The 55,709-nt window shown below is 62.9% G+C and carries 54 protein-coding genes (2 of these 54 only partly in view); 15 read left to right on the top strand and 39 right to left on the bottom strand.

Annotated elements, in window-relative coordinates; translation table 11 throughout:
- Window positions 1-503, bottom strand: the 5' portion of a protein-coding gene (locus AC1DOG_RS09140; RefSeq protein WP_477927437.1) for an SDR family oxidoreductase. 247 nt of this gene lie to the left of the window's left edge; the window shows 503 of its 750 coding nt (coding positions 1-503); the start codon lies at window positions 501-503; its stop codon lies off the left edge, out of view.
- Window positions 504-632: 129 nt separating this feature from the next.
- Window positions 633-1,397 (bottom strand): SDR family oxidoreductase, encoded by a 765-nt coding sequence (locus AC1DOG_RS09135; RefSeq protein ID WP_477927436.1) that lies wholly within the window; start codon window positions 1,395-1,397, stop codon window positions 633-635.
- Between the two features lie 124 nt (window positions 1,398-1,521).
- On the opposite strand from AC1DOG_RS09135, the gene AC1DOG_RS09130 reads away from it, so the two are divergent.
- Window positions 1,522-2,427, top strand: a complete 906-nt coding sequence (locus AC1DOG_RS09130; protein WP_477927435.1) for a LysR family transcriptional regulator — start codon at window positions 1,522-1,524, stop codon at window positions 2,425-2,427.
- 14 nt (window positions 2,428-2,441) lie between these two features.
- Here the strand turns inward: AC1DOG_RS09130 and AC1DOG_RS09125 are convergent, their stop codons facing one another.
- On the bottom strand, window positions 2,442-3,314 hold the full coding sequence (locus tag AC1DOG_RS09125) for a LysR family transcriptional regulator (RefSeq protein ID WP_477927434.1): 873 nt from the start codon (window positions 3,312-3,314) through the stop codon (window positions 2,442-2,444).
- Between the two features lie 95 nt (window positions 3,315-3,409).
- Between AC1DOG_RS09125 and AC1DOG_RS09120 the strand changes: the two genes are divergently transcribed.
- The gene (locus AC1DOG_RS09120; protein WP_477927433.1) at window positions 3,410-4,708 is read left to right on the top strand and encodes an MFS transporter; all 1,299 of its coding nucleotides are present in this window, start codon (window positions 3,410-3,412) and stop codon (window positions 4,706-4,708) included.
- 63 nt (window positions 4,709-4,771) lie between these two features.
- Here the strand turns inward: AC1DOG_RS09120 and ubiB are convergent, their stop codons facing one another.
- Entirely contained in the window at window positions 4,772-6,346 is a 1,575-nt protein-coding gene (ubiB, locus tag AC1DOG_RS09115; protein ID WP_113010967.1) for a 2-polyprenylphenol 6-hydroxylase, read from the bottom strand.
- Between the two features lie 200 nt (window positions 6,347-6,546).
- Window positions 6,547-7,323, bottom strand: coding sequence for a bifunctional demethylmenaquinone methyltransferase/2-methoxy-6-polyprenyl-1,4-benzoquinol methylase UbiE (gene ubiE, locus AC1DOG_RS09110; RefSeq protein WP_047507000.1), 777 nt, complete (start codon window positions 7,321-7,323; stop codon window positions 6,547-6,549).
- A 149-nt stretch (window positions 7,324-7,472) separates the two neighbouring features.
- On the opposite strand from ubiE, the gene mutM reads away from it, so the two are divergent.
- The 5 genes from mutM (at window position 7,473) to AC1DOG_RS09085 (ending at window position 13,272) form a co-directional block, all read left to right on the top strand.
- Window positions 7,473-8,378 (top strand): bifunctional DNA-formamidopyrimidine glycosylase/DNA-(apurinic or apyrimidinic site) lyase, encoded by a 906-nt coding sequence (gene mutM / locus AC1DOG_RS09105; RefSeq protein WP_477927432.1) that lies wholly within the window; start codon window positions 7,473-7,475, stop codon window positions 8,376-8,378.
- A 30-nt stretch (window positions 8,379-8,408) separates the two neighbouring features.
- Window positions 8,409-9,182, top strand: a complete 774-nt coding sequence (locus AC1DOG_RS09100; RefSeq protein ID WP_477927431.1) for an enoyl-CoA hydratase — start codon at window positions 8,409-8,411, stop codon at window positions 9,180-9,182.
- 191 nt (window positions 9,183-9,373) lie between these two features.
- Window positions 9,374-9,652 (top strand): 30S ribosomal protein S20, encoded by a 279-nt coding sequence (rpsT, locus tag AC1DOG_RS09095; protein ID WP_018898162.1) that lies wholly within the window; start codon window positions 9,374-9,376, stop codon window positions 9,650-9,652.
- A gap of 853 nt (window positions 9,653-10,505) precedes the next feature.
- Entirely contained in the window at window positions 10,506-12,056 is a 1,551-nt protein-coding gene (gene dnaA, locus AC1DOG_RS09090; RefSeq protein ID WP_477927430.1) for a chromosomal replication initiator protein DnaA, read from the top strand.
- Between the two features lie 133 nt (window positions 12,057-12,189).
- On the top strand, window positions 12,190-13,272 hold the full coding sequence (locus AC1DOG_RS09085; RefSeq protein ID WP_477927429.1) for a saccharopine dehydrogenase family protein: 1,083 nt from the start codon (window positions 12,190-12,192) through the stop codon (window positions 13,270-13,272).
- A 54-nt stretch (window positions 13,273-13,326) separates the two neighbouring features.
- Here AC1DOG_RS09085 and fhuF read toward each other — a convergent pair whose 3' ends face one another.
- Complete coding sequence (fhuF, locus tag AC1DOG_RS09080) at window positions 13,327-14,091, bottom strand: siderophore-iron reductase FhuF (protein WP_477927428.1); 765 nt, start codon at window positions 14,089-14,091, stop codon at window positions 13,327-13,329.
- Between the two features lie 126 nt (window positions 14,092-14,217).
- On the bottom strand, window positions 14,218-15,102 hold the full coding sequence (gcvA, locus tag AC1DOG_RS09075; RefSeq protein WP_477927427.1) for a transcriptional regulator GcvA: 885 nt from the start codon (window positions 15,100-15,102) through the stop codon (window positions 14,218-14,220).
- Window positions 15,103-15,315: 213 nt separating this feature from the next.
- Between gcvA and AC1DOG_RS09070 the strand changes: the two genes are divergently transcribed.
- Window positions 15,316-16,233 (top strand): DMT family transporter, encoded by a 918-nt coding sequence (locus tag AC1DOG_RS09070; RefSeq protein WP_477927426.1) that lies wholly within the window; start codon window positions 15,316-15,318, stop codon window positions 16,231-16,233.
- Between the two features lie 212 nt (window positions 16,234-16,445).
- Here AC1DOG_RS09070 and hemW read toward each other — a convergent pair whose 3' ends face one another.
- The 4 genes from hemW to rph all read right to left on the bottom strand — a co-directional run bounded on the left by hemW (window position 16,446) and on the right by rph (window position 19,591).
- Complete coding sequence (gene hemW / locus AC1DOG_RS09065; RefSeq protein ID WP_477927425.1) at window positions 16,446-17,648, bottom strand: radical SAM family heme chaperone HemW; 1,203 nt, start codon at window positions 17,646-17,648, stop codon at window positions 16,446-16,448.
- 8 nt (window positions 17,649-17,656) lie between these two features.
- A complete protein-coding gene (rdgB, locus tag AC1DOG_RS09060; RefSeq protein ID WP_477927424.1) occupies window positions 17,657-18,301 on the bottom strand; it encodes an RdgB/HAM1 family non-canonical purine NTP pyrophosphatase in 645 nt (214 codons plus the stop codon).
- A 10-nt stretch (window positions 18,302-18,311) separates the two neighbouring features.
- Entirely contained in the window at window positions 18,312-18,716 is a 405-nt protein-coding gene (locus tag AC1DOG_RS09055; protein WP_477927423.1) for a VOC family protein, read from the bottom strand.
- A 158-nt stretch (window positions 18,717-18,874) separates the two neighbouring features.
- Window positions 18,875-19,591 (bottom strand): ribonuclease PH, encoded by a 717-nt coding sequence (gene rph / locus AC1DOG_RS09050; RefSeq protein WP_018898171.1) that lies wholly within the window; start codon window positions 19,589-19,591, stop codon window positions 18,875-18,877.
- A gap of 183 nt (window positions 19,592-19,774) precedes the next feature.
- On the opposite strand from rph, the gene hrcA reads away from it, so the two are divergent.
- Window positions 19,775-20,863 carry a heat-inducible transcriptional repressor HrcA gene (gene hrcA / locus AC1DOG_RS09045; protein ID WP_018898172.1) on the top strand — a complete coding sequence of 363 codons (1,089 nt, stop codon included), beginning with the start codon at window positions 19,775-19,777 and terminating at the stop codon, window positions 20,861-20,863.
- Between the two features lie 2 nt (window positions 20,864-20,865).
- On the opposite strand, the gene AC1DOG_RS09040 is transcribed toward hrcA, so the two are convergent.
- A complete protein-coding gene (locus AC1DOG_RS09040) occupies window positions 20,866-21,300 on the bottom strand; it encodes a GFA family protein (protein ID WP_047507031.1) in 435 nt (144 codons plus the stop codon).
- 219 nt (window positions 21,301-21,519) lie between these two features.
- Here AC1DOG_RS09040 and grpE point away from each other — a divergent pair, with 219 nt between their 5' ends.
- Window positions 21,520-22,140 (top strand): nucleotide exchange factor GrpE, encoded by a 621-nt coding sequence (gene grpE / locus AC1DOG_RS09035; protein ID WP_018898174.1) that lies wholly within the window; start codon window positions 21,520-21,522, stop codon window positions 22,138-22,140.
- Window positions 22,141-22,228: 88 nt separating this feature from the next.
- On the opposite strand, the gene AC1DOG_RS09030 is transcribed toward grpE, so the two are convergent.
- From AC1DOG_RS09030 to AC1DOG_RS09020, 3 genes are all read right to left on the bottom strand, one after another.
- Window positions 22,229-22,930 (bottom strand): PIN domain-containing protein, encoded by a 702-nt coding sequence (locus AC1DOG_RS09030; protein ID WP_477927422.1) that lies wholly within the window; start codon window positions 22,928-22,930, stop codon window positions 22,229-22,231.
- On the bottom strand, window positions 22,927-23,163 hold the full coding sequence (locus tag AC1DOG_RS09025; protein ID WP_477927421.1) for a hypothetical protein: 237 nt from the start codon (window positions 23,161-23,163) through the stop codon (window positions 22,927-22,929). Before AC1DOG_RS09025 ends, AC1DOG_RS09030 begins: the two co-directional genes overlap by 4 nt.
- A gap of 72 nt (window positions 23,164-23,235) precedes the next feature.
- Window positions 23,236-24,180: a nucleoside hydrolase gene (locus tag AC1DOG_RS09020; protein ID WP_477927420.1), complete on the bottom strand. Its 945-nt coding sequence runs from the start codon at window positions 24,178-24,180 to the stop codon at window positions 23,236-23,238.
- Window positions 24,181-24,468: 288 nt separating this feature from the next.
- On the opposite strand from AC1DOG_RS09020, the gene AC1DOG_RS09015 reads away from it, so the two are divergent.
- From AC1DOG_RS09015 to AC1DOG_RS09005, 3 genes are all read left to right on the top strand, one after another.
- Window positions 24,469-24,900: an Hsp20 family protein gene (locus AC1DOG_RS09015; protein WP_047507035.1), complete on the top strand. Its 432-nt coding sequence runs from the start codon at window positions 24,469-24,471 to the stop codon at window positions 24,898-24,900.
- Between the two features lie 50 nt (window positions 24,901-24,950).
- Window positions 24,951-25,208, top strand: a complete 258-nt coding sequence (locus AC1DOG_RS09010) for a BQ00720 family protein (RefSeq protein WP_018898177.1) — start codon at window positions 24,951-24,953, stop codon at window positions 25,206-25,208.
- 84 nt (window positions 25,209-25,292) lie between these two features.
- Window positions 25,293-26,036: a carbon-nitrogen hydrolase family protein gene (locus AC1DOG_RS09005; RefSeq protein WP_477927419.1), complete on the top strand. Its 744-nt coding sequence runs from the start codon at window positions 25,293-25,295 to the stop codon at window positions 26,034-26,036.
- Here AC1DOG_RS09005 and trmB read toward each other — a convergent pair.
- The 16 genes from trmB to trpS all read right to left on the bottom strand — a co-directional run bounded on the left by trmB (window position 26,023) and on the right by trpS (window position 39,998).
- A complete protein-coding gene (gene trmB, locus AC1DOG_RS09000) occupies window positions 26,023-26,724 on the bottom strand; it encodes a tRNA (guanine(46)-N(7))-methyltransferase TrmB (protein ID WP_047507043.1) in 702 nt (233 codons plus the stop codon). The two genes, AC1DOG_RS09005 and trmB, sit on opposite strands and share 14 nt — an antisense overlap.
- A 4-nt stretch (window positions 26,725-26,728) precedes the next feature.
- Complete coding sequence (gene metK / locus AC1DOG_RS08995) at window positions 26,729-27,970, bottom strand: methionine adenosyltransferase (RefSeq protein WP_112943823.1); 1,242 nt, start codon at window positions 27,968-27,970, stop codon at window positions 26,729-26,731.
- A gap of 180 nt (window positions 27,971-28,150) precedes the next feature.
- Complete coding sequence (locus AC1DOG_RS08990) at window positions 28,151-28,570, bottom strand: helix-turn-helix domain-containing protein (protein ID WP_018898182.1); 420 nt, start codon at window positions 28,568-28,570, stop codon at window positions 28,151-28,153.
- 151 nt (window positions 28,571-28,721) lie between these two features.
- Window positions 28,722-30,326 (bottom strand): apolipoprotein N-acyltransferase, encoded by a 1,605-nt coding sequence (lnt, locus tag AC1DOG_RS08985; RefSeq protein WP_477927418.1) that lies wholly within the window; start codon window positions 30,324-30,326, stop codon window positions 28,722-28,724.
- 77 nt (window positions 30,327-30,403) lie between these two features.
- On the bottom strand, window positions 30,404-31,555 hold the full coding sequence (locus AC1DOG_RS08980) for a hemolysin family protein (RefSeq protein ID WP_413392429.1): 1,152 nt from the start codon (window positions 31,553-31,555) through the stop codon (window positions 30,404-30,406).
- Window positions 31,552-32,067 carry an rRNA maturation RNase YbeY gene (ybeY, locus tag AC1DOG_RS08975; RefSeq protein WP_018898185.1) on the bottom strand — a complete coding sequence of 172 codons (516 nt, stop codon included), beginning with the start codon at window positions 32,065-32,067 and terminating at the stop codon, window positions 31,552-31,554. The genes AC1DOG_RS08980 and ybeY overlap by 4 nt, the downstream gene beginning before the upstream one ends.
- Entirely contained in the window at window positions 32,067-33,119 is a 1,053-nt protein-coding gene (locus AC1DOG_RS08970; protein WP_477927417.1) for a PhoH family protein, read from the bottom strand. Before AC1DOG_RS08970 ends, ybeY begins: the two co-directional genes overlap by 1 nt.
- 18 nt (window positions 33,120-33,137) lie before the next feature.
- Window positions 33,138-34,547, bottom strand: coding sequence for a tRNA (N6-isopentenyl adenosine(37)-C2)-methylthiotransferase MiaB (miaB, locus tag AC1DOG_RS08965; protein ID WP_477927416.1), 1,410 nt, complete (start codon window positions 34,545-34,547; stop codon window positions 33,138-33,140).
- Between the two features lie 47 nt (window positions 34,548-34,594).
- Complete coding sequence (gene olsA, locus AC1DOG_RS08960; protein WP_477927464.1) at window positions 34,595-35,392, bottom strand: lyso-ornithine lipid O-acyltransferase; 798 nt, start codon at window positions 35,390-35,392, stop codon at window positions 34,595-34,597.
- A gap of 30 nt (window positions 35,393-35,422) precedes the next feature.
- Window positions 35,423-35,851 (bottom strand): Fur family transcriptional regulator, encoded by a 429-nt coding sequence (locus tag AC1DOG_RS08955; RefSeq protein ID WP_018898190.1) that lies wholly within the window; start codon window positions 35,849-35,851, stop codon window positions 35,423-35,425.
- A 36-nt stretch (window positions 35,852-35,887) separates the two neighbouring features.
- Window positions 35,888-36,388 carry a GNAT family N-acetyltransferase gene (locus tag AC1DOG_RS08950; protein ID WP_197067305.1) on the bottom strand — a complete coding sequence of 167 codons (501 nt, stop codon included), beginning with the start codon at window positions 36,386-36,388 and terminating at the stop codon, window positions 35,888-35,890.
- Window positions 36,385-37,044, bottom strand: a complete 660-nt coding sequence (gene tsaB, locus AC1DOG_RS08945; RefSeq protein ID WP_477927415.1) for a tRNA (adenosine(37)-N6)-threonylcarbamoyltransferase complex dimerization subunit type 1 TsaB — start codon at window positions 37,042-37,044, stop codon at window positions 36,385-36,387. The genes AC1DOG_RS08950 and tsaB overlap by 4 nt, the downstream gene beginning before the upstream one ends.
- Window positions 37,045-37,141: 97 nt before the next feature.
- Window positions 37,142-37,708, bottom strand: a complete 567-nt coding sequence (locus tag AC1DOG_RS08940) for a NifU family protein (protein WP_018898193.1) — start codon at window positions 37,706-37,708, stop codon at window positions 37,142-37,144.
- 110 nt (window positions 37,709-37,818) lie between these two features.
- Window positions 37,819-38,310 (bottom strand): universal stress protein, encoded by a 492-nt coding sequence (locus AC1DOG_RS08935; RefSeq protein WP_026282946.1) that lies wholly within the window; start codon window positions 38,308-38,310, stop codon window positions 37,819-37,821.
- An 88-nt stretch (window positions 38,311-38,398) separates the two neighbouring features.
- On the bottom strand, window positions 38,399-38,830 hold the full coding sequence (locus AC1DOG_RS08930) for a cupin domain-containing protein (RefSeq protein WP_113198698.1): 432 nt from the start codon (window positions 38,828-38,830) through the stop codon (window positions 38,399-38,401).
- 103 nt (window positions 38,831-38,933) lie between these two features.
- Window positions 38,934-39,998 (bottom strand): tryptophan--tRNA ligase, encoded by a 1,065-nt coding sequence (gene trpS, locus AC1DOG_RS08925; RefSeq protein ID WP_477927414.1) that lies wholly within the window; start codon window positions 39,996-39,998, stop codon window positions 38,934-38,936.
- A gap of 975 nt (window positions 39,999-40,973) precedes the next feature.
- Between trpS and AC1DOG_RS08920 the strand changes: the two genes are divergently transcribed.
- A complete protein-coding gene (locus AC1DOG_RS08920) occupies window positions 40,974-41,402 on the top strand; it encodes a YcbK family protein (protein WP_477927462.1) in 429 nt (142 codons plus the stop codon).
- A gap of 21 nt (window positions 41,403-41,423) precedes the next feature.
- Here the strand turns inward: AC1DOG_RS08920 and murJ are convergent, their stop codons facing one another.
- The 4 genes from murJ to mutS all read right to left on the bottom strand — a co-directional run bounded on the left by murJ (window position 41,424) and on the right by mutS (window position 49,062).
- Window positions 41,424-43,007 (bottom strand): murein biosynthesis integral membrane protein MurJ, encoded by a 1,584-nt coding sequence (murJ, locus tag AC1DOG_RS08915; protein WP_112943831.1) that lies wholly within the window; start codon window positions 43,005-43,007, stop codon window positions 41,424-41,426.
- A 47-nt stretch (window positions 43,008-43,054) separates the two neighbouring features.
- Window positions 43,055-45,952 (bottom strand): [protein-PII] uridylyltransferase, encoded by a 2,898-nt coding sequence (locus tag AC1DOG_RS08910; protein WP_477927413.1) that lies wholly within the window; start codon window positions 45,950-45,952, stop codon window positions 43,055-43,057.
- A gap of 109 nt (window positions 45,953-46,061) precedes the next feature.
- Window positions 46,062-46,337, bottom strand: a complete 276-nt coding sequence (locus AC1DOG_RS08905; RefSeq protein ID WP_112943833.1) for a hypothetical protein — start codon at window positions 46,335-46,337, stop codon at window positions 46,062-46,064.
- Between the two features lie 4 nt (window positions 46,338-46,341).
- Window positions 46,342-49,062, bottom strand: coding sequence for a DNA mismatch repair protein MutS (gene mutS / locus AC1DOG_RS08900; protein ID WP_477927412.1), 2,721 nt, complete (start codon window positions 49,060-49,062; stop codon window positions 46,342-46,344).
- Between the two features lie 124 nt (window positions 49,063-49,186).
- On the opposite strand from mutS, the gene AC1DOG_RS08895 reads away from it, so the two are divergent.
- A complete protein-coding gene (locus tag AC1DOG_RS08895) occupies window positions 49,187-51,469 on the top strand; it encodes an NADP-dependent malic enzyme (protein WP_477927411.1) in 2,283 nt (760 codons plus the stop codon).
- Between the two features lie 233 nt (window positions 51,470-51,702).
- On the opposite strand, the gene olsB is transcribed toward AC1DOG_RS08895, so the two are convergent.
- From olsB to AC1DOG_RS08875, 4 genes are all read right to left on the bottom strand, one after another.
- Window positions 51,703-52,578, bottom strand: coding sequence for a l-ornithine N(alpha)-acyltransferase (olsB, locus tag AC1DOG_RS08890; RefSeq protein WP_111561582.1), 876 nt, complete (start codon window positions 52,576-52,578; stop codon window positions 51,703-51,705).
- 109 nt (window positions 52,579-52,687) lie between these two features.
- Entirely contained in the window at window positions 52,688-54,955 is a 2,268-nt protein-coding gene (locus AC1DOG_RS08885) for a hybrid sensor histidine kinase/response regulator (protein WP_477927410.1), read from the bottom strand.
- A 55-nt stretch (window positions 54,956-55,010) separates the two neighbouring features.
- Window positions 55,011-55,514, bottom strand: a complete 504-nt coding sequence (gene lspA / locus AC1DOG_RS08880) for a signal peptidase II (protein WP_047507075.1) — start codon at window positions 55,512-55,514, stop codon at window positions 55,011-55,013.
- On the bottom strand, window positions 55,511-55,709 hold the 3' portion of the coding sequence (locus AC1DOG_RS08875; RefSeq protein WP_477927409.1) for a TrmH family RNA methyltransferase. 662 nt of this gene lie beyond the right edge of the window; the window shows 199 of its 861 coding nt (coding positions 663-861); its start codon lies beyond the right edge, outside the window — the gene reads right to left on this strand; its stop codon occupies window positions 55,511-55,513. Before AC1DOG_RS08875 ends, lspA begins: the two co-directional genes overlap by 4 nt.

Here is a 55,709-nt window from a genome sequence, read left to right as displayed (position 1 = left end):
AACTCGCCAGACAGCGTCTTGGCGAGCGTCAGCAGCGCGCCCTTGGTCAGCGAATAGACGCTGGAGTTCGGCATGCCGATATGCGCGTTGATCGAGGTGTTGAGCACGATCGCGGCCTGCTTGGAGAAGATCGGCAGCAGCGCCTGGATCAGGAAGAACGGACCCTTGACGTTGATCGCGATCGACTTGTCGAAGGCGGCCTCGCTCCACTGCTCCACCGGGCCGAACTCGGCCACGCCGGCATTGACGAAGAGGATGTCGAGATGGCCGAAGGCGTTCTTGATGGCTTCGGCAACGACCTGCTGCCCGGCGACATTGCCGGCATCGGCCTGGATGACGATCGCCTTGTCGCCGAGTTCGGCGCGGGCGGCTGCGACGCTGTTGGCGCTGCTGCCGGTGACGGCGACGCGGGCGCCTTCGGCGATGAACTGGCGGGCGGTTTCAAGGCCGATGCCGCTGGTGCCGCCGGTGATGAGGGCAGTCTTGTTCTGAAGGCGTGACATGGATTGATATCCTTGTGGGATGGGCTGCTTGCCCATGATGTGTTGTTGGGGGGCGGTCGGCAGAATGCCTTGCTGTCCGGTTACGATCACCCCCTCCGAAAGGCGAAGGTGATCGGGCGAGTATGCGTATCAGGTGCGGGTGATCGAGGCGCCGCCATCGACCAGCGAGGCCGTGCCGGTCACGAAGCTCGAGTCGTCCGAGGCGAGGTAGAGCACCGAGCGGGCCAGTTCGTCAGGCGTTGCCACGCGCTTCAGCGCGTGCAGGTTGGTGACGAAGCCCTGCTTGTCCGGCGTGTCGTTCATCTCGCGATACATGTCGGTATCGACGGCACCTGGAAGCACCGAGTTAACGCGCACGTTCTTCGGGCCGTATTCGGCGGCCAGCGCCTGCGTCAGGCCGATCAGGCCGGCCTTGCTGGCGGCATAGGCTGCCACACCGGGGAAGGCGAAGCTGTAGCCGACGAAGGTCGAGGTGAAGATCACCGAGCCGCCGCCGTTCTTCTCCATCTGGCCGATCTGGTGCTTGGCTGCGAGGAAGGAGGCCGTCAGGTTGATCGTCACCGCCTCGGTGAACCCGGCTTCCGAAACGCCCGTGCTCGGGCCGGCTTCGCCGAGGATACCGGCATTGTTGAAGGCGATGTCGAGCTTGCCGTAGCGTTCGACGGCGGCGGCGACCAGCGCCTTGTGATAATCTTCCGAGCGCACGTCACCGGCAACGGCGACAGCGTCTCCGCCGGCGGCCTTGATCTCCTCGACCAGGCTGTCCAGCTCGGCCTGGCGGCGGGCACCGACCACGACCTTGGCGCCTTCGGCGGCAAAGAGCTTGGCCGTTGCGCGGCCGATGCCGGCGCTGGCACCGGTGACGATGGCGACTTTTCCATTCAAGCGGTTCATTCTTCCATCTCCTTTTTGGGTTGGGGTGGCGTTTGCCGCCCCGTTCGATGAGTGGAAGATGGCATTTTCCTTTTGTTCGGATTAGTCTCCAAATAGCGGAACTCGAATTCGGAAATGCCGAACGATGATCAGGATTGAGGGAATAACGGCATTCGTGTCGGTGGTGGAATCCGGCTCGGTCAGCGAGGCGGCGCGGCGCCTTCGCCTGTCGAAATCGGTGGTCAGCGAAAGGCTGGCCGAACTGGAGCGCTCGCTGGGCGGCATGCTGCTCCACCGCACCACCCGCAAGCTGACGCTCACCGAGGACGGCACCGCCTTTCTCGAGCGCGCTGCCCGCATTGTCCGCGAGATCGAGGATGCCACGGCCGAGATGGCCGAGCGGCGCGGCACGCTCTCCGGGCCGCTCAGGATCGCCGCCCCCGTCACCTTCGGCCGCATGCATCTCGGCCCGGCGCTCTATCCGTTTCTGGCCAAGCACCCGGAGATCCAGCTGGTGCTCGATATCGACGACCGCCGCGTCGACGTTTCATCGGAGGGCTATGACGCCATCGTCCGCAACGGGCCGATCGTCGATTCCCGCCTCGTCGTCTGGAAGCTCAGCCGCAGCCGTCGTCTGCTGGTCGCGTCTCCCGATTATCTTGAACGATACGGCACGCCGAAGACGCTCAATGATCTCGATGGCCACAAGGGCATTTTCTACACCAACCGCGGCGTCTCTGACTGGCGCTTCCAGACGCCCGATGGCGCCATCGTCGTGCGCGCCAGCCAGGTGCTCGGCATGAACAATGGCGACATGATCCGCGATGCGGCGGTGGCCGGCCTCGGCATCGCACTGCTCCCCGCCTTCATCGCCGGCCCGGCGGTGAGCGAGGGGCTGCTGAGCGAGATCGACGTCGGCTACAAGCCGGAAGCCGAGTTCATCTACATGGCTCATCCCGAAGGTCGCAATCCCTCGGCCAAGCTGCGCGCCGTCGCCGATCATCTGCGCAAGACCTTCGGCGATCCGCCCTATTGGGACCCCGCTGGTTGATCAGGCAAGGCGGATCAGATCAGGCTCATTAGATTGCCGACGACACGCGACCGCCGCGCCTTCAACATCGCCAGCCCAAGCCGCGCCACCAAAGGCGGTCCCTCGATCGGCCGGTAGGCGACGCCGTCGAGTTTCAGATGCGCGAGCGAGCCCGGTACGATCGACACGCCGAGATCGGCGGCGACCAGATTGATGACGGACGGGATCTGCGGCGCCTCCTGCGTCACGACAAGCTCGAAACCGGCATCCCGGCAGCCGCGCACGATATCGTCGTAGAGGCTGAGCCCAACGGTGCGGGGGAAGAGAATGAACGGCTCGCCAGAGAGTGCGGAGAGCGGCACGGTCTTCAGCTTCGCCAGCGGATGGTGCGCCGGGAGCGCGATCAACATCGGTTCGTCCGCCAGCCGCTTCAGGTGCACATCTCTCGGGTCTTCCAGCCCGGGCCGGATGAAGGCGGCGTCGATCTCCTGCCGCATCAGCTTTTCCATCAGCCAGTTGCTGTTCATCTCGGTGAGCGACAGGCTAACATCCGGCCATTGCCCGCGAAACCGGCGGATCGTGCCGCTGACGGCGGTGTTGAAGGCCGAAGACGCGGTGAAACCAAGCGCCAGCCGCCCGGTCTCACCGCGCGTCGCCCGCTGGGCGGCCAGCTTCGCTTTTTCGGCGGAAGCAATCGCAGCGCGTGCCTCCGGCAGAAACGCCGATCCCGCCTCGGTCAGTTCCGCGCCATGCGGCACGCGGTGAAACAGCGCCGCCCCGATCTCGTTTTCGAGATCGCGGATCTGCTGGCTGAGCGGCGGCTGGCCGATACCGAGCTTGGCGGCGGCGCGGGTGAAATTCCGCTCCTCGGCCACCGCAAGGAAATAGCGGATATGGCGCAGCTCCATCAGTATCTCCAAAACCTATCAAGAAAGCCAGTTTCATATATTGGAAAAATGATGGTCGGTTGGCTAGATCAAAGGGCGTGAAAGGTTGGTCCTCAATGCCGCGCGCCGCAGACAAGCAGTCCGTCCCCTCGGAAATTCCCTCCCGTCCTCATCTCACCGTCATCGAGAATGCCGCCTCCCAACAGCAGGGAAGCGAAGCGCAGGAAAAGCAGTTCCTGCTGCGCGGCACCCCGGCCTACAAGCGCGCAAGCATCGCGCTGTTCCTCTCGGGCTTCGCCACCTTCTCGCTGCTCTATTGCGTCCAGCCGCTGATGCCGATCTTCGCCAGCGACTTCGGCATCAGCCCGGCCGCAAGCTCGCTCTCTCTGTCGCTGTCGACGGGCCTGCTCGCCTTCGCCATCTTCTGCGCCGCCGCCGTCTCCGAAAGCTTCCGCCGCCGCAGCCTGATGTTCGCCTCGCTGCTCGGTGCTGCCCTCTGCACGATCGCCTGCGCGCTGGTCCCGAGCTGGCATGCGCTGCTGGTCATTCGCGCGCTTGAAGGCCTGCTGCTTGGCGGCGTCCCCGCCGTCGCCATGGCCTATCTCTCGGAGGAGATCGATCCCCGCGGCCTTGGCGCCTCCATGGGCCTCTACATCGCCGGCAACGCCTTCGGCGGCATGGCCGGCCGTGTGGTTACCGGCACGCTGGCCGAGTTCTTCTCCTGGCGCATCGCGCTCGGCACGCTGGGCGCCATCGGCCTTGCGGCGGCCATCGGTTTCTTCCTGCTCCTGCCCGCCTCGCGCAATTTCACGCCGCGCAAGGGCTTCAACGCCCGCTTCCACCTCGGTGCCTGGGCCGGCCATATCAGGAGCCCAGCGCTGCCCTTCCTGTTCGCCATCGGCTTCCTCGCCATGGGCACCTTCGTCACGGTCTATAATTATATCGGCTTCCGCCTCGTCGAAGCGCCCTACAATCTGAACCAGACCGAGCTCGGCCTGATCTTCACGGTCTATATCTTCGGCATCGCCGCCTCCTGGATCGCCGGCCTGCTTGGAGACCGCTTCGGCCACTTCGTCGTGCTGCCTTCTGGCATCGCCCTGTCGGCGATCGGCGTGGCGCTGACGCTCTCGGCCTCGCTGCCGCTGATCATCCTGGGCATCGTGCTCCTGACCTCCGGCTTCTTCGTCGCCCACTCTGTCGCAAGCGCGCTGGTCGGACGATTGGCCAAAGGCACCAAGGGCCACGCCTCGTCGCTTTATCTCTTGTCCTACTACATCGGCTCCAGCGTCGCCGGCTCCGTCGGCGGCTATTTCTGGGGTGCCGATGGCTGGAATGCGGTTGTCATGTTCACGCTGACACTGCTGGCGATCGGCATGGTCGCGGCACTCGCCGCCGCAAGGCTGTCGCGTCGATAGCAAACATAGAAAAAGCCCGCGGCAAGGCGGGCTTTCTAGCTAGATGCGGGCGCACGGGAGCGCTCAGCTAACCACCCAGGCGATATAAACAAGCGTCAGCGCGATCAGCCAGAGTGCCCAGCGACCGGAGCGGCTGTGGCGGGCTTCCGACTTGCCGATCGCCTCGGCCGTCTCGGCGTCGAAGCGCAGGCCATTCTCGCTCATCCTCAGCAGTTCGTGGTGGAACTTCTCGGTCTTGGCGGCGATCTCGGGTGCCGCTTCGGCAAGCTTCACAGCAGCCTTCAGCCCGTCCTTGATATCGGTCGCGATCCGCTTCGGTCCGAGATTGTTGCGGATCCATTCGCCGACGACGGGTTCGGATGCCTTCCACATGTTGAAGCGCGGGTTGAGGATGCGCGCCACGCCCTCGACCACGACCATGGTCTTCTGCAGCATCACCAGCTCGGGCCGCGCCGCCATGTCGAACAGCTCGGTCACCTCGAACAGCAGCGTCAGCAGCTTGCCCATCGAGATCGTCTCGGCCGGCTGCCCGTGGATCGGTTCGCCGATCGCCCGGATCGCCTGCGCGAAGCTCTCGACATTGTGGTGGCCGGGCACGTAGCCCGCCTCGAAATGCACCTCGGCGACGCGGATATAATCGCGGGTGATGAAGCCATAGAGGATTTCGGCGAGGAAGCGGCGCTCCTTCTTTCCGAGACGCCCGACGATGCCCATGTCGACGGCGACGATCATGCCCTTGGGATCAACGAAGAGATTGCCCGGATGCATGTCGGCATGGAAGAAGCCGTCGCGCAGCGTATGGCGCAGGAAGGACTGGATCAGCGTGTCGGCCAGCGCATTGAGATCGTGGCCGGCGGCCTTCAGGCCCTCGACATCGGACATCTTGACGCCGTCGATCCACTCCATGGTGATGACGTCGCGTCCGGTGCGTTCCCAGTCGACGGTCGGAACGCGGAAGCCCGGATCGTTCTGGGTGTTCTCGGCGATCTCCGAAAGCGCTGCCGCCTCGAGCCGGAGATCCATCTCGACCTTGGTCGTCTGCTCCAGCGTCTTCGTCACCTCAACCGGCTTCAGGCGCCGGCTGGAGGGCATGAAGCGCTCCTGCAGATGGGCGACGAGATACATCGCCTCGAGATCGTGGGTGAAGCGCTGGCGCACGCCGGGGCGCACCACCTTGACGGCAACCTTCTTGCGTCCCTGCGGCGTCATCACCTCGGCCGGATGCACCTGCGCGATCGAGGCTGCGGCGATCGGCTCGCCGAAGCTGACGTAAAGCTCATCTACCGGCCGGCCGAGCGAGCCCTCGATATTGGCCTTGGCGGCTGCATCGGGGAAGAAGGCCATCCGGTCCTGCAGCTGCGACAGGTCGTCGGCGAACTCGACGCCGACGACGTCGGGACGCGTCGCCAGGAACTGGCCGATCTTCACATAGGAAGGCCCCAGCCGCTCGACGGCCTTGGAGAGCCGATCGCTGCGCTTCTGGGTCTTGGCGCGCTTGCGCGCAAACATGCCGACGAAGGACTTGGCAGCCGCGACCGATGGCGGAAGCTCGTCGGAAGGCAGCGCCGAGACGACGCCCTCGCGCACGAGAATCCAACCAACCCGCCAGAGCTGGAAATATGCCGAAACAGTGCTCATACGCTCAAGCCTATAGCCGGCGTTGAAGCAATCTCTGCCCTCATTCCTGTGCTTGTCACAGGAATCCAGCCACGGCGCGTCTGCGCCGTGAGGGAAACATGTCGCGTAAAAGTGTCTCTCGCACTCCCGGACGGGAGTGCGCTGGATTCCTGTGACGAGCACAGGAATGAGGGAGGAACGATTTGCGTGCTCATTCCGGCTTAAAGCTTCCAGCCGGAGTGAAGGGCCGCGATCCCGCCGGTATAATTAGTGTAGCTGACGCGCGAGAAGCCGGCATTGCGGATCATCGCCGCGAAGTTCTCCTGGTTGGGGAACTTGCGGATGGATTCGACCAGATACTGGTAGGGCTCGGCATCGCCGGTGATCGCCTTGCCGAACTTCGGAATGGCGTTGAACGACCAGCTTTCATAGACGCGGTCGAGCAAAGGCATGTCGACTTCGGAGAACTCGAGCACTAGGAGCCGGCCGCCGCGCTTCAACACCCGGTAGGCTTCGCTGAGCGCCACGTCGATGCGCGGCACGTTGCGGATGCCGAAGGCGATCGTATAGGCGTCGAAGCTGTTGGCCTCGAAGGGCAGTTCCTCGGCATTCGCCTCGACGAAGGTCAGGTTGTCGGAGAGCTTCTTCTTGGCCGCGCGCTCGGCGCCGACTGCAAGCATCGATCCGTTGATGTCGAGCACGGTCGAGTGCGCCATCCGGTTCGAGGCTTCGATGATGCGGAATGCGATATCGCCCGTGCCGCCGGCCACGTCGAGTGTCTTGTAGCCGGGCTCCTTGCGCGGGTTCAGCGCCGCGATCATCGCATCCTTCCAGACGCGGTGCATGCCGACCGACATGACGTCGTTCATGATGTCGTAGCGCTTGGCGACCTTATGGAAGACTTCGTTGACGAGGCCCTGCTTTTCGCCGCCTGAAACTTCGCGGAAGCCGTATGATGTTTCCATGCCGCCGTCGGCGGAGGTGCGGCTGTCTGACATCGAATACTCCAATCTCTTAAATCAACGCGGCGACCATAGCGAAATCAGGCAGGCAACGCTATCTGTGGGCAACGGTCCGGTCCGCGACACCATGGCGCTATAGCGCACATCGCGGGCGGTTGAAACATGTTCGATATAGATGGGTTAAGATGCCGGAATTGCCAGAAGTCGAAACCGTCAAACGCGGCCTCGCGCCCACCATGGAGGGCGCGCGCATCGTCAAATTGGAGCTCAGGCGAGGGGATCTTCGCTTCCCGTTTCCTGAGGCCTTCGGCGAAAAGGCATCCGGCCGCACCATCGTCTCTCTCGGCCGCCGCGCCAAATATCTGCTGATCGATCTCGATAGCGGTGCCACCATCATCGCCCATCTCGGCATGTCCGGCTCCTTCCGCATCGAGGCCGGCCCGATCGCCGAAACCCCCATCTCCGAAACGCCGGGCGATTTCCATCTTCCGCGCTCCAAGGATGAAAAGCACGATCACGTGATCTTCCATCTGGAGGGGCCGTCGGGCGTTAGCCGCGTCATCTATAATGACCCGCGCCGCTTCGGCTTCATGGATATGGCCGATCGCACCGCGCTCGACATCAATCCCTTTCTCTATGGGCTCGGCCCGGAGCCGACAGGCAATGCGCTGAGCGCCGCCTATCTGGCCGAGCGCTTCAAGGGCAAGGCGCAGCCGCTGAAGAGCGCGCTGCTCGACCAGAAGAACATTGCCGGCCTCGGCAATATATATGTGTGCGAGGCGCTGTGGCGCTCGCACCTGAAGCCGACGCGCGCTTCGTCCACGCTGGTGACGCCGACCGGCAAGCCTACAAAGCAGCTCGACCTGCTGGTCTCCTCGATCCGCGACGTCATCGCCGACGCCATCAAGGCGGGCGGCTCGTCGCTGCGTGATCATATCCAGACGGATGGCTCGCTCGGCTATTTCCAGCACTCCTTCTCCGTCTATGATCGCGAAAGGCAGCCTTGCCGGACGCCCGATTGCGGCGGTACCATCGCCCGCATCGTTCAGGCCGGGCGCTCCACCTTCTATTGCCCCACCTGTCAAAAATAGCCTGGGCATTGGCCCGACCGGGAGGAACGCATGTCTTATGAAACGCTGATCGTCGAAACCCGTGGCGCCGTGGGCCTGATCACGTTGAACCGCCCGCAGGCGCTCAACGCCTTGAACTCGACGGTGCTGAAGGAACTGTTGCAGGCTTACGCCGCATTCGAGGTCGACGACGCCATCGGCGCCATCGTCCTGACCGGCTCCGAGCGTGCCTTCGCCGCCGGTGCCGATATCAAGGAAATGCAGCCGCTCGACTTCGCCGATGTCTATCGTCGTAATTTCCTCGGCGGCTGGGACGATGTCGCCAAGGTGCGCAAACCCGTCATCGCCGCCGTCAGCGGCTTCGCGCTCGGCGGAGGCTGCGAGCTCGCCATGATCTGCGACTTCATCATCGCGTCGGAGACCGCCAAGTTCGGCCAGCCGGAAATCACGCTCGGCGTCATCCCCGGCATGGGCGGCTCCCAGCGCCTGACGCGCGCCGTCGGCAAGGCCAAGGCGATGGACATGGTGCTCACAGGCCGCATGATGGATGCGGCGGAAGCGGAACGGGCAGGGTTGGTATCGCGTGTGGTGCCCGCCGATCGTCTGCTCGATGAAGCGCTGGAGGCCGCGGCCAAGATCGCCTCGCTCTCGCGCCCCTCGGTGCTGATGGCCAAGGAGGCCGTCAACCGCGCTCTGGAGACGACGCTGGAGGAAGGCCTGCGCTTCGAGCGCCGCCTGTTCCACAGTCTCTTCGCGACGGAAGATCAGAAGGAAGGGATGACAGCCTTCATCGAAAAGCGTAAACCCGCCTTCAAGAACCGCTGAGCCCTGAAGAGAAAAGGCGACGGTTCCTTGAAAATGCGCGTTGACGCCGGTCGGCTTTAGGGTTATATGCCCGCCCAAGGTTCGGGAAGCCAGTCCGGTTTCCCGATAATACTCCCGCATTGCTGTGTAGGAAGTGGCTGCAAGGCCCGCGGCGGTAGCGGAATTTGTTCGAATTCTTGAGAGAGGCATCCATGGCCAATACAACTTCGGCGAAAAAAGCGACCCGCAAGATCGCCAGCCGTACCGACGTCAACAAGGCTCGTCGCTCGCGCGTTCGCACGTTCGTTCGTCAGGTCGAAGAAGCACTCGCAGCTGGCGATGCTGCCAAGGCCAAGGAAGCTTTCCAGGCCGCGCAGCCGGAACTGGCCCGCGCAGCAAGCAAGGGCGTCCTGCACGCCAACACGGCATCCCGCAAGGTCTCGCGCCTCGCAGCTCGTGTGAAGGCTCTGTCGGTCGGCGCGACCGCTTAAGCTTCCGTTAATAAAGACAGCTATATGATTAGCCCGGCAACTTTGTCGGGCTTTTTCGATTCCGCGAATTGCCCGAACTGTGGTTAATTTGGCGACGATTTCGTGTCTGGCAAATGACACAAAAAAATGAGTGATTACAAGGGCTTGTGCCAGGTTGTTCCTGAGCGAAGAGACTCAGACCTTCCCTTGCGGCGTCTAAAACGAGTCAAGAAGCTTTTTTCTTTTTTTCTTTTTATGCGTGTCAAAATAGCCGGTTTCCTGAATCTCCTTGATTCAAAAGCGATTCTTTTTTTGCTCCAGTGCAGCGCCCTAAATCTGCCGCAGGAGTCAACCGGCTACGCTTAATTTTGGCGAAATATGCCCGTTGATCTCGACCCCCGATCCTGCCTAAATGCCTCCCAACAAGGGGCTCGGACATCACCTGTTTTAAGGCTTGGTCTGAAACTGCCACGTCGGCAGGACGATGCTTTAGTGTCTTTTGTTGCGGAAGTTTCGACCTCCGGATTTTCACGCACTGATGCAGATTGGACTGCGGCTGTGGCTGCCGCGGAACGGGATCATCTGTGCGCGATTTTTGAGGGCTGCACGCAGCGCGTGCGATCCTAATGAAGAGAAAAAGCATACGCAGGCAGGCTGGTGTTCGTTGGACGAGGAGCGGACACCTAGGAGACAAGAAGCAATAAGACCGCATGAAGCGGTTGGCTTCGCCTCCAACAGTCGCCTCTCGTTAAGAGGCACGCGTTTGAGTGAACCGGCCGACGGCAGAGCATGAGGGTGATGCTGTCAGGTCATAAGCGGGGAAATGATCGGGCGACCAGGATTAGGTCGGCCGATGGAACTATAAGGCGGCAAGATGCACATGAATTCGATGGCGGCGAGTGCTTTGGACAACTCGGACAAGGTATCTCAGACGTTAGGCTCTATTTGCCCAGACGCGGCGGGGGAAAAGGGAGACATGAAGAATGATGGCATACTTTTTGAACGAGCAAGTGCACGCCTGAAGGCGCAGGTCGGTCCGGATGTCTATGCAAGCTGGTTTGCACGACTGAAGCTCCATTCCGTCTCCAAGAGTGTCGTACGGCTGACGGTCCCAACAACTTTTCTGAAGTCCTGGATCAACAATCGCTATCTCGACCTGATCACCGGCATCTTCCAGGCGGAAGACGCTGAAATCCTGAAGGTCGAAATCCTGGTTCGCACGGCAGCGCGCGCAATCAGCAAGCCGGAAGAAACGGCGACCCAGGAGCCGGTATCGTCCGTCGCGCCGATCCGTCGCCCGGTCGCTCAGCAGGCCGGCCAGATCGTCCAGCAGGCTGTTTCGGCAGCGTCTGCGGCGCGTCCGGCGACCTCTGGCCAGCCGCTCTTCGGCTCGCCGCTCGATAACCGCTTCACCTTCGACACCTTCGTCGAAGGCAGCTCCAATCGCGTCGCTCTCGCGGCCGCAAAGACCATTGCCGAAGCCGGTCAGGGCGCAGTGCGCTTCAACCCGCTCTTCGTTCATTCCACGGTCGGTCTCGGCAAGACCCATCTGCTGCAGGCGATCGCCAATGCAGCCGTACAGAACCCGCGCCAGCTGCGCGTCGTCTACCTGACGGCGGAATACTTCATGTGGCGTTTCGCAACCGCGATCCGCGACAATGATGCGCTGACGCTGAAGGACTCGCTTCGCAACATCGACCTTCTGATCATCGACGACATGCAGTTCCTGCAGGGCAAGATGATCCAGCACGAGTTCTGCCATCTGCTGAACATGCTGCTCGACAGCGCCAAGCAGGTCGTCGTCGCAGCCGACCGTGCACCCTGGGAGCTGGAATCGCTCGACCCGCGCGTTCGTTCGCGTCTGCAGGGTGGCGTGGCGATCGAGCTTGACGGCCCGGATTACGAGATGCGTCTCGAAATCCTCCAGCGTCGCCTTGAGGTCGCCCGTGGCGAAGATCCGTCGCTGGAAATGTCGACCGAGCTGCTCAACCACGTTGCCCGCAGCATCACCGCCAGCGGCCGCGAACTGGAAGGCGCCTTCAACCAGCTGCTCTTCCGTCGCTCCTTCGAGCCGAACCTGACGGTCGAGCGCGTGGACGAGCTTCTCGCCCACCTGGTCGGCTCCGGCGAGCCGCGCCGCGTGCGTATCGAGGACATCCAGCGCATCGTCGCCCGTCACTACAACGTGTCGCGCCAGGAGCTGGTCTCGAACCGTCGCACGCGCGTCATCGTCAAGCCGCGCCAGATCGCCATGTATCTGGCCAAGACCCTGACGCCGCGCTCCTTCCCGGAGATCGGTCGTCGCTTCGGCGGACGTGACCACACGACCGTGCTGCACGCCGTGCGCAAGATCGAGGAGCTGATCTCAGGTGACAGCAAGCTGTCGCACGAGATCGAGCTGCTGAAGCGCCTGATCAACGAGTAGTCGCGATCATAGCATCGAAATTAAGCGGCCGGGAGCGATCCCGGCCGTTTTCTTTTATGCGCTGTTTATTTTATACAGCCCTTTCAAGCATACGCGCGGCTGGAGGAAAACGCCGCGCCTTGGGAGGATATACATGAGCTTTACGAAAATCGCCGTACTCGGTCTGGGCAAGGTCGGGCGGCTGGCCGCCACGCTTTTGCATGAAGGCGGCTTCGAGGTTACGGGTGTGGACGCGCAGCTGCCTGTTGGCGAGGTGCCGTTCAAATGCCATAGCGTCGATATCTCCGACCCCGCCGTCATCGGTGAATTGCTGTCGGGTGTCGATGCGGTGCTGTCGTGCCTGCCCTATCACCTGAACATCGAGCTGGCGCGCGCCGCTCATGCCGCCGGCATCCATTATTTCGATCTGACGGAAGATGTGCCCACCACCAACTTCATCATCGAGCTGTCGAAGACCGCGCGTGGCCTGATGGCGCCGCAGTGCGGGCTGGCCCCAGGCTTCGTCGGCATCGTCGGCTCAAGCCTTGCCGATGGCTTCGACCGCTGCCGCTCGATCCGCATGCGCGTCGGCGCCCTGCCGCAAAATCCGACGGGCCTCTTGGGCTATGCCTTCAACTGGTCGCCGGAGGGTGTGGTCAACGAGTATCTGAACGATTGCGAAGTGATCGAAGGCGGCGTGCGCAAGCTGGTGTCGCCGATGGAGTGGCTGGAGACCATCTACGTCGAGGGCGTGAAGCTTGAGGCGTTCACGACCTCGGGCGGTCTGGGCACCATGTGCGACACGCTGCTCGGCAAGGTCGAGAACCTCGACTACAAGACCATGCGCTATCCCGGCCACATGGATCTGATGAACTTCTTCTTCCACGAGCTTCTGATGCGCGACAAGCGCAAACTAGCCGGCGAGATCCTGACGGAAGCCAAGCCGCCCGTCGATGACGATGTCGTCTATGTGCATGTGGCCGCCGAAGGCACCGAGCGCGGCAGCCTGCGCCGCAAGGAGTTCGTGCGCGCCTATTACCCGATCGAGATCGCTGGTGCCCGCCGCACGGCGATCGCCTGGACAACCTCGGCATCGGTGGTCGCCGTCATCGAGATGGTTCGTGACGGCCTGCTGCCCGCAACCGGCTTCCTGCACCAGGAGCACATCCCGCTCGACATGTTCCTGAAGACCCCGACCGGCAGCCTCTTCAAGACGGGTGCGTCCCGCAGAGCCTGATCGCTGCTCGCATCTCAACACATCGCCGCTCTCAGAGCGGCGGTGTGGACACCGCTATTGCGGATTGCGCTGGCTGGGCAGTGCGCAGCGATTGCCGCAGCTGGCGACCCCGGGAAGCATGTAGCGCAGGCAGCAGAGCTTGCGCCGCTGGATCATCTGCCCGTCTTCCTCGACCTGTCTAACGCTGCCGCAGAGCGGGTTCGGCCCGCCATCCGGCAGGCACCCACGCACGAAGAGCGGCAGGTCGGGAGCGGAGCGCCCGCCGCCCTCGCTATCGGTCAGCCGCAGTGTATAGTCGATGTAGACGGCGGCGTTGTTCCACAGGAGCTTGGCCGAGAGCCCGCAGCGCTTCAAGCGCTCGACGGCCATGTTGAGATGGCCGGACATCAGCGGCCCGACCACGGAAAATTCGTCTCCGCTCGTCTCTTCGCCGATCATGCCGCGATGGGAAACGCCGAAGGCGCGTGGTAGCCCGTCCTCGGTGAGCGCGATCGTCATCTCATCAAACGCCACCGGCAGCACCTGGCCAGCCAGGCGGCGGGCGAGCAGGTAGGGAATGCTGATCCCGGCGAAGTAATAGAGCGACCACATGGAGACGACGGCGCGGCGATCGGTACCTTTGGTGACCTCGGCGTACCGGTCGATCGCCCGCTCGAAACCGCCATCCTCGAAGAATGTTGCGAGGGCGACGCCACCGGCCAGCTCATACGCCAGCATCATCTTCTCGCGGCACCAGGCGTGATCGCCGGAAAAAGCGTGGGACAAGCCGATCGGCTGCGGGAGCCCGGGCGCCGTCCGCGCGATCTGTTGAACTGCCATGACTGAGGTTCGGCCTTGCCTGTATGCGTCTTAATCCTGACTATGATAATCAGCAAATACGCGGCAGGAAAGTGTTTTATGAGTGCCGGTGTCCACTTTTTCGGCCGGTTGCGAAGTAAGCCCGGATTACCGCTGCGCTTCGGAAAGCAGCCAGCGGCGGAAGGCGGCCGCTGCCGGCCGCTCCAGCGCCTGGCCGGGATAGACGAGATGGAAGGCGAGCCGGCTGGCGACGCCCACGGGGAAGGGGGCGACGAGCTGGCCTTCTTGCAGTTCAGTCGTTACGAAGGAGCGCCGCATCAGCGCGAAACCGAGCCCCGCCTTCATCGCCTCGTAGGCGCCGTTGCCGTGCATGAAGACGGGGCCACGGGCGGCATCGACATTGCTCGCGCCCGCCGCTTCCAGCCATAGCTGCCAGTCGTGACGGTAGACGTCGTGGATGAGCTGGAACGGCGCCAGCGCATCGGGCGATGGATCCGGGCCGAGCTCATCGGCAAGCTTCGGCGTGCAGACCGGCACCAGTTCGTCATCCACCAGCCGCTCGCTGACGAGCCCGTCATAGCCCCCGAGCCCGTGACGGATGGCGAGGTCTATGCCGTCGCGCTGAAAATCCATCACCCTGTGCGAGGCGCTGATGCGCACGTCGATCTCCGGGTTCAGCGCTTCGAAGCGCGAGAGCCGCGGCACCAGCCAGTAGGTCGCAAAACCCGCGGTGCATGTGACGTTCAGCACCGTGCCGCGGTTTCGCGCCGTGATCGCCGCCGTCGCCTCGCGCACCAGCCGAAAGGCCGCCCGCAACGTCGTGAAATAGTCGGCACCCTCTGATGTCAGCGCCAGCGCGCGCGTCTTGCGCTCGAACAGCCGCACGCCGAGCGACGTCTCGAGATCGCGGATCTGCAGGCTGACGGCGCCCGGCGTCACATTGAGTTCTCGCGCGGCAAGCGTCATGCTCAAATGCCGGGCGGCGGCCTCGAAGGCGCGGAGCGCCGAAAGCGATGGAAGAAAATCACTCATGCTTTAGCTCAGCTCAATCATGAAACGAAAAAGACTCGTTTGTCGCATGGCTCTGACCGCCATAGTATATGCATCAAGGCGATCATTCCAAGTCAGAGCTTGATCGCAACGGATAAGAATAACTCGACAGACGATAACAAGCCGCGCAGGAATCGGGTGGCGCAGGTCGACGCCGAGCGCTAAGCCGGTCATGCCGCAAAAGGGAGAGAAGCGATGCAGCAGAGACAGATGGGCCTTGCCGAATGGGGAATGTTGCTGGTGCTGTCGCTGCTCTGGGGCGGCTCCTTCCTCTTCAACGGCATCCTGGTGAAAACCCTGCCGCCGTTCACCATCGTCACTGGCCGCGTGCTGATTGCCGCCGTCGCGCTGAACCTGATCGTACGCGCAACCGGCCACGCCATGCCGCGCGACGGAAAATCGTGGGCGGCCTTCTTCGTGATGGGCCTGATCAACAACATGATCCCCTTCTGCCTCATCGTCTGGGGGCAGACCCATATCGCCAGCGGCCTCGCCTCGATCCTCAACGCCACCACGCCGCTCTTCGGCGTCGTCGTCGCGCATCTGTTGACGGCGGATGAGAAGATGACCGGAAACCGCCTGCTCGGCGTCATCGTCGGCTTTGCCGGCGTCGCCTACATGATCGGCTTCGATGCGCTGCGCGATCTGGGAACCAACGTGCTGGCGCAACTCGCCGTTCTCGGCGCCGCACTCTCCTACTCTTTCGCTGGTATCTATGGCCGCCGCTTCCGCCAGATGGGCATGGCGCCGCTTCTCCCCGCCGCCGGCCAGGTCACCGCCTCCAGCGTGCTGATGCTCCCCATCGCCCTCGCCGTCGATCACCCCTGGACGCTCGCCGCCCCCTCTATGGAGACCTGGATGGCGCTTTTCGGCCTGGCGCTGCTCTCGACAGCGGTCGCCTACGTCCTCTTCTTCCGCATCCTCGCCACCGCCGGCGCCACCAACCTCATGCTCGTCACCTTCCTCATCCCCGTCAGCGCCATCCTCTTGGGCGCCGCCATCTTGGGCGAGCAGTTGCAGGCCAAGCATCTGATTGGCATGGCGATGATCGCGATCGGTTTGGCTGCGATCGATGGGCGGTTGTTTGCGCGGGTGCGGAGGAGGGTGGTGTGAGCGCGGGAGTTATTTACAAAACAATAGGATAGGGCAGAGCCCGGAGCCCCCTCATCCGACCCTTCGGGCCACCTTCTCCCCGCAGGGGAGAAGGGGAGGTTGGCGCGAGTGGCTGGCCACGAGTCTCTTCTCCCCAACGGGGAGAAGGTGCCGGCAGGCGGATGAGGGGGCCACTTGCGTAAACCTCTCCAGAGGCCCCACCACCCCCGAAATCAACAAGCCAGATCAGCCACCACCGAATCCAGAATCAGCATCCCCGACGGCGTGCAGCGGATGCGCGAGTTGCCGATCCGTTCGATAAACCCGTGTTCCAGTAAAAATTCTTCGCGCTTCGGATCCGGATCGCGGCCGGAGAGCTGCTGCCAGCGGGCGAGATCGACGCCTTCGGTGAGACGCAGCCCCATCAGGAGCAGTTCGTCGGCCTGCTCGTCATAGCCGAGCTGTTCCTGGTCGAGCACACCGTGGCCGTCGCGCTCCACGAGCTCGAGCCAGGCTTCCGGCTTGCGCTCGGTGGCGGTGGCGAGCTTGATGGGGCCGCGTGTCAGCCGGCCATGCGCGCCGGGGCCGATGCCGGCATAGTCGCCGTAGCGCCAGTAGGTGAGATTGTGGCGGCTCTCGGCGCCCGGGCGGGCGTGGTTGGAGACTTCGTAGGCGGGCATGCCCTCGGCGGCGGTGATTTCCTGTGTTGCCTCGTAGAGCAGCGCCGACTGGTCGTCGTCTGGCACCACGAGCTTGCCCATCTTGTGCAGTCCGAAGAACGGCGTGCCTTCTTCGATCGTCAGCTGGTAGAGCGACAGGTGGTCGACGGCGTAGGAGATCGCTTGCTTGAGCTCGCGCTCCCATTCCTCCACCGTCTGCTTCGGACGGGCGTAGATCAGGTCGAAGGACATGCGCGGGAAGATCTCGCGCGCCAGCTTGATTGCCTTCAGCGCATCCTCGACATCGTGCAGACGTCCGAGGAACTTGAGGTCGCGATCGTTCAGCGCCTGCACGCCAAGCGACACGCGGTTGACGCCGGCGGCGCGGTAGCCGCGAAAACGCTCGGCCTCGACGCTGGAGGGGTTGGCCTCCATGGTGATCTCGATACCATCGGGCATGTGCCATTCCCTCGCGATGCCGTCGAGAATGGCCGAGACCGTCGATGGGTTCATCAGCGAGGGCGTGCCGCCGCCCAAGAACACGCTGGTCACCGTCTTCGGGCCGCTCAGCTGCCGCATCGCCGCCATCTCTTTCAGGAAGGCGGCAGTGAAGCGCTCCTGGTCCACAGGCTGGTGGCGCACATGGCTGTTGAAGTCGCAATAGGGGCACTTGGCGGCACAGAACGGCCAATGCACGTAGACGCCGAAGCCGGGCTCGCCGGTATCGGGCAAAAGAGATGCATAGCGCGTCAGGTTAGGCTGTTCCAAAGTGTCCACGATCGCTCTTAGGCGTTAAGGCAGGTTTCGACGAAGATCTTGAAGGCGCGGGCGCGGTGCGAAAGAGCCTCAGCGTCGCCCGGCTTCCAGCCGTGCTTCTCTTCCGCGCTCATCTCGCCAAATGTGGTGTCGTAGCCCTCGGGTTGAAAGACCGGGTCGTAGCCGAAGCCTTCCGTGCCGCGCGGCGGCCAGGCGACGAAGCCTTCGACTTCACCGCGGAACATCTCCGTATGCCCATCCGGCCATGCCAGGCAGAGCACGCTGACGAAGCGCGCGGTGCGCTGCTGCGGTGTGGTGGCACCCTTTTCCTCGAGAGCCGTTTCGACCTTCTGCATCGCCATGGCGAAATCGCGCGTGCCGTCGGCCGTCTCCGCCCAGTTGGCGGTGTAGACGCCAGGCGCGCCACCGAGCGCGTCGATCACGAGGCCGCTGTCGTCGGAGAGCGACGGCAGGCCGGAAGCCTTGGCGGAAGCCAGCGCCTTGATCGCCGCGTTTTCCTCGAAGGTCGTGCCGGTCTCATCCGGCTCCTCGAATTTCAGTTCGGCTGCCGATTTCGCCGAGAAGCCGAAAGGACCGATCAGGTCGGCGATCTCGCGTATCTTGCCGGCATTGTGGCTGGCAACGACGATGGTGCGGGTATCGAGCTTGCGCATGAGCGGTCCTTCAAAGATTCCAAAGTTTGGGTTCGGCGCATTCCAGGCTGTTGCCGTCAGGATCGCGGAAATAGATCGATCGCGCCCCGTTCGGCCGGCAGAAATCGCTTTCGATGGAAACGCCCGCTTTGTTGAGCTTTTCCGCGATCAAGTCAATCGCTTCCGCACTCATCCGGAAACACGCATGCCCCGCGCCTGTCGTGCCATGCGGCGGAACCGGCAGCGCGTCGGAAGAGGGCGGCTTGATCGTTTCGTGGCGGTTGAAGATCAGGAGAATGCCCGGGCCGCAGCGGAAGAAGACGTGCCGGTTGTCATGGCGCAGAACCTTCTCGAGGCCGAGAACATCCCGATAGAAGCCTTCGGCGGCATCGAGGTCGTCGACATAAAGCGCGGTTTCAAGAATGCCGTCGATCATGCTGTCATTCTCCGGGCGCCAAAGACCCTCTCTGGCCTGCCGGCCATCTCCCCCACAAGGGGGGAGAACCGCTGGGCGCGCCCGCCTGCGTCAATCGAGGCTCGGCGGTGCCGCTAGGTTAAGCCCTCCCCCTTGGGGTCTTTACTAGGTCAAACCCCTCAGGCAATCGCCGCCTTCTGCATCTCCACCAGTTCGGCAATGCCGTTCTTGGCAAGCGCCATCAGCGCGCCGAATTCTTCCTCGCTGAACGGGGTGCCCTCGGCCGTGCCCTGGATCTCGACGATCCCGCCCGAACCCGTCATCACGAAGTTCGCGTCCGTCTCGGCTGACGAGTCCTCGAGGTAATCGAGATCGATGACAGGCTGGCTGGCGAAGACGCCGCAGGAGATCGCGGCGACGTGGTCCTTCAGGACCCGCTCGACCTTGATCATGTTGCGGCTTTCCATCCACTTCAGGCAGTCGTAGAGCGCGATCCACGCACCGGTGATGGATGCCGTACGCGTGCCACCGTCTGCCTGGATGACGTCGCAGTCGAGCGTGATCTGGCGTTCGCCAAGTTCCTTGAGATCGACCACGGCGCGCAGCGAGCGGCCGATCAGGCGCTGGATTTCCTGGGTGCGGCCACCCTGCTTGCCGGCGGCGGCCTCGCGCTTCATGCGGTCGCCGGTGGCGCGCGGCAGCATGCCGTATTCTGCGGTGACCCAGCCCTTGCCGGTGTTGCGTAGCCACGGTGGCGTCTTTTCTTCAAGGCTCGCCGTGCACAGCACATGCGTGTCGCCGAATTTCACCAGACAGGAGCCTTCGGCGTGCTTGGAAAAGTTGCGCTCGAAGGTGACCTTGCGCATCTGGTCGGTTTTTCTGCCTGATGGCCGCATCCTAATTCTCCTCGGTGCACGGGGCCGGGAACGCGGGCGCGATCCCAGGCTTCATCCTATGTGCGGGTCTGTTGTTGACCGCTTCTACGATTGGCGGCGCCCATTTGCAAATTCCCTTTTGCGCGCACGGGGAGATTGGCTATATTTTGCGGCATCATTATCAGCATGGGTGCGCAAGGCTTAATGGAATTCAGGTCGTCGACGATTTCGGACGCCGTTGCCGCGCTGGACGAACGCTCCAAGGAAATCTTCCGTCGCATCGTCGAGGGCTATCTGGAGACGGGCGAGCCGCTGGGCTCGCGCAATCTTTCGCGCATCCTGCCCATGTCGCTGTCGCCGGCCTCGGTGCGCAACGTCATGAGCGATCTGGAAGAGCTCGGCCTCGTCTATTCCCCGCATGTCAGCGCCGGCCGCCTGCCCACGCAGGTAGGCCTGCGCTTCTTCGTCGATGCCTTCATGCAGGTCGGCGATCTCTCCGCCGAGGACCGCGCCAATATCGACCGGCAGGTGCGGGCGGAAAGCCGTGACGGCCCGATGGAAGCGATGATGAACGAGGCAAGCCGCATGCTGTCGGGCATGTCGCGCGGTGCGGGCCTCGTCATCACCTCCAAGAGCGATCCCGTGCTCAAGCACGTCGAGTTCATCCGCCTGGAGCCCACCAAGGCGCTGGCCGTTCTCGTCGGCGATCACGACCAGGTCGAAAACCGCATCATCGAACTCCCCGCCGGCGTTACCTCCTCGCAGCTCACCGAAGCCGCGAACTTCCTCAACGCCCACATGACCGGCCAGACGCTGCCCGAGCTGCGCAGCCAGCTTGGGCGCCTCAAGGCCGATGTGCGCCACGAGCTCGACGCGCTGTCGCAAGATCTGGTGGAGCGCGGCATCGCGGTCTGGTCCGGCAGTGCGGATGAAGGCAAGCCGGCGCAGCTCATCATCCGCGGCCGCGCCAATCTCTTGGAGGGGCTCGGAAATCCCGATGATCTTGATCGCCTGCGCATGCTGTTTGACGATCTGGAAAAGAAGGACAGTCTGCTGGAGTTGCTGAATCTTGCCGAAAGCGGCCCTGGCGTGCGCATCTTCATCGGCTCGGAAAACAAGCTCTTCTCGCTCTCCGGCTCCTCGCTGATCGTCGCGCCCTATCGCGACGAGGACGACCGCATCGTCGGCGCCGTCGGCGTCATCGGCCCGACGCGGCTCAACTATTCGCGCATCGTACCGATGGTCGATTACACCGCCCAGCTCATGGCAAGGCTCTCGCGCCCGTCCAAATAGCGCTATTCCGGCAGCTGCACGCCGGAGCCGCCCATCTCCGCAGGCATGTCCTTGAACTTCGGCAACCCGTCCTTCACGTGCAGGATGGTGTCCTCGTAGTTCACATGCATGGTCGGCTTGTAGTCGAGATCGGGGATCACAGGCGCATAGACATCGGTTACGCCCCAGAGCGGATGCTCGCTATAGAGATGCCCGCCGCAGGTGTCGCAGAACTTGCGCACGCTGTAATCGGTTTTCTGGAAGCTCTCGACATGCTCGCCACCCTTGGTGACGCGAACCGCCTGTGGCTGCCAGAGCGTGAAGGTGTTGATCGGCCCGGCCGACCAGTGCTGGCAGGAGCGACAATGGCAATAGCCCATCGCGACTGGCGTGCCGGTTACGGTCAGTTCCACGGCACCGCAAAAGCATTTCCCGACATAGACGTTTTCGTCGGCCATCTCAGCACCTCCCAGGTTGAGAGATGAGTGTGGCACCGTATTAGGTTTTGCGAAAGTAAGAATGACATGTGGCTGCCGTCTCGCTGTCGCTTTCATATGCGGTCGTCACGGGCCGAACATGCCTGTGTTTCCGACCTTCTTCGTCACGCAGACTTGATTTTTGATGTTCAAAGTTCGATATCGGGCACATCCAAAAGCCACCAATGACCGGAGAACGTCATGACTGACGAGACGACGAAGAACGGACCTGACGCAGCCGCGGAAGAAGCCGCAGCCGACGCCGCCGCAAACGTCGAGAACGAGACCGCAGCCGAGCCCGATCCGATCGAGCTCCTGAAGGCTGAGAATGCCGAGCTGCGCGACCGCTATCTGCGCCTCGCCGCCGACATGGACAATCTGCGTCGCCGCACCGAGCGCGAAGTCAAGGACGCCAAGTCCTATTCCGCAGCCGGCTTCGCCCGCGATATGCTGGCTGTCTCCGACAACCTGCGCCGCGCGCTCGACGCCATCCCGGAAGAGGCCCGCGCTGGCGCCGATGCCGGCCTGACGACGCTGATCGAAGGTGTCGAGATGACCGAGCGCTCGATGCTGTCGACGCTGGAGCGCCACGGCGTGCGCAAGCTGGAGCCGGTCGGCCAGAAGTTCGACCCGAACTTCCACCAGGCGATGTTCGAAGTGCCGAACCCCGACGTGCCCAACAACACGGTCGTCCAGGTCGTCCAGGCCGGCTATTCCATCGGCGAACGCGTCCTGCGCCCCGCCATGGTCGGCGTCGCCAAGGGCGGCCCGAAGATCGTCGAAGCCGAAACCAACTCGGTCTTCGACCAGAAGGACGCCTGATCCAATCGGGCCCGCTTTCTAAAACTGTTCGACAATCAGCAACCGGGTGCCAAAAGCCCCGGTTGTTTTCAGTTTGCGGGGGGGGCAGTCACGATTTCGGATCGGCTTTGTCGTCAGGACCAGGATCGCTGGAGTCTCGCTTCTGATCGCGGTCGCGAACATCCTGCATTTGCCGCTGGTAGTCAGACTGTTCCCCCGCCTCTCGAAAGGGCCGGTCGATCAGGCTTTTCGCCAGTTGTGGGCGTCCGCTCTGCCGAATGCTCTCACGAAGATCTTCCGCACTCGCAATCAGCCCAAGTCCCTCAAGTACGACGAAGAAGGCGCGGGTGCTGAGGACATGCGTGTTCGGCGGAATCCTGTCATGCGGCGGACGTCCGTTCAGGTAGTCCTTGTCGTCCGAGATGATCAGCCCGATATGCCGCCCCGGCTCCAGGCGCATGTCCCGCAAAAGCGCCTCGACATTATCCATCGTCCAGCTTGTCGCCCATTCTCCGAAGTTTTTGGTAGCGCCTTCTACTCCGCTGGCCTCGAGCGCGAGTGCTTCGAGATAAGCGGCGCCGAACGGGGTCTTGACGATCCTGTGCTGATTGCCTCCCGCGACATCGAACCACTCGCGAAGGCGATCGGCGCCGGGCCGGGAGCTCAGGCGCGTGCATTCATACATCACGGCGTCGGTTACGAAGACAGGCGTGCCGAAACTTTGCAGGAGGTCCAGCCTGTCGACAACAGCAAGGCTGATGAGCGGACCCGTATCGGCGATGACCAGCGTGACCGGAGAAAGCTTCGTCATGCGGCGTCGGTGATGGCGGCGATGAAAGCTTCCGCCATCTCGATGTCGCGCTGCGAAGGCGTTCCGGGATAGGGGATGTCGTTATCGTTGGCGACTTCGTACAGCTCCATCTCGTCATGGAGATGCAGCGACGCGATGGCACGCTTCGTGGACATGAGGCCGCGGCTCCATGCCCACAGAATGTCGTGAACGGTCACAGGGTTTTCGTGGTCGAAGAGTACGTCTTGGCTCATCTGCGTCCTCGTCAGTCCCTGATATCCTACAGCACGGAAGACCTTGCCGCCAGTTGCGGCAAATAACCCTGCTTAGATGCGGGCGAAGCGTTCGATCAGGAGATCGAAGAAGCCGTCCGCGTCGACATCGCGCATCACGGTCGCGTTGCGCTTGCGGTCGGTCACGTGCCACCAGTCGACCACGGTCATGCCGACGGTCAGCTCCGACTTCACCTCGATCTCGACATTGCAGACCCGTCCCTTGAAGAGTTCGGGCTTCAGAAGATAGGCAACGACCGTCGGGTCGTGCAGCGGGCCGCCGTCCGAGCCGTATTTCTCGATATCGAAGCGCTCGAAGAACTCCAGCATCTCCACCATCGCGATCGCCGGCCGCGTGCCGATCTCGGCCATGCGCTTGACGCGCGATTTGAGCGTCAAGAGCTTGTGCGTCACGTCGAGCGGCATCATCACGATCGGCACGCCGGAGCGGAACACGATGTCGGCTGCCTCGGGATCGACATAGATGTTGAATTCGGCCGCCGGCGTGATGTTGCCGCCCTCGGAATAGCCGCCGCCCATCATGACGAGCTCGCGCACGCGGCCGATGATGTCAGGTGCCTTCTGGAAGGCGAGGCCGATATTCGTCAGCGGCCCGAGCGTGCAGAGCGTCACCGTGCCTTCAGGCTCGTTGCGCAGCGTCTCGATGATGAAGTCGACGGCGTGGCCAGCCTGCAAGGGCATGGTCGGCTCGTCGAGTTCGGGACCGTCGAGGCCGGTCTTGCCGTGCACATGCTCGGCGGTGACCAGCGGCCGGGCGATCGGCTTGTCGGCGCCGGCGAAAACCTTGGTGTCGGTCTTGCCACAGAGCTCGCAGACGATGCGCGCATTGCGGCTGGTATAGGAGAGCGGCACGTTGCCGGCGACGGTGGTGATGCCGAGCAGTTCCAGTTCCTCAGGGCTGCCGAAGGCCAGCATGATCGCGGCCGCATCGTCCTGACCTGGGTCGGTGTCGATAATGATCTTTCTCGGGTTTGCCATTCCGTTCGTCCCATCCTCCCGGTGCTTTTATCGACGCACATATCGATGCATGCACCATCTGTTTATCTTCCCGCCGCAGATCGGCACAGCCGGCACGGGGCAGGATTTGATGCGAGGCCCGGCAAGCTTTGTCAAGGCGGCGCGATCGCGTGCGGGGAGGCCGCACGTCTTGGGCCAGCTGTCTTGCGCCCTGTCTTGCGAATGACAGCATTCGTTCCCATATTAGCAACATCCGGATGCTGTCTTCAGGTCCGGAAGGGTCGCTTGCATCAAGGACTTGGAACGCTGATGAGCCGTATGACGCCTTTCGCCAGCCCGCTGTTGCTGGGTTTCGACGCCATGGAAAAGACGCTGGAGCGGATTTCCAAGGCGAGTGACGGATATCCCCCCTATAATATCGAGCGCCTCGCCGCCGACCGCATCACCGATGATCCCGAGCGCCTGCGCATCACGCTGGCTGTCGCCGGCTTCAGCGAGGAGGAACTCGACATCTCCGTCGAAGAAAACCAGCTGGTTATCCGTGGCCGCCAGGTCGAGCAGGGTGAGCGCGAATATCTCTATCGCGGCATTGCCGCCAGACAATTCCAACGCACCTTCGTGCTGGCGGATGGCATGCAGGTTCTCGGCGCGGGCCTCAAGAACGGCCTTCTGTCGGTGGATCTCATTCGCCCGGAGCCGTCGCGTATGGTGAAGAAAATTAACATTTCGGTCCCACAGTAGGACAACGGCGCAAATCGCACCGTTGGTCCCTTCTCTCTGGAGGTACAGGAATGTTGATGAAAGAAGCCAATTCGCATCTGACCAAGACCGAGCTTGCCGGCATCGGCAACGGCGAGGTCGCCTATATCAGGAAAATCCGCTCCGAGGATGTTCCCCGGTGTTTTCCGGAAGCTCCCGATATCGATCCGAACGTCGATCTCTGGGCGCTCTTCGGCGCGGACGGAACCCCGATCCTCCTCACGGACAACCGCTCCAGCACCTTCTTCAAGGCCGCTGAAGACGAGTTGAAGACGGTCAGCCTGCACTAAAGGCGGGTCAGCATAAAACAGACGGCGTTCCCCGGAACGCCGTTGTTTTGTTTCTGCGGGGCGACTCATGCTACGCCCCATCTCATGCGAATAGCGTCCTTCCAGCATTTCCCCATTTTCGATGACGCTGAGAAGGCGGCAGGCGTGATCCTGCGCGACCTGACATGGGCCGACAGCCACGGCGCCGATCTCGCCATCTTTCCCGAATGCTACCTCCAGGGCCATAGCTACGACCGCTCGATCAACGAGCGGCGCGCGCTTAGCGTCGATGATCCGGCGCTGCAAAAGCTGCTCGAGCCGCTCCGTCCCATCAGGACAGCGGCGATCGTCGGTTTCATCGAGCGTCGTGGCGATCTGGTCTACAACAGCGCCATGCTGATCGAAAACGGGGCCGTGGCGGGCGTATACGCCAAGGCGAACCCGCTCGAAGATGGCTGCACCCCGGGCGATGCATTTCCCGTCTGGCAAAGAGCCGGTCGCGGCTTCGGCATCAATATCTGCAGCGACTTTCGTGATCCGGCATTCTCCGATGCCATCGTGGCAAACGGCGCCTCCGTCGTCTGCGCCCCGCTCAACATGATGATCCGGGAGCACAAGGTGGATCAATGGCGCGAGCCCGCGATCGAGAGCCTTCGGGCCTGCGCGGTCCGCACGGGCAGCTGGGTCATCTCCTCCGATGTTGTCGGCGACAGGGGAGATGGCTGGAAGAGCTGCGGCTGCACGCTCGCCGTCGGGCCCGATGGCGTGATCGCGAGCAAGGTGCCGGAATGGGAAGAGGGCGCTATCTTGCTGGATATTCCGCCGACGTTCGACGCTAGACGCGCTTGAACGTCAGATAGGCCGACGAGCGTCCTTCGCGCCGGGCCTTGGCCTCGTAGCGCGTGCTCGGCCAGCCCTCGTAGGGTGTCAGCCAGTCGGCCGCGTTGCTGGCCTGCCAGTCGAAGCCGCCGTGGTCGCGGCACTTCAAGAGCGTCCAGTTCACGTAGGTGTCGATGTCGGAGGCGAAGCAGAACAGGCCGCCGGGCTTCAGCACGCGGTGAAAGCGGTCGAGATTGGTCTTGGAGACAAAGCGGCGCTTCCAGTGCTTCCGCTTCGGCCAGGGATCGGGATAGAGCAGGTCGATCTGGTCAATCGATCCATCCGGAAGCCAGTCGAGCAGCTGCGTCGCATCGTCGTTGTAGACACGCACATTGCGGGCGCCGGCATTGTCGACGCTGGCAAGCAGCTTCTGCATCGAATTGATGAAGGGCTCGACGCCGATGAAGCCGGTCGAAGGGGTCTCGATCGCGCGGTGGATCAGATGCTCGCCGCCGCCGAAGCCGATCTCAAGACGCAGCCGGTTGGTCTCGACGGGAAAGAGCGTGCTCAGCGGCTCCGGGGGAGCCGCCGAGAGGTCGATGATGAACGCCGGCAAGAGGGTGCTGAGCTTCTCCGCCTGTTGTCCGCGAAGTGCCTTACCCTTGCGGCGACCGAAGAAAGCCTCGGTCGCGCGTCCGCGACGTTCCATGTCAGTCATCGTATTAAGCCTTGATCGCTTCCTTGAGCGGCTTCACCAGGTCGGTCTTCTCCCAGGAGAACGAGCCGTCACGGCCAGCCTTGCGGCCGAAGTGGCCGTATGCGGAGGTCTTGGCGTAGATCGGCTTGTTGAGGTCGAGGTGACGACGAATGCCCGTCGGAGACAGGTCCATGGTCTTGCGGATCGCCGCTTCGACCTGGTCTTCCGTCACCTTGTTGCCGGTGCCGTGCAGGTCGACATAGATCGACAGCGGCTGTGCAACGCCGATGGCGTAGGAGATCTGGATCGTGCATTTCTCGGAAAGGCCGGCTGCCACGACGTTCTTGGCGAGGTAGCGAGCGGCGTAGGCGGCCGAACGGTCGACCTTGGTCGTGTCCTTGCCGGAGAATGCGCCGCCGCCGTGCGGAGCCGCACCGCCGTAGGTGTCGACGATGATCTTGCGGCCGGTCAGGCCAGCGTCGCCGTCAGGGCCGCCGATGACGAACTTGCCGGTCGGGTTGATGTACCACTTGCAATCGTCGGCGATCGGCAGCTCGCCGAGAGCTTCGCGGATATAGGGTTCCACGACGGCGCGAACCTTCTTCGAGTCCCAGCTGTCGTCGAGATGCTGCGTGGACAGAACGATCGAGGTGACCTCGGCCGGGTGGCCGTTGACGTAGCGAACGGTGACCTGGCTCTTGGCGTCCGGGCCGAGCTTTGCGGCGTCGCCGTTGCCGGCCTTGCGGGCGGCGGCGAGCAGCTGCAGGATCTTGTGCGAGTAGTAGATCGGCGCCGGCATGAGATCCGGCGTTTCCTTGCAGGCGTAACCGAACATGATGCCCTGGTCGCCGGCACCTTCGTCGCCCTGCTGGTCGGCGGCGTTGTCGACGCCCTGCGCGATGTCGGCCGACTGCGAGTGCAGGAGAACGTCGATCTTTGCGGTCTTCCAGTGGAAGCCGTCCTGCTCGTAGCCGATGTCCTTGATGGCGCGGCGTGCGGCGGTCTTGAACTTCGACGGGTTGATGACGTCGGCGCCGTTCTTGTCCTTCTTCATCAGGCTCGGCGGCAGGCGAACTTCACCGGCGATGACCACGCGGTTGGTGGTTGCCAGCGTTTCGCATGCGATGCGCACGCCCCATGGGTTGATGCCGGTCTTGGCGGCTTCGCGGTACACCAGATCCACGATCTCGTCGGAGATACGGTCGCAGACCTTGTCCGGGTGACCTTCGGCTACGGATTCGCTGGTGAAGAGGTAATTGGCACGCATTCCGGGATTCCCCTCAAAGAATAAAAAGCTGCGTAGTGGTACTCAGTTCAGGGCCGAAAAACAAGCGCAGAAGGACATAAATATATCTTTATATCTGCGACGAAGTGACAAATTTTGCCCAAAAAACGCAAAAAAGCGGCCTTTACGACCGCTTTCTCTATTGTGACTTATGAGGGATGCTTATTCGGAGTCGGCTTCGGCGGCCAGCGCCTTGACCAGTTCGACGACCTTCCGGCGCACCTTGGGATCGGTGATCTTCACGAAGGCGCGGTTCAGCTGCAGGCCTTCCGAGGAGGACAGGAAGTCGACCACGTAGTTGGAGCTGGAGGCTTCCGCCATGCCACCCGCCATGCCGGCGTTCTCGCCGGGCGCATCCTCGAAGAAGAAGGAGACCGGAACGTTCAAAATGCTGGAGATGTTTTGCAGCCGGCTCGCGCCGACGCGGTTGGTGCCTTTTTCGTATTTCTGGATCTGCTGGAATGTAATGCCGAGGCTTTCCCCAAGCTTTTCCTGGCTCATTCCAAGCATAGTCCGGCGAAGGCGAATACGGCTGCCGACGTGAATGTCGATCGGGTTCGGCTTCTTCTTGTTCTCAATCATGGTGCTGCCCTAACAATAATTCTGCCCTTGTTTAAACCGGCACGCCCAAACCCATCCCCAAAACGCCACGTTGCAAAGTGCGATCTATTCACCTTGAACCATACGTTAAGAATGCCGATCCTAACCACTATGCAATTTTAGGGGTTTTCGGTCAATTACGCTTGAAAACAAAACCAAAACGCGAAGCCATTGCAATTGCAAGCAGAAGTGTTTCGATCAACCAGAAGTACGTTTCGCGTGACAGCGGCAGATGGGTCGGAGAGGCGAAACTATCAAGGGTTGCGTCAATAAAGCCGGTCTCATTGAGCGAAAGACCTGCAATAATTTCACCACGGGGGCTGACAAGGGCGGAAATCCCGCTATTGCCGTCGCGAATCAGCGGCAGACCCGTTTCCACGGCCCGAACGCGGGCCTGCTGGAAGTGCTGGTAGGGGCCGGGCGTGGCGCCGAACCAGGCATCGTTGGTAATGTTCAAAATGGCCGATGCCGAGCCGATATCGCCGGTCATTTCGCCGGGGAAAATGATCTCGTAGCAGACCAGCGGATAGAGCTTCAGTCCGCTTGGCAGCGTCAGCAGCTGGCGCGTGGCGGCCGCCGAGAAGCCGCCGGGCATCTCGACGATGTTCTGGATGCCGAACTCGCTGAGAAGGCTCTCGAACGGCATGTATTCGCCGAACGGCACGAGGTGCACCTTGTCCGAAGCGGCGATGATCTGGCCGCGCCCGTCGATCACGTAGATCGAATTGTAATAGCGCGGCGGATTGCCGGGGCCCATGTCCTCGGCGCGCACGGCGCCGGCCAGCAGCACCTGGTTGTCATCAAGCGTATCGGCGATCCTCGTCAGCGCATCCTGATTGTCGGTCAGGATGAAGGGGATCGCCGTCTCCGGCCAGACGATGATGTCGGGCTTGCGACCGCCATCTTTGGGCGCCTCGGCCGAAAGCTTCAGATGCTTCTCGAAGATCGCCGCGCGGTCGGCGTCGCTGTCCATCTTGGCGCTCTGGTCGATCATCGGCTGCACAAGGCGGATGACGGGGCTCTTGTCGGTGGCGGCAACAACAGGCGTCGGTGCGCCGTAAAGCACATAGGCGCCGTATCCGACATGCGCGGCAAGCAGCAGCAGTGCCAGCGAAATACAGGTTTTGGCGCCCTGCTTGGTGCCGATGAGGGCAGGGGCGGCGAAGACGAATACCGAGAGCGCGGTGATGCCCATGATCCCGATGATATGGGCCGACTGCATCATCACGGGCACCGGCGTCATGCCATAGCCGATGGCGTTCCACGGAAATCCGGTGAAGAGCACGCTGCGCGCCCACTCAAGCAGGCCGAAGCTCGCCGCCAGCGCCGCGATCCGTCCGACGCCATCTGACCAGAGGATGCGGGCAAGTGCTGTGGCCAGACCGTAGAAGATCGCCAGCACGGCCGGAAGTCCGAAGATCGCCAGCGGCAGCGCCCAGGCGAACTCCTCGGCATCGATCATCAGCGCATGGCCGAGCCACCAGAGGCCGGCAACGAAGTAACCGAAGCCGAACAGCCAGCCGGTGACGAAGGATGGCCAGAGGCGCCCGATGATGCCGCTGTCGGGTGCCGCCGCTGCACCGTCGATCAGCCAGACCAGCAGCGTGAAGGACACGAACATCGCGGCGAAGAAGCCGATGGGCGGAAGGGCCAGAACGCCGAATGCGCCTGCAAGGATCGCCAGCAGCACTCTCTTGTAGCCCCAGACCAGGATGACCCTGTCGGCAATTCGCTCCATGCGCACCCCACCAATCCGCGAATCAACTGAGGTCGCAGTGTTTCAAAAAAGCCGCCCGTTGTCGTGGTTGGCAGTGATCAGTTTGCCGTCGGCGTCTCGCTCTGCCGCTCGTCGCCGTGGTCAAGACCCATCGCGCCGTCACCATCGCTCTTCGCGCGCCGACGGATGGCCTGACGCTTGCGGGTAATCCGCACGCGCTTGATGCGGCGCGGATCGGCATCGAGAATGTGGAACTCGAAGCCCGGCAACGCCTGAACGACTTCGCCGCGCACCGGAATGCGCCCGAGTTCGGAGAAGATCAGGCCGCCCAGCGTATCGACTTCGTCGACCTGCTCGGTGATGTCGAAATCCGGGCCGATGGCTTCGGCGATATCCTCGAGCTCGACGCGGGCGTCGGCCACGAACATGTCCTCGGAGACCCGCTTGAACATGACTTCTTCGTCGTCATGCTCATCGTCGATATCGCCGACGACCATTTCCACGATGTCCTCATGCGAGGCCAGGCCGTCGGTGCCGCCGTATTCGTCGATGACGAGCGCCATCTGCGTGCGGTTCACCTGCATGCGGCGCAGAAGATCGGAGGCCAGCATTGAGGGCGGGACGAACAGGATCTTGCGGATGATGCCTGCTTCGGAAAGCGTCTTCTGCAGGTCAACGCGGGCAAGGTCGAAATTCGGCTTGGCCGAGCGCGGCGCCTTCTGCAGGTTCTCAGGCGCGACCTCGACGATCGGCTCGGCGCCCTTGGCGGCCTTGGTCGATCCGCGGCGCTTGTTGCGCGCCTGCTTGGCGACGTAGGAGAGGAGGTCGCGGATGTGCACCATCCCGCGCGGATCATCCAGCGTTTCGGCATAGACGGGCATGCGTGAGCGGCCGGATTCCTCGAACAGGATCATCAGCTCGCCGATGGTGATCGTCTGGTCCACCGCCTCGATATCGGCGCGCGGCACCATCACGTCGGCAACGCGCACTTCGCGGAAGCGCAGGATGTTGTTGAGCATCGCCTTCTCGTCGGCGGAGAAGGCATCGCCATCGGCCGCGTCGGTCATCAGCGCGTCTGCAAGGTCTTCGCGGATACGCGAACCCTGCTGTGGCCTCAATATGCGGGCAGCCCGCGACCAGAAGGATTGGGATCGTCCGGACTGCCTGCTACTACTGCCACCCTCGTCGGAGGATGATTGATCGGCGGTGTCCTTGGCCTCGGTGGCCGGTCTCGTCGTAAAGTCGCTCATGGTTCCATTTTAAGGTCTTGACCCTCGTATGGGTCAGATAGGCCGAGTTTCGCCAAAATGCGAGTCTCCAGCCCCTCCATTATCTCGGCTTCGGTATCATTATTATGATCGTAGCCGAAGAGATGCAAGAAGCCGTGCACCATTAGGTGAGTGAGATGGTCGTCGAAACTCTTCTCGAGCTCGACCGCCTCACGGGCAACGGTCTCCCTGGCGATGATGATATCGCCAAGCATCGGCCCCGGAACCTTGCCCGGCTGAACCGGGAAGGCGGGGAATGAAAGCACGTTGGTCGGCTTGTCCTTGCCGCGCCACTCCGCGTTGATGTCCTGAATCGAGGCGTCGTCGGTGAAGACCAGCGATACTTCGGGGACCATTTTCGGAAACGGCTGCTTCTCGGTCTCGCGCAGATAGGTCGCGGCCGTCTCAAGCACGCGGTCGGCCAGCGCGTGAAGCGCGTCTTCGGAGGGCCATTCGCCCTCCTCGATGCTGATCTGTATGTCGAGTTCGGCCATCAGTCCTGCTGCGCGGCCTCTGGTGTGTCCGTCAGGTAGGTCGCGTCGTAGGCGCGAACGATGCGGCCAACCAGCGGATGGCGCACGACGTCCGTGTCCTTGAAGCGGATGATCGAGATGCCCTCGACACCGTTCAGGAGCTGCAACGCCTCGGCCAGGCCCGACTTGACGCCACGCGGAAGGTCGATCTGGCTCGGGTCGCCGGTCACGATCATGCGCGAATTCTCGCCGAGACGGGTCAGGAACATCTTCATCTGCATCGACGTGGTGTTCTGCGCCTCGTCGAGGATGACGGCGGCATTCGACAGCGTGCGACCGCGCATGAAGGCGAGCGGCGCGATTTCGATGACGCCTGCGGTGATGGCGCGATCGACCTTGTCGGCCGGCATCATGTCATAGAGCGCGTCGTAGAGCGGGCGCAGATAGGGATCGACCTTCTCCTTCATGTCGCCGGGCAGGAAGCCGAGGCGCTCGCCGGCTTCGACGGCCGGACGCGAGAGAATGATCTTCTCGACGACGCCGCGCTCCAGAAGCTGGGCGGCATGGGCAACGGCGAGATAGGTCTTGCCGGTACCGGCCGGACCACAGCCGAAGACGAGTTCGGACCGCTCGAGTGCGCGCAGATAGGCGTCCTGCGTCGGCGTGCGGGCAATGATGGTCTTCTTGCGCGTGGAAACCTGCGCCATCGTCAGCTTGGCCTTCTTCTCCATCGTCGGCAGGCTCAGCTGATCGTCGGCGGCCACAGCCATGCGGATCGCGCCCTCGACGTCGGAGCGTTCCACGCTGCCGCCCTTCTGGAGCTTGTCGTAGAGATAGTCCAGCGTGCGGCGCGCCTGGTTGGTGGTGACGATGTCACCCGAGATCACGACGGAGTTGCCACGCGCTCGGGCGTCGATGTTCAGGCGTTCCTCGAGAAGCTTGAGGTTCTGGTCGAATTGACCAAACAGTTCGCTGGCGAACCGATTGTTTTCGAACGTCAGAATAAAGTGATTGGCGTCGCTCGCGATGCGTGGGTGGCGCGGTGAAGAAGAAACCAATTCTTGTCCGTTCAAGCGGTCGAGCTCCTTGAGTTAGGCACCAGCCTCTACCATCTCGGAAAACAGGCTGTTGGGTCCGGTACCTGTGATTCGCACTTTAATAATGTCACCGATTTGCGATGCTTTTGCATCAACATTCACCGACTGAAGCCAGGGGGAACGGCCGATAAGTTGTTGAGACATGCGACCGGGCTTTTCGAGCAACAGTTCGATGGTCTTCCCGACGCAGGATTCGGCAAATTCCTGCTGCTGCTTCAGGAGAAGCGCCTGCAGGCGTTCGAGCCTTTCTGCCTTGATCTCTTCCGGCACTTGGTCCTTCAGATCAGCGCCGGGCGTACCCGGCCGCGTCGAGTATTTGAACGAGAAGGCCTGCGCATAGCGGACCTTCTCAACGAGTTTTAGTGTATCCTCAAAATCGGCGTCTGTCTCCCCCGGAAAACCGACGATGAAGTCGCCCGAGAGCGCGATATCGGGACGCGCGGCGCGGATGCGCTCGACCAGCGTCAGATACTCGGCAGCCGTATGGCGACGGTTCATCGCCTTCAGGATCCGGTCTGAGCCTGCCTGCACCGGAAGATGCAAATAGGGCATCAGCGCGCGGAGATCGCGATGCGCCTCGATCAGCCTGTCGTCCATGTCGCGCGGATGGCTGGTGGTGTAGCGAAGGCGGGCAAGGCCGGGGATTTCGGCCAGCCGATAAAGCAGGTCGCCCAGCGTCCATTCCTGGCCATTGGGCCCCAGGCCGTGCCAGGCATTGACGTTCTGGCCGAGCAGCGTGATCTCGCGCACGCCGCCCTCGACTATCTTCTGCGCTTCCTCGACGATCTGGCTCACCGGGCGTGACACTTCCGAACCGCGCGTATAGGGCACCACGCAGAAGGTGCAGAACTTGTCGCAACCTTCCTGCACCGTCAGGAACGCGGTGACGCCGCGCGCCCGGATCTTGGTCTTTTCGGCGATCGGCAGATGCTCGAACTTGTCTTCCAGCGCATATTCCGTATCGACGATGCGCTGCCCTTCCTTGGCGCGGCGCAGCGCTTCCGGCAGGCGATGATAGGTCTGCGGCCCGATGACGACGTCGACGGCGGGCGCCCGGCGGAGAATCTCTTCGCCTTCTGCCTGCGCCACGCAACCGGCCACGCCGATCATGAACTCGCGGCCTTCCTTGTTGCGCTCCTTCTTCATGTCGCGCAGTCGTCCGAGCGCCGAGTAAACCTTCTCGGCCGCCTTCTCGCGGATATGACAGGTGTTCAGCAGCACGAGATCGGCCTGCTCCATGTCCTCCGTCGGCTCATAGCCGTCGCGCGCCAGAGCATCGCTCATGCGCGTGGAGTCATAGACGTTCATCTGACAGCCGTAGGTCTTGATGAAAACCTTGCGGCTGTTGCTGCCATCACGGAGTGTGGTCTCCGGGGCCGGGAGGAGGGCGCTGTCCTGGGTCATGCCGGCTATTTAGTGGTTTTTGACGCGCGAGAAAAGGGAATCTTGCCTCAGTTCGCGTCCCGGCCTCTGAGCGCGGCACCGAGCATGGCGCGGATGCGGCTGGCGATCGTGGCGCTCACCTGCTTGCGGTTGGTCTCGGCGCTGTAGGAGACCGCTTCGCCGAAGTGGACATCGACGTCGAATGCGCCGCAGCAGAGCATGTCTTTGAGGTGCGGCAGCATCTCGACATCGCCGGGCCAGGAGGCGAGCGGGCGGTGGTAGCGGCCCATCGGAAGCCCATGCACGCCGGTGTAGGCGACCGCCACAGGCTGCACGATGACGGTGCCGGTGGGCGAAGCGGGCACGGCCATGGCGGCGGCGCCGAACAGCGAGGATTTCACCTCAAGCAGCCGGTTGCCGTCCGATGTCGTGCCCTCGGGAAACAGCACCACGATCTCGCCGTCGGCCATGCGCGCGGCGATCTCGCTCACCTGGTTGCCAGTGTTACGCTTTTCCTCGCGCACCACGAACACGCTCTTCTGCAGCTTGGCGAGCGTGCCGAAGATCGGCCAGTCGCGCACCTCGTTCTTGGCGATGAAGGCGACGTCGGCGATCGAGGACAGCACCATGATGTCCATCCACGAGGAATGGTTGGCGCACAGCATCAGCGGCCGATGCGTTTCCATCTGGCCGTGGACGCGAACGCGGATGCCGAGACAGAAACAGATGATGCGGTGCCAGACGCGCGGCAGCCAGCGGCGCATCTTCCAGTCATAGCGCAGGGCAAGAAGCTGCCAGGGCATGAGCAGAATGCTGGCGATGAGAATGACGATGCCGGCGAGGGCGACGCGCAGCCAGGCGATCAAATCGAACACTCCGCGGCTGCACGCATGATATCAGTGATCGTCCTTCTTGAGCGGTATGCCGTAGAGCTCCAGCCGATGATCCACCAGCGTGAAACCGTGCTCGCGGGCGATCCGCTCCTGCAGCGCCTCGATCTCCGGCGAGCGGAACTCGATGACGACGCCGGTCTTCAGGTCGATCAAGTGATCGTGATGCTCTTCCGGCACCGTCTCGTAGCGCGAGCGGCCGTCTCGGAAGTCGTGGCGGGCGATGATGCCGGCATCCTCGAACAGCTTGACGGTGCGGTAGACGGTGGAAATCGAGATCTTGGCGTCGACCTTCACCGAGCGGCGATAGAGCTCTTCGACATCGGGATGGTCTTCGGATTCCTCGAGAATGCGCGCAATGACCCGGCGCTGCTCCGTCATGCGCATGCCGCGCTCGGTGCAGAGTTCCTCGAGGGTCTTTGCCACATCCGTCATCAGGAGCCTTTCGATAGTCAACGTCTCAAGACGGAACTAGCGAAGAATGCGCTTCATGACAAGCGCCGTGGACACCTCGCCATTGGCGTCCTTGTAGTATCCACGGCGTTCTCCGACCTGGTCGAAACCGAGCTTGCGGTAAAGGCCGAGTGCCGCGACGTTGCCCTTGTCGACCTCGAGGAAGATGCTTTCGCCGCCGCGCTGCTTTGCCTCGCGCATCGCCGCCTGCATCAGCCGCCATCCGAGACCCGACCGCCCGACCTTCGCCTGCACGGCGATCGTCAGGATCTCGGCCTCGCCGGCAACCTCACGCGCCAGGACAAAGCCCGGCAGCGGCTTTTTCAGGAAGGCGTTGGTCTGCCGTGCCACGAAGCCGAAGACATTGCTCTGGCTGAGCAGGCTGTAGAACTCGCCATCGCCCCAGGGGCGGGCGAAGCGCTCGCCGTGCAGGGTCGAGACCGCATGGCAGTCATCGGCATCCATAGGGATGATTTCGAATTCCGGCTTCAGCGACAGATAGGATTCCAGCATGGTCATACTCGCGCAATCGCAAACCCGGCCTGCGGTTTGGCGTCGGGTCCGCGCAGATAAAGTGGCTTCGGCTTTCCGGAAGAGGGATCGGCGGCAGCGGCAAGGCGCGCCACGATGGAGATGGGGAAATGGTTGGCGTGTTCGCCGGTGGCGTCAGGCCGTAGCAAGGGCGTCGCCGAGCCGGTGATAACGCCGTTGAAGGAGGCCGCGAAGGCCTGTGCGTCCTCGACGGTCACGGCCCTGGCTTCATCGAGCGGTGTGCCGTCACCGTCAAAGGCCTGCAGATAGATCTCGTTGCGCTTGGCATCCATGGCGGCCAGCACCTGTCGGCCCGGCGAGCGCTCACGCTCGGCCTCGGCCATGACCGCAAGCGTCGTGATGCCGACGGCGGGAACGCCAAGCGAAAGGGCAAAGCCACGGGCGGCGGCGACGCCGACGCGGATACCGGTGAATGAGCCCGGACCGATAGTGACGGCAACACGCTCGACATCGGACAGCTGAACGCCCGCCTGATTCAGCGCGCGGTCGACTATTCCCATCAGATGCTCTGCATGCCCCTTGCCGATCATGTCCGATGCCTCCCCCAGCACCGTATTCCTGCTGCTGTCATAGACAGAAGCAGCGCAATCCACACCTGCGGTGTCGAGCGCCAGTATGATCATGGCATCTATTTCCGAATAAACCGTTCCTGACCTGTCCATACATCGCAAAACGCCGCGTTTGCAAACGCCGCGTCGTCGCGAATGTCGGTTCAGCTCGTCAGACGGCTTCGACTTCCTGAACTTCCGGCACGAAATGGCGCAAAAGGTTCTGGACGCCGTGCTTCAGCGTTGCCGTCGAGGACGGGCAACCCGCGCACGAGCCCTTCATGTTCAAATAGACGGTGCCGTCCTTGAAGCCGCGGAAGGTGATGTCGCCGCCATCCTGGGCAACGGCCGGACGCACGCGCGTCTCCAGCAGTTCCTTGATGGTCAGAACGATCGTCTCGTCGCCCTCGTCGAAGAATTCGCCATCGGCATCGGCTGCTTCACCAAGCACGGAGGAGGCGCCCATGACCGGCTTGCCGGACATGAAGTGCTCCATGATCGAGCCGAGGATGGCGGGCTTCAGGTGCTGCCACTCCTGGTCCTCCTTGGAGACGCTGATGAAATCATAGCCGAAATAGACACCGGTGACGCCGTTGATCTCGAACAGGCGCGCGGCGAGCGGCGATGCAGCCGCTTCCTCGCGATTGCGGAACTCGGCGGTGCCGCTCTCCATGACGATCTTGCCCGGCAGAAACTTCTGCGTGGAAGGGTTCGGCGTGGCTTCGGTCTGGATAAACATGGTGCTCTCCGTGCTGCAGGCGCGCGCCCGCGACGTATTTAGAATTCTTCAAAAGTAGAAATAAGCCGTTTGGCCTCGCTATTCAAGAGATTGATACTCAAGAAAGCGCTTTATGCCAACGCGTCCAGTTCCTCATCGCTCAGTGTATCAGGCAAGACGGTGACGGGGATGGGAAAGGCCGCACCACGGCCCGCGACCGATGCCACCAATGGGCCCGGTCCCTCCTTGGCGGAGCTTGCGGCCAGCACCAGAATGGCGATGTCGCGGTCGTCCTCGATGACGGCGTTGATCTGCTCGGCAGCACCGCCCTCGCGGATGACGATCTCCGGCTCGATGCCGATATTCTCGCGCACCAGTTGGGCGGACTTGGCGACGACCGCTTCGGCTTCCTCGCGTGCTTCGGCCCGCATGATCTCCTCGACCCCCAGCCACTGCTGGAAGTCGCCGTCGGGGATCACGTAGACGAGCACCAATCCGCCATTGGAATTCTTGGCGCGCCGGCCGGCATAGTGGACGGCGCGCTGGCATTCGGGCGTGTCATCGATCACGGCCATGAACTTGCGGCGGTGACCTTCGAGCCGAGAGAGTCGTTTTGATACCATGGGCGCGACTCTGACACTTGATCCGGGAGATTTGCAAGTCCCCGTTTTGCCGCAAACTGTCCGCTCACCGACAGGTGTTGGGCCGAGGCTATCGTGGTGCTGCAACGAGCCCGTAAAGCAGCATGATTTCCTTCACATGCTCGATGTCGGGCTTGCCGATGACGTTGATGGCCGATGCGATCTCCTCGAAGAACCGCCTGCCGATCAGCCCCGGCGTCATCGTGATCAGCGCACGTGCCGTTTCCTGGTGCAGGTTTTCATGGGTGTGGACCACGCCGCGCGGAATGAACACCGTGTCGCCGGCCCGCACCTCGCAGCGCTCGCCATCGACCGTCGTCGTCATCGTTCCGGAGAGACCGAAGATCACTTCGTCGACATCTTCGTGATAATGCGCCGCCGGCACGCGCGACTGGTAGGGGACCACGAACTCGAACATGACCATGCTGCCCGCGCTCTGGTCCTCATCGACCAGCAGCCGAACCTCCATCATGCCAATCTGAATGAGGTTCCGGTTGCGCATCTTGGCCTCCTCATGGCTCTGAGGAGAGTACGCCGCAGTCCAGCCTTCGACAAGCCTGGGGTATCGATAGGCTCGGGCGGCCGAAGCCGCCCGGCTGTTGCTGCTAGTAGAGGAAGCCGACGATGTCGCGGACTTCCTTCATCGTCACTTCGGCGCGGGCGCGTGCCCGCTCGCCGCCATCACGCAGGATCGCGTCGATATGGCTGGTGTCGGCCATCAGGCGGCGCATCTCGGCGGTGATCGGCGAGAGCACCTTGACCGAGAGGTCGATCAGCGCCGGCTTGAACACCGAGAACTGCTGTCCGCCGAATTCCGCAAGCACCTCGGCCTTCGACTTGTCGGCGAGTGCTGCGTAGATGCCGACGAGGTTGTCGGCCTCCGGGCGGCCCTGCAGGCCGTCGAGTTCGCTCGGCAAGCCATCCGGATCGGTCTTGGCCTTGCGGATCTTCTTCGAGATCGCATCCTCATCGTCCATCAGGTTGATGCGCGACAGATCGGATGGGTCCGACTTCGACATCTTCTTGGTGCCGTCGCGCAGCGACATGACGCGCGGCGCCGGGCCGTCGATCATCGGCTCGACCATCGGGAAATAGGCATGCACCGGCTCCTTGCCGACGGTGATATCAACCCCGTATCCGGCCTTGCGGATATGCTCGGCGTAATCGAGGTTGAATTTCATCGCGATGTCGCGGGCAAGTTCCAGATGCTGCTTCTGGTCGTCGCCGACGGGAACATGCGTTCCGCGATAGACGAGAATGTCGGCGGCCATAAGGCTCGGATAGGCGTAGAGACCGAGCGAGGCCTGCTCACGGTCCTTGCCGGCCTTGTCCTTGAACTGCGTCATGCGGTTCATCCAGCCGATGCGCGCCACGCAGTTGAAGATCCAGGCGAGTTCCGCATGCTGCGGCACGGCCGACTGGTTGAAGACGATATGCTTCACCGGGTCGATGCCGGAGGCAATGAAGGCGGCGGCGATCGAGCGGATCTGGTTCGGCATGTCCTCATGCACCAGCTGCGCGGTCAACGCATGCATGTCGACCACGCAATAGATGCAGTCATTGCCGTCCTGCAGCGCCACGAACTTGCGGATCGCGCCGAGATAGTTGCCGAGATGGAGATTGCCGGTCGGCTGAAYGCCCGAAAAGACCAGTTTCTTGAATTCGTTCATCATGTCCTCGATTAGGCTTGTGGAGGGCCCCAGGGCCAACGGCCCATGTTGCTAACGTCGCGGCTTATGCACGTCGGATGGCTTGTGATCAAGGGGTTGTGGTGGATGAGATCGGAGGTGTTGCGGCTGGGATCCGGAAAGGCGGCGAAGATGCCTTCGTGCTTGTGGCGAAGACCCCTCCCAACCCTCCCCACAAGGGGGAGGGCTTAACCTGTGGCGCCGCCGAAGCTACGATTGGCTTGAGAGGCCGCCACGAGTCTTCTCCCCCACCTGTGGGGGGAGATGCCGGCAGGCAGAGGGGGGTAACACACGGCAAAACCTCTCGATCATTCACTTCACACTCCACATCTCCCAAACACACCAAAACCCCACGCGGCCTCTCACCCGTGTCTCCATCATTCCAATCTTCACTCGGACGGGGCGCTGGAAATCACCTCGATTGAGTAAGTAGGATATGGCGCTTCCCAGCGCCCCGTTCGGCGGTTTATGCCCGCGACTTCGATCTCTCTGCCTTCTCGCCCAACTTCGCGGCGAGACCATGTGTGCCTCACAGGCACGTCCGGGCTCAACTCAGGCCCGTCTTGCGACAGGACCCGCCGTCCCCGGAGGGAGACCATTTTCCGCGGACCCGGGTCATGAGGTTTTGCGTCCTACCCTCACGCTCCGCGCCGGTCCCGCCTCGCCGGCACGCCTGCCAATGTATCCGATGACGGGACGCCGACAGTGTAGGGTGGGGTTTTCGAGGCGGGGAAAATCGACGATACGTTTTTTGTGCACATGCCCAGGCGCCCTCGCGAAAAGGGCAATTCATACTTCATTTTAGGTATCTTGAATGTAGTAATTCGACGTAAAATAAGGCATCTACCTGATATACTAGGTAGGAGTTTCCTTAAATTGGCCATTTTTGAGGAGAGTTTTTCCGCCCGCAAACGCGAGCGCCGCCTTTTGCGGCGCTCCCAACTGGGGGACGACATGATGCATCCTGCATTCTCAATCGCACTCGCCGGCTTGTTCAGCCTCTCCAGCCTCAATGGCGCCACCGCCCAGAATGTTCGAAAACTCTCGATCGGGCCGCTGAAGAAAAATGAAACGCTTGCCTATAGTCTGCAGACCGTCAGTGTCCGCGCCGGCTGCTTTCCGCCGAGGCTGAGGGGTATCCTCACCTATATTGCTGACAAGACGGGCCGCCGCCCGCTGGTCACCTCGGGGCTGAGGGCGCATTCCGGCCGCTCGCATTCGCAGCACCGCCATTGCGCCGCCGCCGACATCCGCGTGCCCGGGGTTTCCGACAAGACGATCATCGCCATTGCCGCGCAGGCGCCCGGCATCGGTGGCATCGGCCGCTATTGTAACGGCATCATCCATGTCGACATCGGCCCGAAGCGCCGCTGGACGCACTGTTGAGCCAAGCCGGCCGGAGGCGGCTCAGCCGTCGGTCTTGGTAACCGCCGGCTTGCGGTTGAGGTTGCGGCGGATCATGCCGAGGTTCGCGCCGCCGATCAAAAACGCGGTGGCGAAATAGACGACCATCGAGATGCCGATCAGCATGCCGAGCGTGCCGACCTTGGTGGCAAGCGAAGCGCTCGAGGCAAGCCATGGCTCCCAGCGGTGCTGGAGATACATGATGACGGCGCCCATGACGGCGGCAGACACGACGAGCAGCGCCGTGCGCCGCGCCAGCGCCCATTCCCATGTCAGGTGGCCGCGCCTGAGCAGCGTGGAGAAGAGAAGAACCGTGCTGATCCATCCGGCCGTGGCTTCCGCGACAGCGATCCCGGGCGCGCCGAGATAGGGAAACAGCGTCAGCGCGGTGGCGCAATTGACGCCGACGGCGACGGCCGAAAAGCGCATCGGCGTCTTGGTGTCCTCGCGGGCGTAAAAGCCCGGCTGCAGCGCCTTGATCAGCACGAAGGCCGGCAGGCCGATGCCGTAGATCGCCAGGATCGAGCCGACGATCATGGTGTTTTCCTGGTGGAACGCGCCGCGCTCGTAGAGCACGCGGATGATCTCGTCGGAGAGGATCCACAGCGCGAAGGCGGCGGGGATCGTGAGAAACATCACGAACTCGATCGAGCGGTTCTGCAGGTTGCCGGCTTCGCGAAGGTTCCCGCCTTTCAGCGCCCGCGCCAGTTCGGGCAGAAGCACGACGCCGACGGCGACGCCGACCACGCCGAGCGGCAGCTGGTAGATGCGGTCGGCATATTGCAGGGCGGCGATCGCGCCCTCCTTGCTGGAGGCGATCGCCTGGCCGATCATCTGGTTGATCTGCGTGATGCCGCCGGTCACCGCGGCGGGGACGGCAAGGATCAAAAGGCGCTTGACGTTGGGCGTGATCCTCGGAAAGCGGATGCCGATGCTCATACCCGCATGCAGCACGCCGAAATAGACGACCGCGAGCTGCAGGACGCCCGCGACCAGCACGCCCCAGGAGAGATACCAGGCGGTTTGTAGCGGTTCGGCGCCGGTATAGAGCGCGTAGAACAGCGCGCCGATCATGACGACGTTCAAGAAGACGGGCGCCACGGCGGCGGCGAAAAAGTGATGCAGCGAGTTCAGCATCCCGCTCATCATCGCCGTCAGCGACATGCACATCAGATAGGGAAACATCACCGCCGCCATGCGCACGGTGATCGAGAATTTCTCCGGATCGTCGGTAAAGCCCGGCGCGATGATGAAGCGCACCAGAAGCGGCATCGAAAGTTCCATCACGATGGTGATGAGAAGCAGCACCGAGAACAGAACGCCGAACACTTCCTCGGAAAAACGCTTGGCGCCGTCAGTGCCGTTCGCCTCGATCTCCTTGGCGAAGAGCGGCACGAAGGCGGCGTTGAACGCGCCTTCGGCAAACAGCCGGCGAAACAGGTTCGGAAAGCGGAAGGCCGCGTAGAACACGTCGGCCATCGGCCCGGTGCCGAGCGCTGCCGCCATCAGCGTTTCGCGGGCGAAGCCGAACAACCGGCTGCCCAGCGTGGCGCCGCCGACGGTGGCGAATTTCTTGACGAGGCTCATGCGGACGCTCTCATGACGGTTGCTTCAGACGGATCGGCCGGACCGGCTCAATCCGCCGTCTCCTGGGTGGGGCCGGGGGTGCGTGGTGTGGCCGCCGGCGCGATCATGCCTGATGGCATTCGCTCGCGCAGCTCGTCCTGCTCTTCGGCGATCACGGCCTTCATCCGGGCGGTGATGTTGGAGCGCTTGCTGTCGCCCGATATCTTCTGGCCGACGAGATCGGTGACGTAGAAGGTGTCGATCACCTTTTCGCCGAAGGTCGTGATCCGCGCCGACTGGATGTCGAGCGACAGATCCGACAGCACGGCCGTCACCTCGGACAAGAGGCCCGGACGGTCGAGGCACTCGACCTCGATGACGGTGAACTTGTTCGACAGGCTGTTGGAGATATGCACCGAAGGCGGGATGAAGAAGGCCTTGCTCTTCTTGCGGTTCTTGGTGCGGGTCGCGATCACCTCGGGCAGCCGCTTGCGGCCGGAAAGCACGTCCTCGATCATCCGCCCGATCGTGCCGGCGCGACGAAGCTCGTCGGCATCGTCCTTGAACTCACGGCTGACATGGATGGTGTCGAGCGCCCGGCCGTCGGAGGTCGTGAAGATCTGCGCGTCGACGATGTTGGCGCCTGCCGCGGCACAAGCGCCGGCGATGACGGCGAGCAGGCGCGGGTGGTCGGGCGAGAGCACGGTGATCTCGGTGATGGCATGGAAGCTGTCGGTGCGCACCATCGTCGCCAGCGCCTGGCCGGCCTTGTCGGCCTGGCGGATGAAGCCGGCATGGCGCACCTGGTCTTCCAGCGGTACCGAAAGCAGATAGGGCTGGTAGTGCAGCTTGCTGTAGATCTTGCGATCCTTCTGGCTCCAGTCGGCAAGCGCGTTGAACAGCGCCTCGGCGGCCACGGCAGCGCGCTCCTTGCGCGACACCTCGGAGAAGCCGCCGGCAAGCAGAAGCTCGGTCTCGTAATAGAGCGTGCGCAAGAGCTGACCCTTCCAGCCGTTCCAGACGCCCGGGCCGACGGCGCGGATGTCGCAGACCGTCAGGATCATCAGCATCTTCAGCCGCTCGAGCGACTGCATGCGGTCGGCGAAATCGGTGATCGTCTTGCGGTCGGTGAGGTCGCGCGTCTGCGCCACCATCGACATGGTCAGGTGCTCTTCGATCAGCCAGACCACGGTGTCCGTCTGCTTGTGCGACAGGCCGAAGCGGGCGCAGAGCTTGCGGGCGACGCGGGCGCCGGCGATCGAGTGATCCTCCTGGCGGCCCTTGGCGACGTCGTGCAGCAGCACCGCCACATAGAGCGCCTCGCGATCCTCGATCCCGGGCATCATCTTGTTGGCGAGCGGGTGCAGCTCTTCGGCCTTGCCCTTGTCGATCTCCGAGAGCACGTCGACGCTGCGCAGCAGATGCTCATCGACAGTGTAGTGGTGATACATGTTGAACTGCATCATCGCGACGATCTTGCCGAACTCGGGAATGAAGCGGCCGAGCACGCCGGCCTCGTTCATGCGCCGCAGGATCAGCGCCGGGTCGCGCTTCGAGGTCAGGATCGAGAGGAACAGCCGGTTGGCTTCCTCGCTCTCGCGCACGCTGTTGTCGATCAGGCTGAGCGAGCGCGTCACGCGCTTCAGCGCATCCGGATGGAATTCGAGGCCGTTGATATCGGCCACATGGAAGAGCCGGATGATGTTGACGGGGTCGCGCTTGAACACATCGGGGCTGGCGAGCGCGATGCGGCCGCGATCCTCCATGAAGTCCGTGCTGCCGGCGATCTTGCGGGTGCGGTGGGTGAAGCGGCTGAGCACGCCCGAAAGCCCCGGCGTCGATTTCGCCTGCTTGTCCTCGAGCGCGGCGCAAAGGATGCGCGTCAGGTCGCCGACGTCCTTGGCCACCAGGAAGTAGTGCTTCATGAAGCGCTCGACGGCCGAAAGGCCGGGGCGCGAGTGATAGTCGAGTGCTGCCGCGATCTCGCGCTGGATGTCGAAGGAGAGCCGTTCCTCGGCTTTGTTGGTGAGGAAGTGCATGTGGCAGCGCACGGCCCAGAGGAAGTCGTCGGCCTTTTCGAACAGACGATATTCGTGCTTGGAGAGAACGCCGAGCGCCACCAGTTCGGCGGTGTCGCGCACGTGGTAATAATATTTGGAGATCCAGAACAGCGTGTGCAGGTCGCGCAACCCGCCCTTGCCCTCTTTCACGTTCGGCTCGACGAGATAGCGCGTGTCGCCGGCCTTGCGGTGGCGCTCGTCGCGTTCGGCAAGCTTGGCGGCGATGAATTCGGGGCCGGTGCCGGTGACGATCTCCTTGTCGAAGCGGGCCTCGAGCTCGGTTTCGAGCGAACGAAGGCCGCAGATGTAGCGCATTTCGAGGATCGCCGTGCGGATCGTCATGTCGGACTTCGACAGCGCGATGCACTCTTCGACGGTGCGCGTGGCATGGCCGACCTTGAAGCCCATGTCCCACAGCATGTAGAGAATGAATTCGACCGCCTTGTGCGTCTCCTCCGCCGGCTTCGGCTGGAACAGGAAGAGCAGGTCGATATCCGAGCCCGGCGCCAGCGTGTCGCGGCCATAGCCGCCGACGGCGGTCACCGAGAACTTGTCCTTCTGCTTGGGAAAGACGTGGTCGGTGGAAAATTCGTAGAGAACGGTGATGATCTGGTCCTGCAGCCAGGAAATCCGCCGCGCGCATTTCAAGCCGCTGCCGTCGGCGGACAGCAGCTCGCGGGCCTTGTTGCGCCCATCCGTGCTGGCCTTCTTGAAGATACCGAGCAGATCGGAGCGCATCGCGTCCGGCCGGTTCTTGTTGGCCTCCACCACGGCGTCGCACTGCTTGCGCAGATAGTCGGTGTCGAGAATGTCGGAGAAATCGATATCGTTCGTCGGCGCCATGCGCTGGGCGGCTTCCTGTTCGCGCGGCGCGGCCATCTGCTGCGCCTCTCGTTTCGTCTGCATGCGCTATAGCCTCTTTGCCCGCAATTTGACACGGGCTTTCATACTGCAAGAACCTTTAATTTTGGCGAAAAGGTGATCGTTAGCCGAGACGGCATACGAGGCGGCCGGCTTAGGCGGCGATCTGCTCGTTGACGGAATAGAGCACCTTGCGGTTTTCGCTGGCGATCTCTTCGAGCATCTCCTTGTCGCATTCGCGGTAGCCCGCCTTGGCGATCGATGCCGTCAGATCCGATATGCGCGAGCAACAGGCGATGATCTGCAGCAGCCCGAAGGGCGAGGCCCAGCCGCGCGGATTGCCGTGTTCGTCGGCAAGGCGAAGCGCCTCGATCGCCGTGAAGATATTGGCGAGCAGCTGCGTTTCGCGAAGCAGGCGGTCCATGAACATGCGCCTACCCCTGCTTCAGCTTCTTCTTGAGGTCGTAGAGCGCGTCCAGCGCTTCGCGCGGCGTCATGTCGTCGAGGCTCATGTTCTTCAAGGCTTCGTCGACCTTCGAGGGGCCGCGCGCCACATCCTCGCGCCGCACCGCCACCTGGAACAGCGGCAGGTCGTCGATCAGCTGGCTCGCCGGGTTCGTGCGGTCGGCGTCTTCGAGCCGCGTCAGCACATCGCGGGCGCGGGCCACGACGGAGGCCGGCAGGCCGGCAAGCCGCGCCACCTGGATACCATAGGAGCGGTCGGCAGCACCGGGGCCGACTTCGTGCAGGAAGATCACATCGCCGTCCCATTCCTTCACGCGCATCGTCGCGTTGGAAAGCCGCGCCAGCTTTTCCGACAGCACGGTCAATTCGTGGAAGTGCGTGGCAAACAGCCCACGGCAGCGGTTGGCCTCATGCAGATGCTCGACCGATGCCCAGGCGATCGATAGGCCATCGAAGGTGGCGGTGCCGCGCCCGATCTCATCGAGAATGACGAGCGAGCGGCTGGTCGCCTGGTTGAGGATCGCTGCGGTCTCCACCATCTCGACCATGAAGGTCGAACGCCCGCGCGCCAGGTCGTCGGAAGCGCCGACACGCGAAAACAGCCGGTCGACGATGCCGATATGCGCCGAGGTGGCCGGCACGAAGCAGCCCATCTGCGCGAGGATGGCGATCAGCGCGTTCTGGCGCAGGAAGGTCGATTTACCGCCCATGTTTGGGCCGGTCAAAAGCCAGATCGCGCCATCCTTGCCGTCTCCCTCGGGCGAGAGGTCGCAATTATTGGCAACGAAGGGGCCGGTGGATTGGCGGCGCAGCGCCTGCTCGACGACGGGATGCCGCCCACCCTCGATGGCGAACATGGTCGAGCCATCGACCAGCGGCCGGCAATAGGCCTGCTCATCGGCAAGCAGCGCGAGGCCCGCGGCGACGTCGATGATGGCAAGCGCCCGCGCGCCGGCCTTGATGGTTTCTGCCTCGGCCACGACAGCCGCGCTCATGCGGTCGAAGGCGGCAAGCTCGATCGACAGCGCCTGGTCGGCGGCGTTGGCGATGCGGCTTTCGAGATCGGCAAGCTCGGTCGTGGTGAAGCGCATGGCGTTCGCCATCGTCTGGCGATGGATGAACCGTGCCTTGGCCTCGGGCGTGTCGGTCATCGGCCCGGCATTGCCCGCCGTCACCTCGATGAAATAGCCAAGCACGTTGTTGTGCTTGATCTTCAGCGACTTGATGCCGGTCTCGTCGGCATATTGCAGCTGCAGCCCGGCGATCACCCGGCGCGACTGGTCACGCAGCGCGCGCACTTCGTCCAGCTCCGAATTGGCGCCGTCGCGCAGGAAGCCGCCATCACGCTTGAGAAGCGGCAGCTCGTCGCCGAGCGTTTCGCTGAGAAGTGCCGCCACCTGTTGCGGCAGGGCGATGAGACCCGCCAGCGCATCCGCCAGTTCCTCGGGCAGCATCGCGGTTTCCAAGAGCCGCGCCACGTCGGTGGCCGCGTTCAGCCCCTGCCGGATCGCCGCGAGATCGCGCGGGCCGCCGCGCTCAAGCGCCAGGCGCGAAAGCGCGCGCGGCATGTCGGGCACGTGCTTCAGGAGATCACGCAGGTCGCCGGAAAGCGACGGCTCCTCGATCAGGAAGCCGATCGAATCCAGCCGCTCATTGATGCGCGCGGGATCGGTCAAAGGCGACATCAGCCGCTCGGCGAGCAACCGCGCGCCGCCGCCGGTCACGGTGCGGTCGATGGCTTTCAAGAGCGATCCGTTGCGGTCGCCGGAAAGCGTGCGTGCAAGCTCGAGATTGGCGCGCGTCGCCGGGTCGATGAAGAGTGTCGAGGCGGCACTTTCGCGCTCCGGCTTGCCGAGCGGCGGCCGTTCGGCGATCTGCGTCTTCTCGACATAGGCAACGGCCGCTGCCGCCGCCGCGAGTTCCGAGCGCGAGAAGGTGCCGAAGCCATCGAGCGTCGAGACGCCGAAATAGCGCGCGATCCGGCCCTCGGCCGTAGCGCTGTCGAACAGCACGGATGGCTGCGGCACGGCGGTGCGCCCCAGCACGTCGAACACCGGCTTCAGCTCCGGATCATGGAACATCGTATCCGGCACGATCAGCTCGCGCGGATCGATCCTCAGGATATCGGCAAGCAGCCGCGATGCCTCGGTCTCGGCCAGACGGAAAACGCCGGTGGAAATGTCGATCCAGGCAAGCGCCATCAACGGCTCGGAGGCGCCGCGAATACGGGTCAGCGCCATGAGATAGTTCGATTCCGAAGGCGAAAGCAGCTTTTCCTCGGTGATCGTTCCCGGCGTCACCAGGCGCACGACGTCGCGTTTGACGACCGACTTGCTGCCGCGCTTCTTGGCCTCAGCCGGGTCCTCGACCTGCTCGCAGACCGCCACGCGGAAGCCGAGCCCGATCAGCTTCTGCAGATAGTCGTCGGCGGCATGAACCGGCACGCCGCACATCGGGATATCCTGGCCCATGTGCTGGCCGCGCTTCGTCAGCGTGATCCCGAGCGCGCGCGATGCATCGAGCGCGTCTTCGAAGAACAGCTCGTAGAAATCGCCCATGCGGTAGAACAAGAGCGAATCCGGATTGTTCGCCTTGATCTCGATGAACTGCTCCATCATCGGCGTGGCCGAGGCGCGGCTCTCTTCCGTTGCAAGCTCGGCAGCCGAAAAGGCTTCGTGTCTCAAGGTCATTCGATCGTTCACGGAGGTTCGGTTCATCCCAAAAAAGAGGTGCCAACCCTATCCGCCCGCCGCTATACATGACAACCGCCATTGAGGAAGAGCAAGGCGTCACCCACAAGACGTTGGAGGAAAAATGCCCGATACCGAGAAGAAGCCGCGGCCGGTCACATCAGTCACCGACAACGAAGCCCTTGAGTTTCATGCCATGGGCCGTCCTGGAAAGCTGGAGATCACACCGACCAAGCCGATGGCGACGCAGCGCGATCTGTCGCTTGCCTATTCGCCGGGTGTCGCAGTGCCGGTCAAGGCGATCGCCGCCAACCCGGAAAGTGCCTACGACTACACGACGCGCGGCAACATGGTCGCCGTCATCTCCAACGGCACGGCCATTCTCGGCCTCGGCAATCTCGGCGCACTGGCGTCGAAGCCGGTCATGGAGGGCAAGTCCGTCCTCTTCAAGCGCTTTGCCGATGTCGACAGCATCGATCTCGAGGTCGATACCGAAAACGTCGACGAGTTCATCAACTGCGTCCGTTTCCTCGGCCCGTCATTCGGGGGCATCAATCTCGAAGACATAAAGGCGCCCGACTGTTTCATCATCGAGCAGCGCCTGCGCGAGCTGATGGACATTCCCGTCTTTCACGACGACCAGCACGGCACCGCGATCATCGCCGCGGCCGGCCTCATCAACGCGCTGGAGCTGACCGGCCGCGATCTGAAGACCACCAAGCTGGTCTGCAACGGCGCCGGTGCGGCCGCGATCGCCTGCGTCGAGCTCATCAAGGCGATGGGCTTCGCGCCTGAGAATATCGTTCTCTGCGACACCAAGGGCGTCATCTATCAGGGCCGCACCGAGGGCATGAACCAGTGGAAGTCGGCGCATGCGGTCAAGACCAAGGCGCGCACGCTGGAAGAAGCGATGAAGGGCGCCGACGTCGTCTTCGGCCTGTCGCAGAAGGGCGCTTTCTCGAAGGATATGATCCTCTCCATGGCCGATCGCCCGATCATCTTCGCCATGGCCAATCCCGATCCCGAAATTACGCCCGAGGAAGTGGCCGGCATCCGCGATGACGCGATCATGGCGACCGGGCGCTCCGATTATCCCAATCAGGTCAACAACGTCCTGGGCTTTCCCTATATCTTCCGCGGCGCGCTGGATGTCCGTGCCACGACGATCAACGATGAGATGAAGATCGCGGCCGTGAGAGCGCTGGCGAGCCTTGCCCGCGAGGATGTTCCCGACGATGTCGCCGCCGCCTATCAGGGCAATCGTCCGCGCTTCGGGCCGCAATACATCATCCCGGTCCCCTTCGATCCGCGCCTCATCTCCGCCATTCCCGTGGCCGTCGCCCAGGCCGCGATCGACAGCGGCGTTGCCCGCCGGGTGATCACCGATATGGCGGGCTATGCCCGCGAACTCTCGGCACGCCGCGATCCGATCGCCTCCACGCTGGCGAGCCTCTACGAACGCGTCCACCGCCGCCCGAAGCGGGTGGTGTTCGCGGAAGCGGAGGAAGAGCAGGTCATGCGCGCCGCCATGTCCTACGCCAACCAGGAGCTCGGCACCGCCATCCTGCTCGGCCGCGAGGATCTGATCAAGGCGACCGCCGAGCGTGCCGGCATCGATCTCAACCGCCCCGGCCTCGAGATCGTCAACGCTCGCATCTCCACCAGGGTGGAAGCCTATATCGACTATCTCTACGCCCGCCTGCAGCGCAAAGGCTATCTCCACCGCGATGCCCAGCGCCTGATCCACAACGACCGCAACCACTTCGCGGCCTGCATGGTGGCGTTGGGAGATGCCGATGGCATGGTGACGGGCATCACCCGCAACTATTCGACCGCGCTCGAGGATGTTCGCCGCTGCATCGACGAGAAGCCCGGCCACCGGGTGATCGGCGTGTCGATCGCGCTCTGCCGCGGGCGCACGGTCTTCGTGGCGGACACTGCGGTCCACGACATGCCATCCGCCGAGGAGCTTGCCGATATCGCGGTGGAGGCCGCCGGGTTCGCGCGCCGCATGGGCTATAATCCCCGCGTCGCCATGCTCGCCTACTCGACCTTCGGCCATCCCTCCGGCGAACGCTCCGAGCGCGTCCGCGAAGCCGTCGCCATCCTCGACCGCCGCCATGTGGACTTCGAGTATGACGGCGAGATGGCGGCGGATGTGGCGCTGAACCGCAAGGCGATGGAGCAATACCCCTTCTGCCGCCTGTCGGGCCCCGCCAACGTGCTGGTCATGCCGGCCTTCCACTCGGCCTCGATCTCCACCAAGATGCTGCAGGAACTCGGCGGCTCCACCGTCATCGGCCCCATCCTCGTCGGCGTCGACAAGGCGGTGCAGATCACCTCGATGGGGGCGAAGGACAGCGACATCGTCAACATGGCCGCGATTGCGGCTTATACGGGGTCGTGAGGTGATTGTAGGGTGAAGTGGTTATGGGTGAGGATGTGCCGCGTGGCCCCCTCATCTGGCTGCCGCCATCTTCTCCCCGCTGGGGAGAAGGGATGTGTGGCAGGCCGCTCGCCCCAATCTCTCCCTTCTCCCCAGCGGGGAGAAGGTGGCCCGAAGGGTCAGGTGCAGCTTGCTGCACCGGGGATGAGGGGGCTACACTGCAAAACGCCTAAGACGGCGGATTACATCAGCAATCAGCTGGCAAACCGCCCGGCATCGGCACCGTAATAATTCACATACCGATCCGAAATGCTCGCGATCGGCAGAACGATCAGCACATCCGTCGTGTTGAACGCCTTGTCGACCACGGCGGTGGAGCCGACCATGGCGCCGAGGCGCAGGTAGCCCTTGATCAGCGGCGGCAGGGCCATCAGCGCGCGCTTCGGATTGACGGCTTCGACCGGCATCAGGTCCATGTCGCGGGCGAGATGCGGCAGCGCGTCGACGGCCCACTCGTCCTTGGCCGCGACGTTGTGGCGCAGGAAGGAGAGAGCCAGCGCATGCTGTTCCGGGTGAATGCCGGGGAAGGAGGCGCAGCCGAACATCGCGCTCATGCCGTGCTTCAGCGCATAGGCCCAGTTGCCCTGCCAGAGAAGCTCGACGATGCGCTTGGTACGGTAGTCCGGCAGCACGCAGGAGCGGCCGAGTTCCATGAAACGCTTATCCGGATGGCGCGCGATCAGCGTGTCGATGTCGAATTCGGAAGCCGAGTAAAAGCCGCCATTGGCCATCGCCACATCCTGTCGCAGCAGGCGGTAGGTGCCGACGATCTGATCCTCGCTGTCGCCCTCGATCGAGCGGTCGAGCACCAGAAGGTGGTCGCAAAAGTCGTCGTAGGCGTCGAAATCCCGCTTGCGGCGCATCGCTTCCGCAGGCAGTTCCGCCTTCATCTCGTCCACGAAAACACGGTAGCGCACGGACTGCGCGGCATCGATTTCGCCAGGCGTACGGGCAAGGCGTGTCTCGAGATTGCCGATCCGGCCGAACACGTCGCTCTCGATCTGTTCGGCTTTCCGCGCAGGGGGGAGAGCCTCGACGAGGGTGTCACGGTTGCAGATATCTACGGACATGACGAATCTTTCATTGCCGGCTTTAGGACGCCATAAAACACTTATATGCGACAGCAAAGTGACATTTTAAACCCCCAGATACGCAAGAAACACATGGGTGGCGGTGGAGCTACAGTGCTTCTGCGCGACGTGCCGAAAGCGCGGCGACAGCCTGAACTTCCGTCAGCAGCCGTATCGGGTCTATGGGTTTCAGCATGACGCGGTTTGCCCCGTTCAGCAAGACTTGACGACGCGATTCATCGCGTTTGTCTGCAGTCAAAACGATGATCGGCACCGAGGGAACCTCAAGCCGGCGCTCATGGCCACGTAGCCGGCCAATCATTTCGATCCCATCGCCACCGGGCATGGAAAGATCGCTGATGACGATATCCGGCCGCACGCTTCCTTCCGCCAGCGCCGCATCGAGCAGCGCCTCGAAATGCTCGACATGCTGGACGCTGTGGCCGGCCTTTTCCAGCATGGCGCGGATCAGCATGGCGTTGATCGGATCGTCTTCCGCAAGCACGATCTTCAGCCCGCCCTGAATGCCCGTCTCCGGAATGCCGGGGCTGAAGCCGGGCTGGTTGTCGTTGAGCGCATCGCGCTTTTCCATGCCGCGCATGCGTCCGCGCAAGACGTCGATCAGCGACTGTTCGCGCAGCGGCCGGATCAGCCAGGCATCGAAGAGGTCGAGCGAATGGGCATTACGCTCTTCGGGGTTGACCAGGAAGATCTTGCGCAGGCCAAGGGCGGCGATATCCGTCCGGTCGGCGAGGTGTGCCGCGAATTCGGCCGACATGCGGTGGTCGACGATGATATCGGTGGGGCGCCTTCCATTGGCCGCCATGTCGAGCAAGATCCAGCGCGCCGTCTCGCCATCTTCAACGAAGTGGCACTGGCCGCCGAGCGTGCGGATGGTCTCGGAAATCGCCATGCGCGCGGCACCGGCGGGCGCCAAGAGCACGACGAGATTGCCGGAAAGCAGCGTGTCGCGGCGGGCCACGGGCTCTTCGTCTCCTTCGGTGCGGAAGCGGATGCAGAACTCCGTGCCGGTGCCCTTTTCGCTGGCGACGGTCAGCGCGCCGCCGAACTCGCGCATGATGCGCGCCGAGATGGCAAGGCCAAGGCCCGTGCCGTTGCTCTTCTCCACCATGGTGCCCGCCTGTTCGTATTCACCGAAGACACGCGCCTGCTCTTCCTCGGTCATGCCCGGCCCGGTATCGGTGACGGTGATCGCAAGCTCGCCATCCTGCAGCGACACGCGAATGAACACGCCGCCGACCTGGGTGAATTTCACCGCATTGCCGATGACGTTGAACAAGACCTGGCGCAGGCGCGCCGCATCGAAATTCATGAGCTCGGGAACATCCGACGACACGGTCGAGCCGATCTCGATGCCCTTTTCGTGGGCGCGGTGGGCGAGCATCTCGACCACGCTTTCAAGAAGCTTGCGCACCGATTCCGAGCGCGGGCGCAGCTGGAAGCGCCCGACCTCGATGGTGGAGAAGTCGAGCAGATCCTCGACCAGCTGGGTCAGCGCATGGCCGGACTGGCGGATGCCGGTGAGGTAATTGTCTTGCTCCTGCGTCATCCGCGTCTCGGTCAAAAGATGCGTCATGCCGAGAATGCCCGAGAGCGGCGTGCGCAGCTCGTGGCTGACGGTCGCGAGCAGCCGCGATTTCGAGGCGCTGTTGAACTCCGCCTTCTGCCGCGCCTCTTCACGCTCCTGCGCCGCGATGCGATCGGCGGTCACGTCGCGGGCGATACTGTGCAGCAAAAGCTTTCCGTCCGAGGGGTTGCGGGTCACCACATCGCGCCAGAAGAAGATGCGTTGACCCTCGGGCGTCGACATCTCGACATCGTAGCGATGCGGCTCGGTGCCGGGGCGAAAGGCGATGCCGATCTCCTCGCAGGTCTGCCCGATCGGGTTTAGCCGCCCTGTCAGCCGGCGGAACATGTCGTTTGCGGCAACGATCCGGCGATCCATCGTCCGGGTCACGGTGATGTCGCCGAGCGCATCGTGAATGCTGGCGAAGAGCGCGGCATCGGTTCCGCCGCGCGCGGTGTCGTCCCCGGCGCGGGCCTTGATGTGATGTCGGCGGGTCGAGAGAACGGCGAAGCAGACGATCGCGGCAAGCACCAGCGCGCCGATGCCGATCGCCACCCAGAGCAGGCCGCCCATATAGCCGAGCGCGAGCAAGAGGATAGCGGAGAGAATACCGGCGCCGCCGAGCCAATAGGAGATCAGCTTGCGCGCGGAGGGGGCGACGATAGGGCCGTGTTCAGGGGTAGCAGGCGACATGTCAGCCGGGATCGCGGCCTGCTCATCTTGAGGATGAGCGGCAGGCGCGCCGAAGGCGGCGGCAAGCTTCTCGTGTAACTGACCCAGTCCGACCATAGGTTCAAATTAGCACGCCGGCTGTTCCAAATGCCTTCAGTAAACCGCTAAGATTTTACTTATCGGCGGTCTTGGGTTGCAATAGCTCGTCCAAAATCACGCATCCCGCGCCGATGGTGATGAAACTATCGGCCAAGTTGAAAACCGCGAACGACCATGTCTCGGTATAGAACAGGATGTAATCGATCACGTGTCCATAAAGGAAACGGTCGAGGAGATTGCCCAGCGCGCCTGAGATGATCAATGCGTAGCCGAGATGGGCGAAGGTGCGCTGCTTGCCCGTGCGGTGCCAAAGCCAGAGCACGAAAGCCACGATGATCAGCCGCATGCCGACGATGAACCAGCCGTCCATGCCTGACAGCATCGAGAAGGCGACGCCGAGATTGTAGGTGCGGTAGAGCGCCAGCATCGGGATGACATGGACCGCTTCTTGAAGCGGCAGCGTGTGATCGACTACGATCTTGATGATCTGGTCGAGCACCACGGCAAGAACGACGAAGATCAGGATCGGCAGCGGGCGCGAAAACAGCGTCGGGCGGTCTAGCGTCTGATCGGTCATTTGGCCTCGGTGAGTGAGAGAAGGTGGCGGCGTGCCTCAAACATCATGACGGCGCTGGCAACGGCCAGATTGAGCGAATCCGCCAGGCCCTGCTGCGGAATGCGGGCAAGCGCATCGGCTTCGCGCGCAAGCTGCTCCGGCAGGCCGGATTGCTCGTTGCCCATCAGGATGACGACGGGCTTCGCCTTGTAGTCG

It is taken from the genome of Rhizobium sp. 01N48, from assembly GCF_056399145.1.
This window is presented reverse-complemented; position numbering and strand designations above follow the sequence as displayed.

What these genes read in the sequence shown, in the direction of transcription:
- hrcA (WP_018898172.1), top strand. Translation starts at nt 19,775, where the DNA reads ATGGAATTCAGGTCGTCGACGATTTCGGACGCCGTTGCCGCGCTGGAC.
- murJ (WP_112943831.1), bottom strand. Translation starts at nt 43,007, where the DNA reads ATGAGCCTCGTCAAGAAATTCGCCACCGTCGGCGGCGCCACGCTGGGC.
- grpE (WP_018898174.1), top strand. Translation starts at nt 21,520, where the DNA reads ATGACTGACGAGACGACGAAGAACGGACCTGACGCAGCCGCGGAAGAA.
- AC1DOG_RS08980 (WP_413392429.1), bottom strand. Translation starts at nt 31,555, where the DNA reads ATGAGCGACTTTACGACGAGACCGGCCACCGAGGCCAAGGACACCGCC.
- ubiE (WP_047507000.1), bottom strand. Translation starts at nt 7,323, where the DNA reads ATGTCAGACAGCCGCACCTCCGCCGACGGCGGCATGGAAACATCATAC.
- AC1DOG_RS08990 (WP_018898182.1), bottom strand. Translation starts at nt 28,570, where the DNA reads ATGATTGAGAACAAGAAGAAGCCGAACCCGATCGACATTCACGTCGGC.
- AC1DOG_RS09005 (WP_477927419.1), top strand. Translation starts at nt 25,293, where the DNA reads ATGCGAATAGCGTCCTTCCAGCATTTCCCCATTTTCGATGACGCTGAG.
- rpsT (WP_018898162.1), top strand. Translation starts at nt 9,374, where the DNA reads ATGGCCAATACAACTTCGGCGAAAAAAGCGACCCGCAAGATCGCCAGC.
- fhuF (WP_477927428.1), bottom strand. Translation starts at nt 14,091, where the DNA reads ATGGCAGTTCAACAGATCGCGCGGACGGCGCCCGGGCTCCCGCAGCCG.
- AC1DOG_RS09120 (WP_477927433.1), top strand. Translation starts at nt 3,410, where the DNA reads ATGCCGCGCGCCGCAGACAAGCAGTCCGTCCCCTCGGAAATTCCCTCC.
- AC1DOG_RS09030 (WP_477927422.1), bottom strand. Translation starts at nt 22,930, where the DNA reads ATGACGAAGCTTTCTCCGGTCACGCTGGTCATCGCCGATACGGGTCCG.
- AC1DOG_RS08955 (WP_018898190.1), bottom strand. Translation starts at nt 35,851, where the DNA reads ATGACGGATGTGGCAAAGACCCTCGAGGAACTCTGCACCGAGCGCGGC.
- AC1DOG_RS09130 (WP_477927435.1), top strand. Translation starts at nt 1,522, where the DNA reads ATGATCAGGATTGAGGGAATAACGGCATTCGTGTCGGTGGTGGAATCC.
- AC1DOG_RS09025 (WP_477927421.1), bottom strand. Translation starts at nt 23,163, where the DNA reads ATGAGCCAAGACGTACTCTTCGACCACGAAAACCCTGTGACCGTTCAC.
- AC1DOG_RS09125 (WP_477927434.1), bottom strand. Translation starts at nt 3,314, where the DNA reads ATGGAGCTGCGCCATATCCGCTATTTCCTTGCGGTGGCCGAGGAGCGG.
- AC1DOG_RS09100 (WP_477927431.1), top strand. Translation starts at nt 8,409, where the DNA reads ATGTCTTATGAAACGCTGATCGTCGAAACCCGTGGCGCCGTGGGCCTG.
- gcvA (WP_477927427.1), bottom strand. Translation starts at nt 15,102, where the DNA reads ATGAGTGATTTTCTTCCATCGCTTTCGGCGCTCCGCGCCTTCGAGGCC.
- AC1DOG_RS09085 (WP_477927429.1), top strand. Translation starts at nt 12,190, where the DNA reads ATGAGCTTTACGAAAATCGCCGTACTCGGTCTGGGCAAGGTCGGGCGG.
- AC1DOG_RS09020 (WP_477927420.1), bottom strand. Translation starts at nt 24,180, where the DNA reads ATGGCAAACCCGAGAAAGATCATTATCGACACCGACCCAGGTCAGGAC.
- metK (WP_112943823.1), bottom strand. Translation starts at nt 27,970, where the DNA reads ATGCGTGCCAATTACCTCTTCACCAGCGAATCCGTAGCCGAAGGTCAC.
- dnaA (WP_477927430.1), top strand. Translation starts at nt 10,506, where the DNA reads ATGCACATGAATTCGATGGCGGCGAGTGCTTTGGACAACTCGGACAAG.
- AC1DOG_RS08935 (WP_026282946.1), bottom strand. Translation starts at nt 38,310, where the DNA reads ATGGTATCAAAACGACTCTCTCGGCTCGAAGGTCACCGCCGCAAGTTC.
- olsB (WP_111561582.1), bottom strand. Translation starts at nt 52,578, where the DNA reads ATGTCCGTAGATATCTGCAACCGTGACACCCTCGTCGAGGCTCTCCCC.
- mutS (WP_477927412.1), bottom strand. Translation starts at nt 49,062, where the DNA reads ATGACCTTGAGACACGAAGCCTTTTCGGCTGCCGAGCTTGCAACGGAA.
- tsaB (WP_477927415.1), bottom strand. Translation starts at nt 37,044, where the DNA reads ATGATCATACTGGCGCTCGACACCGCAGGTGTGGATTGCGCTGCTTCT.
- AC1DOG_RS08920 (WP_477927462.1), top strand. Translation starts at nt 40,974, where the DNA reads ATGCATCCTGCATTCTCAATCGCACTCGCCGGCTTGTTCAGCCTCTCC.
- AC1DOG_RS09040 (WP_047507031.1), bottom strand. Translation starts at nt 21,300, where the DNA reads ATGGCCGACGAAAACGTCTATGTCGGGAAATGCTTTTGCGGTGCCGTG.
- rph (WP_018898171.1), bottom strand. Translation starts at nt 19,591, where the DNA reads ATGCGGCCATCAGGCAGAAAAACCGACCAGATGCGCAAGGTCACCTTC.
- ubiB (WP_113010967.1), bottom strand. Translation starts at nt 6,346, where the DNA reads ATGAGCACTGTTTCGGCATATTTCCAGCTCTGGCGGGTTGGTTGGATT.
- AC1DOG_RS08950 (WP_197067305.1), bottom strand. Translation starts at nt 36,388, where the DNA reads ATGACCATGCTGGAATCCTATCTGTCGCTGAAGCCGGAATTCGAAATC.
- AC1DOG_RS08905 (WP_112943833.1), bottom strand. Translation starts at nt 46,337, where the DNA reads ATGTTCATGGACCGCCTGCTTCGCGAAACGCAGCTGCTCGCCAATATC.
- lnt (WP_477927418.1), bottom strand. Translation starts at nt 30,326, where the DNA reads ATGGAGCGAATTGCCGACAGGGTCATCCTGGTCTGGGGCTACAAGAGA.
- AC1DOG_RS09070 (WP_477927426.1), top strand. Translation starts at nt 15,316, where the DNA reads ATGCAGCAGAGACAGATGGGCCTTGCCGAATGGGGAATGTTGCTGGTG.
- AC1DOG_RS09055 (WP_477927423.1), bottom strand. Translation starts at nt 18,716, where the DNA reads ATGATCGACGGCATTCTTGAAACCGCGCTTTATGTCGACGACCTCGAT.
- AC1DOG_RS08910 (WP_477927413.1), bottom strand. Translation starts at nt 45,952, where the DNA reads ATGCAGACGAAACGAGAGGCGCAGCAGATGGCCGCGCCGCGCGAACAG.
- miaB (WP_477927416.1), bottom strand. Translation starts at nt 34,547, where the DNA reads ATGACCCAGGACAGCGCCCTCCTCCCGGCCCCGGAGACCACACTCCGT.
- AC1DOG_RS08885 (WP_477927410.1), bottom strand. Translation starts at nt 54,955, where the DNA reads ATGGTCGGACTGGGTCAGTTACACGAGAAGCTTGCCGCCGCCTTCGGC.
- trmB (WP_047507043.1), bottom strand. Translation starts at nt 26,724, where the DNA reads ATGACTGACATGGAACGTCGCGGACGCGCGACCGAGGCTTTCTTCGGT.
- AC1DOG_RS08930 (WP_113198698.1), bottom strand. Translation starts at nt 38,830, where the DNA reads ATGCGCAACCGGAACCTCATTCAGATTGGCATGATGGAGGTTCGGCTG.
- mutM (WP_477927432.1), top strand. Translation starts at nt 7,473, where the DNA reads ATGCCGGAATTGCCAGAAGTCGAAACCGTCAAACGCGGCCTCGCGCCC.
- AC1DOG_RS09135 (WP_477927436.1), bottom strand. Translation starts at nt 1,397, where the DNA reads ATGAACCGCTTGAATGGAAAAGTCGCCATCGTCACCGGTGCCAGCGCC.
- AC1DOG_RS09010 (WP_018898177.1), top strand. Translation starts at nt 24,951, where the DNA reads ATGTTGATGAAAGAAGCCAATTCGCATCTGACCAAGACCGAGCTTGCC.
- rdgB (WP_477927424.1), bottom strand. Translation starts at nt 18,301, where the DNA reads ATGCGCAAGCTCGATACCCGCACCATCGTCGTTGCCAGCCACAATGCC.
- AC1DOG_RS09015 (WP_047507035.1), top strand. Translation starts at nt 24,469, where the DNA reads ATGAGCCGTATGACGCCTTTCGCCAGCCCGCTGTTGCTGGGTTTCGAC.
- ybeY (WP_018898185.1), bottom strand. Translation starts at nt 32,067, where the DNA reads ATGGCCGAACTCGACATACAGATCAGCATCGAGGAGGGCGAATGGCCC.
- lspA (WP_047507075.1), bottom strand. Translation starts at nt 55,514, where the DNA reads ATGACCGATCAGACGCTAGACCGCCCGACGCTGTTTTCGCGCCCGCTG.
- AC1DOG_RS08940 (WP_018898193.1), bottom strand. Translation starts at nt 37,708, where the DNA reads ATGTTTATCCAGACCGAAGCCACGCCGAACCCTTCCACGCAGAAGTTT.
- AC1DOG_RS08895 (WP_477927411.1), top strand. Translation starts at nt 49,187, where the DNA reads ATGCCCGATACCGAGAAGAAGCCGCGGCCGGTCACATCAGTCACCGAC.